Source organism: Rossellomorea vietnamensis (assembly GCF_008180415.1).
GTDB classification, from domain to species: Bacteria; Bacillota; Bacilli; order Bacillales; family Bacillaceae_B; genus Rossellomorea; species Rossellomorea vietnamensis_C.
Window position 1 is genome coordinate 1 of record NZ_VTEI01000018.1, and the last position, 57,671, is coordinate 57,671.

Annotated in this window: 51 protein-coding genes, 2 tRNA genes and 2 rRNA genes (1 of these 55 running past the window's edge); 51 read left to right on the forward strand and 4 right to left on the reverse strand. The window is 43.1% G+C overall.

The genetic code is table 11. The features are described from left to right. From FZC78_RS20930 to FZC78_RS20990, 13 genes are all read left to right on the forward strand, one after another. Window positions 1–218 (forward strand): 23S ribosomal RNA (locus tag FZC78_RS20930); the annotation flags it as partial. Between the two features lie 214 nt (window positions 219–432). Further along, window positions 433–549 (forward strand): 5S ribosomal RNA (rrf, locus tag FZC78_RS20935). Between the two features lie 1,851 nt (window positions 550–2,400). Next, window positions 2,401–2,616, forward strand: coding sequence for a sigma factor G inhibitor Gin (locus tag FZC78_RS20940; protein ID WP_148942032.1), 216 nt, complete (start codon window positions 2,401–2,403; stop codon window positions 2,614–2,616). A 255-nt stretch (window positions 2,617–2,871) separates the two neighbouring features. Beyond that, the gene (locus FZC78_RS20945) at window positions 2,872–4,269 is read left to right on the forward strand and encodes an aminotransferase class I/II-fold pyridoxal phosphate-dependent enzyme (protein WP_148942033.1); all 1,398 of its coding nucleotides are present in this window, start codon (window positions 2,872–2,874) and stop codon (window positions 4,267–4,269) included. Between the two features lie 179 nt (window positions 4,270–4,448). Then, entirely contained in the window at window positions 4,449–5,096 is a 648-nt protein-coding gene (gene tmk, locus FZC78_RS20950) for a dTMP kinase (protein WP_148942082.1), read from the forward strand. Between the two features lie 163 nt (window positions 5,097–5,259). Continuing rightward, window positions 5,260–5,589, forward strand: coding sequence for a cyclic-di-AMP receptor (locus tag FZC78_RS20955; RefSeq protein ID WP_148942034.1), 330 nt, complete (start codon window positions 5,260–5,262; stop codon window positions 5,587–5,589). Between the two features lie 15 nt (window positions 5,590–5,604). Continuing rightward, a complete protein-coding gene (locus FZC78_RS20960) occupies window positions 5,605–6,045 on the forward strand; it encodes a YaaR family protein (protein WP_148942035.1) in 441 nt (146 codons plus the stop codon). Window positions 6,046–6,064: 19 nt separating this feature from the next. Beyond that, window positions 6,065–7,048, forward strand: coding sequence for a DNA polymerase III subunit delta' (gene holB, locus FZC78_RS20965; RefSeq protein WP_148942083.1), 984 nt, complete (start codon window positions 6,065–6,067; stop codon window positions 7,046–7,048). A gap of 6 nt (window positions 7,049–7,054) precedes the next feature. Then, complete coding sequence (locus FZC78_RS20970; RefSeq protein WP_148942036.1) at window positions 7,055–7,882, forward strand: PSP1 domain-containing protein; 828 nt, start codon at window positions 7,055–7,057, stop codon at window positions 7,880–7,882. Between the two features lie 13 nt (window positions 7,883–7,895). Then, the gene (gene yabA / locus FZC78_RS20975; RefSeq protein ID WP_148942037.1) at window positions 7,896–8,267 is read left to right on the forward strand and encodes a DNA replication initiation control protein YabA; all 372 of its coding nucleotides are present in this window, start codon (window positions 7,896–7,898) and stop codon (window positions 8,265–8,267) included. A 422-nt stretch (window positions 8,268–8,689) separates the two neighbouring features. Next, complete coding sequence (locus FZC78_RS20980; RefSeq protein ID WP_148942038.1) at window positions 8,690–9,436, forward strand: tRNA1(Val) (adenine(37)-N6)-methyltransferase; 747 nt, start codon at window positions 8,690–8,692, stop codon at window positions 9,434–9,436. Window positions 9,437–9,473: 37 nt separating this feature from the next. Beyond that, on the forward strand, window positions 9,474–10,349 hold the full coding sequence (gene rsmI / locus FZC78_RS20985; RefSeq protein WP_148942084.1) for a 16S rRNA (cytidine(1402)-2'-O)-methyltransferase: 876 nt from the start codon (window positions 9,474–9,476) through the stop codon (window positions 10,347–10,349). A 108-nt stretch (window positions 10,350–10,457) separates the two neighbouring features. Next, window positions 10,458–11,303, forward strand: coding sequence for an STAS domain-containing protein (locus tag FZC78_RS20990; RefSeq protein ID WP_148942039.1), 846 nt, complete (start codon window positions 10,458–10,460; stop codon window positions 11,301–11,303). Between the two features lie 273 nt (window positions 11,304–11,576). Here FZC78_RS20990 and FZC78_RS20995 read toward each other — a convergent pair whose 3' ends face one another. Then, window positions 11,577–11,864, reverse strand: coding sequence for an AbrB/MazE/SpoVT family DNA-binding domain-containing protein (locus FZC78_RS20995; RefSeq protein WP_148942040.1), 288 nt, complete (start codon window positions 11,862–11,864; stop codon window positions 11,577–11,579). A gap of 487 nt (window positions 11,865–12,351) precedes the next feature. On the opposite strand from FZC78_RS20995, the gene metG reads away from it, so the two are divergent. The 5 genes from metG (at window position 12,352) to rsmA (ending at window position 18,536) form a co-directional block, all read left to right on the forward strand. Further along, window positions 12,352–14,319: a methionine--tRNA ligase gene (metG, locus tag FZC78_RS21000; protein ID WP_148942041.1), complete on the forward strand. Its 1,968-nt coding sequence runs from the start codon at window positions 12,352–12,354 to the stop codon at window positions 14,317–14,319. Window positions 14,320–14,629: 310 nt separating this feature from the next. Then, on the forward strand, window positions 14,630–15,397 hold the full coding sequence (locus tag FZC78_RS21005) for a TatD family hydrolase (RefSeq protein ID WP_148942042.1): 768 nt from the start codon (window positions 14,630–14,632) through the stop codon (window positions 15,395–15,397). A gap of 242 nt (window positions 15,398–15,639) precedes the next feature. Further along, window positions 15,640–16,875 (forward strand): G5 and 3D domain-containing protein, encoded by a 1,236-nt coding sequence (locus FZC78_RS21010; protein ID WP_148942043.1) that lies wholly within the window; start codon window positions 15,640–15,642, stop codon window positions 16,873–16,875. 229 nt (window positions 16,876–17,104) lie between these two features. Next, entirely contained in the window at window positions 17,105–17,665 is a 561-nt protein-coding gene (gene rnmV, locus FZC78_RS21015; RefSeq protein ID WP_148942044.1) for a ribonuclease M5, read from the forward strand. Further along, window positions 17,658–18,536, forward strand: a complete 879-nt coding sequence (gene rsmA, locus FZC78_RS21020) for a 16S rRNA (adenine(1518)-N(6)/adenine(1519)-N(6))-dimethyltransferase RsmA (RefSeq protein ID WP_148942045.1) — start codon at window positions 17,658–17,660, stop codon at window positions 18,534–18,536. Before rnmV ends, rsmA begins: the two co-directional genes overlap by 8 nt. 160 nt (window positions 18,537–18,696) lie before the next feature. Here rsmA and FZC78_RS21025 read toward each other — a convergent pair whose 3' ends face one another. Next, window positions 18,697–19,098: a VOC family protein gene (locus FZC78_RS21025; RefSeq protein WP_148942046.1), complete on the reverse strand. Its 402-nt coding sequence runs from the start codon at window positions 19,096–19,098 to the stop codon at window positions 18,697–18,699. Window positions 19,099–19,247: 149 nt separating this feature from the next. Here FZC78_RS21025 and yabG point away from each other — a divergent pair, with 149 nt between their 5' ends. From yabG to FZC78_RS21150, 22 genes are all read left to right on the forward strand, one after another. After that, the gene (yabG, locus tag FZC78_RS21030; protein ID WP_148942047.1) at window positions 19,248–20,141 is read left to right on the forward strand and encodes a sporulation peptidase YabG; all 894 of its coding nucleotides are present in this window, start codon (window positions 19,248–19,250) and stop codon (window positions 20,139–20,141) included. Window positions 20,142–20,153: 12 nt separating this feature from the next. Then, on the forward strand, window positions 20,154–20,417 hold the full coding sequence (locus FZC78_RS21035) for a hypothetical protein (RefSeq protein WP_148942048.1): 264 nt from the start codon (window positions 20,154–20,156) through the stop codon (window positions 20,415–20,417). A 760-nt stretch (window positions 20,418–21,177) separates the two neighbouring features. Beyond that, window positions 21,178–21,444, forward strand: coding sequence for a biofilm formation stimulator Veg (gene veg, locus FZC78_RS21040; RefSeq protein WP_006837798.1), 267 nt, complete (start codon window positions 21,178–21,180; stop codon window positions 21,442–21,444). Between the two features lie 295 nt (window positions 21,445–21,739). Continuing rightward, entirely contained in the window at window positions 21,740–21,919 is a 180-nt protein-coding gene (locus FZC78_RS21045) for a small, acid-soluble spore protein, alpha/beta type (RefSeq protein ID WP_148942049.1), read from the forward strand. 359 nt (window positions 21,920–22,278) lie between these two features. Further along, window positions 22,279–23,148 carry a 4-(cytidine 5'-diphospho)-2-C-methyl-D-erythritol kinase gene (gene ispE, locus FZC78_RS21050; protein WP_148942050.1) on the forward strand — a complete coding sequence of 290 codons (870 nt, stop codon included), beginning with the start codon at window positions 22,279–22,281 and terminating at the stop codon, window positions 23,146–23,148. 62 nt (window positions 23,149–23,210) lie between these two features. Beyond that, complete coding sequence (gene purR / locus FZC78_RS21055; protein ID WP_148942051.1) at window positions 23,211–24,059, forward strand: pur operon repressor; 849 nt, start codon at window positions 23,211–23,213, stop codon at window positions 24,057–24,059. 1 nt (window position 24,060) lies between these two features. Further along, a complete protein-coding gene (locus tag FZC78_RS21060; protein ID WP_148942052.1) occupies window positions 24,061–24,435 on the forward strand; it encodes a RidA family protein in 375 nt (124 codons plus the stop codon). 1,164 nt (window positions 24,436–25,599) lie between these two features. Further along, entirely contained in the window at window positions 25,600–25,896 is a 297-nt protein-coding gene (spoVG, locus tag FZC78_RS21065) for a septation regulator SpoVG (protein ID WP_113928178.1), read from the forward strand. A gap of 229 nt (window positions 25,897–26,125) precedes the next feature. Beyond that, window positions 26,126–27,502, forward strand: coding sequence for a bifunctional UDP-N-acetylglucosamine diphosphorylase/glucosamine-1-phosphate N-acetyltransferase GlmU (gene glmU, locus FZC78_RS21070; RefSeq protein ID WP_148942053.1), 1,377 nt, complete (start codon window positions 26,126–26,128; stop codon window positions 27,500–27,502). Window positions 27,503–27,515: 13 nt separating this feature from the next. Beyond that, window positions 27,516–28,475 (forward strand): ribose-phosphate diphosphokinase, encoded by a 960-nt coding sequence (locus FZC78_RS21075; RefSeq protein ID WP_148942054.1) that lies wholly within the window; start codon window positions 27,516–27,518, stop codon window positions 28,473–28,475. Window positions 28,476–29,246: 771 nt separating this feature from the next. Beyond that, window positions 29,247–29,900: a 50S ribosomal protein L25/general stress protein Ctc gene (locus FZC78_RS21080; protein WP_148942055.1), complete on the forward strand. Its 654-nt coding sequence runs from the start codon at window positions 29,247–29,249 to the stop codon at window positions 29,898–29,900. An 89-nt stretch (window positions 29,901–29,989) separates the two neighbouring features. Beyond that, window positions 29,990–30,547, forward strand: a complete 558-nt coding sequence (pth, locus tag FZC78_RS21085) for an aminoacyl-tRNA hydrolase (RefSeq protein WP_148942056.1) — start codon at window positions 29,990–29,992, stop codon at window positions 30,545–30,547. Between the two features lie 70 nt (window positions 30,548–30,617). After that, a complete protein-coding gene (locus FZC78_RS21090) occupies window positions 30,618–30,848 on the forward strand; it encodes an anti-sigma-F factor Fin family protein (protein ID WP_148942057.1) in 231 nt (76 codons plus the stop codon). A gap of 369 nt (window positions 30,849–31,217) precedes the next feature. Next, window positions 31,218–34,754, forward strand: a complete 3,537-nt coding sequence (gene mfd / locus FZC78_RS21100; protein WP_148942058.1) for a transcription-repair coupling factor — start codon at window positions 31,218–31,220, stop codon at window positions 34,752–34,754. 1,090 nt (window positions 34,755–35,844) lie between these two features. Next, window positions 35,845–36,381 (forward strand): stage V sporulation protein T, encoded by a 537-nt coding sequence (spoVT, locus tag FZC78_RS21110; RefSeq protein WP_148942060.1) that lies wholly within the window; start codon window positions 35,845–35,847, stop codon window positions 36,379–36,381. Window positions 36,382–36,796: 415 nt separating this feature from the next. Beyond that, window positions 36,797–38,395, forward strand: coding sequence for a putative polysaccharide biosynthesis protein (locus FZC78_RS21120; RefSeq protein WP_252183700.1), 1,599 nt, complete (start codon window positions 36,797–36,799; stop codon window positions 38,393–38,395). Between the two features lie 318 nt (window positions 38,396–38,713). Beyond that, window positions 38,714–40,180 carry a nucleoside triphosphate pyrophosphohydrolase gene (mazG, locus tag FZC78_RS21125; protein ID WP_148942061.1) on the forward strand — a complete coding sequence of 489 codons (1,467 nt, stop codon included), beginning with the start codon at window positions 38,714–38,716 and terminating at the stop codon, window positions 40,178–40,180. A 168-nt stretch (window positions 40,181–40,348) separates the two neighbouring features. Next, window positions 40,349–40,621, forward strand: coding sequence for an RNA-binding S4 domain-containing protein (locus FZC78_RS21130; protein WP_148942086.1), 273 nt, complete (start codon window positions 40,349–40,351; stop codon window positions 40,619–40,621). An 80-nt stretch (window positions 40,622–40,701) separates the two neighbouring features. After that, window positions 40,702–41,004, forward strand: coding sequence for a sporulation protein YabP (yabP, locus tag FZC78_RS21135; protein WP_113928187.1), 303 nt, complete (start codon window positions 40,702–40,704; stop codon window positions 41,002–41,004). Next, window positions 41,001–41,627, forward strand: a complete 627-nt coding sequence (yabQ, locus tag FZC78_RS21140; protein ID WP_148942062.1) for a spore cortex biosynthesis protein YabQ — start codon at window positions 41,001–41,003, stop codon at window positions 41,625–41,627. Before yabP ends, yabQ begins: the two co-directional genes overlap by 4 nt. Window positions 41,628–41,641: 14 nt before the next feature. After that, on the forward strand, window positions 41,642–42,040 hold the full coding sequence (locus tag FZC78_RS21145) for an FtsB family cell division protein (protein WP_148942063.1): 399 nt from the start codon (window positions 41,642–41,644) through the stop codon (window positions 42,038–42,040). Between the two features lie 75 nt (window positions 42,041–42,115). Next, window positions 42,116–42,538, forward strand: coding sequence for a S1 domain-containing RNA-binding protein (locus tag FZC78_RS21150; protein WP_148942064.1), 423 nt, complete (start codon window positions 42,116–42,118; stop codon window positions 42,536–42,538). A gap of 728 nt (window positions 42,539–43,266) precedes the next feature. On the opposite strand, the gene FZC78_RS21155 is transcribed toward FZC78_RS21150, so the two are convergent. Then, window positions 43,267–43,338 (reverse strand) — tRNA-Glu (locus FZC78_RS21155). A 9-nt stretch (window positions 43,339–43,347) separates the two neighbouring features. Next, window positions 43,348–43,424 (reverse strand) — tRNA-Met (locus FZC78_RS21160). A gap of 280 nt (window positions 43,425–43,704) precedes the next feature. Here FZC78_RS21160 and spoIIE point away from each other — a divergent pair. The 11 genes from spoIIE to pabB all read left to right on the forward strand — a co-directional run. After that, complete coding sequence (spoIIE, locus tag FZC78_RS21165) at window positions 43,705–46,194, forward strand: stage II sporulation protein E (RefSeq protein WP_148942065.1); 2,490 nt, start codon at window positions 43,705–43,707, stop codon at window positions 46,192–46,194. Between the two features lie 779 nt (window positions 46,195–46,973). Next, window positions 46,974–47,711, forward strand: a complete 738-nt coding sequence (locus tag FZC78_RS21170; RefSeq protein WP_148942066.1) for a vWA domain-containing protein — start codon at window positions 46,974–46,976, stop codon at window positions 47,709–47,711. Continuing rightward, entirely contained in the window at window positions 47,680–48,660 is a 981-nt protein-coding gene (locus FZC78_RS21175) for a serine/threonine protein kinase (RefSeq protein WP_148942067.1), read from the forward strand. Before FZC78_RS21170 ends, FZC78_RS21175 begins: the two co-directional genes overlap by 32 nt. Before the next feature lie 89 nt (window positions 48,661–48,749). Further along, entirely contained in the window at window positions 48,750–50,150 is a 1,401-nt protein-coding gene (tilS, locus tag FZC78_RS21180; RefSeq protein WP_148942068.1) for a tRNA lysidine(34) synthetase TilS, read from the forward strand. A 12-nt stretch (window positions 50,151–50,162) separates the two neighbouring features. After that, window positions 50,163–50,711, forward strand: coding sequence for a hypoxanthine phosphoribosyltransferase (hpt, locus tag FZC78_RS21185; protein ID WP_148942069.1), 549 nt, complete (start codon window positions 50,163–50,165; stop codon window positions 50,709–50,711). 123 nt (window positions 50,712–50,834) lie between these two features. After that, window positions 50,835–52,790 (forward strand): ATP-dependent zinc metalloprotease FtsH, encoded by a 1,956-nt coding sequence (gene ftsH / locus FZC78_RS21190; protein WP_148942070.1) that lies wholly within the window; start codon window positions 50,835–50,837, stop codon window positions 52,788–52,790. Window positions 52,791–53,097: 307 nt separating this feature from the next. Continuing rightward, on the forward strand, window positions 53,098–53,868 hold the full coding sequence (locus tag FZC78_RS21195; RefSeq protein WP_148942071.1) for a type III pantothenate kinase: 771 nt from the start codon (window positions 53,098–53,100) through the stop codon (window positions 53,866–53,868). An 11-nt stretch (window positions 53,869–53,879) separates the two neighbouring features. Further along, a complete protein-coding gene (gene hslO, locus FZC78_RS21200) occupies window positions 53,880–54,767 on the forward strand; it encodes an Hsp33 family molecular chaperone HslO (protein WP_148942072.1) in 888 nt (295 codons plus the stop codon). Between the two features lie 23 nt (window positions 54,768–54,790). Further along, window positions 54,791–55,693: a peptidyl-prolyl cis-trans isomerase gene (locus FZC78_RS21205; RefSeq protein ID WP_187445042.1), complete on the forward strand. Its 903-nt coding sequence runs from the start codon at window positions 54,791–54,793 to the stop codon at window positions 55,691–55,693. 195 nt (window positions 55,694–55,888) lie between these two features. Further along, entirely contained in the window at window positions 55,889–56,812 is a 924-nt protein-coding gene (cysK, locus tag FZC78_RS21210; protein ID WP_148942074.1) for a cysteine synthase A, read from the forward strand. A 729-nt stretch (window positions 56,813–57,541) separates the two neighbouring features. After that, window positions 57,542–57,671 carry the beginning of an aminodeoxychorismate synthase, component I gene (pabB, locus tag FZC78_RS21215; protein ID WP_148942075.1) on the forward strand. It continues 1,265 nt past the right edge of the window, so only the first 130 of its 1,395 coding nucleotides appear in the window; it begins with the start codon at window positions 57,542–57,544; its stop codon lies beyond the right edge, outside the window.

Here is a 57,671-nt window from a genome sequence, read left to right on the forward strand (position 1 = left end):
CTGGTGTACCAGTTGTCTTGCCAAAGGCATCGCTGGGTAGCTATGTGCGGAAGGGATAAGTGCTGAAAGCATCTAAGCATGAAGCCCCCCTCGAGATGAGATTTCCCATCACTTTATGTGAGTAAGATCCCTGAAAGATGATCAGGTAGATAGGTCTGAGGTGGAAGCGTGGCGACACGTGCAGCTGACAGATACTAATCGATCGAGGACTTAACCACAGTAAAAAGCGCAGGCGGCTTGAACAGAGGCGACAGGCATATGACAGCAAGCAGATGAGGGTGGTATTTGCCCTCGGCTGATTGATGACATATGACCCCGAGCCTCTAGCCGCCGGAGCTGGATTGCAAAATGCAGCGAAACTCGGAATACTTTCTTCTTTCTTCTAATACTTTATCTAGTTTTGAAAGAACAATGTTCTTTCAACAAAATATGTCTGGTGATTAAGGCGAAGAGGTCACACCCGTTCCCATGCCGAACACGGAAGTTAAGCTCTTCAGCGCCGATGGTAGTTGGGGGATCTCCCCCTGTGAGAGTAGGACGTCGCCAGGCGAACCAAAGAGTACCCGAAGTGGTGCTCTTTTTTTGTATTTAAAAAGGGGGAGATCCCCAAAATAGATTCTCTTAAAACGCAGGAGCGAGGATGGGGAGGAGCAAGAAGGTCAAGGACGAGAGGGAGAGAACACCGCAGTGGGCAACCGCCCATGAGGATGTGAACGAGCGAAGCGGACGAAGAGATTCGCCGCTCATCGCCGTCCGAGCCTTCAGCGCTGATGGTAGTTGGGGACTCCCCCTGTGAGAGTAGGACGTCGCCAGGCGAACCAAAGAGTACCCGAAGTGGTGCTCTTTTTTTGTATTTAAAAAGGGGGAGATCCCCAAAATAGATTCTCTTAAAACGCAGGAGCGAGGATGGGGAGNGACGTCGCCAGGCGAACCAAAGAGTACCCGAAGTGGTGCTCTTTTTTTGTATTTAAAAAGGGGGAGATCCCCAAAATAGATTCTCTTAAAACGCAGGAGCGAGGATGGGGAGGAGCAAGAAGGTCAAGGACGAGAGGGAGAGAACACCGCAGTGGGCAACCGCCCATGAGGATGTGAACGAGCGAAGCGGACGAAGAGATTCGCCGCTCATCGCCGTCCGAGCCTTCAGCGCTGATGGTAGTTGGGGACTCCCCCTGTGAGAGTAGGACGTCGCCAGGCAGGACAAAGAGTACCCGATGTGGTGCTCTTTTTTATTCTAAAAATCTCCCTAGTAGATTCTCTCCGTTTACATGAGTAACTAGTTTTAGAAGTAGATAGGTCCTCGCGTGGGACCGCTGGGTACATGAGTGCCCCCTTTTCGTCATAGATATGTCCTCACGTAGCGTCTCTGGGTACATGAGTGACTAGTTTTCGTCATAGATATGTCTTCACGTTGAAGCTCTGGATACATGAGTGTCCCTTTTTCGTCACAGATATGTCCTCACGTTGCGTGTCCGAGTACATGAGTAACTAGTTTTCGTCATAGATATGTCCTCACGTAGCGTCTTTGGGTACATGAGTGACTAGTTTTCGTCATAGATATGTCTTCACGTTGAAGCTCTGGATACATGAGTGTCCCTGTTTCGTCATAGATATGTCCTCAAGTTGCAGCTCTGGGTACATGGATGACATGTTTTCGATGTAGATATGTCCTCAAGTTGAGGCTCTGGATACATGAGTGAGCCCTTTTTGTCATAGATATGTCCTCACGCTGCGACTCTGGGTACATGAGTGACATGTTTTGGCCTTAGATATGTCCTCACGTTGAAACGCTAGATACATGAGTAAGCCCGTTTCGTCATAGATATGTCCTCAAGTTGAGGCTCTGGATACATGAGTGAGCCCTTTTTGTCATAGATATGTCCTCACGCTGAGGCTCTGGATACATGAGTGACTAGTTTTCGTCTTAGATATGTCATCAAGTTGCAGCGCTGGATACATGAGTGTCCCTGTTTCAGTTTAGATATGTTCTCACATTGCGACTCTAGATACATGAGTAAGCCCGTTTCGTCTTAGATATGTGCTCACGCTGAGACTCTGGGTACATGAGTGACAAGTTTTGGCCTTAGATATGTCCTCACGCTGAGGCTCTGGATACATGAGTGAGCCCGTTTCGTCTTAGATATGTCCTCACATTGCGCGCGGACGGCGATGGACGGCGAACCTCCACCCTTAGCTCCTTCGTTAGCCTTAGCGAAGTTGGGAATATCCTAAAGTTTAAAACTAATACTTTACCCCGCATCGCCTGTTCCTTTTTTAACAATTTCCCATCAGACATACACAGACAGGAATTCCCTTACATAGTATAGCAACATGAGATAATTCAGTCTTTTTAAATTTTGTGAAAATGCGTATATTTGAACGGCTTCGGGGCAGAATAGGTGTATGGAGGTGGAGAGACTGGTGCTGAATACAGAGAAAAGAATTGGGGAAACGTGTATTGTCTGCAGTCAGGAAAAGAGAAAAGGGATACATCTGTACACATCTTTTATTTGCATAGAATGCGAGAAAGATATGATTGGAACAGAAACGAACCATCCTCAGTACAAGTATTTTGTAGAACAATTGAAGAAAGTTAATACACCGCAAATATATTCATAGACGAAGCCGGGAAAAAATACCCGGTTTTTATTATTGTTTAGATACAGCGCCTGAGGGTACCCACTGTAACGGACTTAGCCTCTCGGGCTGAAAAAGGCGCTTGCACGTTGTTCCTTAGTTCTTCGTATTTGTTTTAATGCAATGGTATTCTGCAATTCCCCAGAGGTTCGCTTGCCAATCAAATACTCAAGAATACAGGCAAAGAGCAGCTCTATGATAAAATATAGAGAATAATCGCAGGAAGGATTGCTTTTTATGAGAGATCAAAACAGGATGCCGTTGGTTGAGGCACTGCAAAGGCATATACAAAAGGGTTCGGTGTCTTTTCATGTACCAGGGCATAAAAATGGGTCATTGGTGGAAGGGCAGGTCAGTAAAGCGTGGGAGTATGATGTGACGGAGCTGGCTGGTCTGGATGATTTGCATGCTCCTGAGGACGCCATCAGGGAAGCGCAGGAGCTGCTGACGGAACATTATCAATCTGAGAAAAGTTATTTTCTTGTCAATGGAAGCACGGTCGGCAATTTAGCGATGATTCTGGGTGTATGTAATGAAGGTGATGTTGTATTTGTTCAAAGGAATTGCCATAAGTCTATCCTTAATGGACTTCAGCTTGCGAATGTGAAGCCGGTGTTCCTTCACCCAGAATTTGATGAGCAGACAGCTGTGTCGTCAGGTATTTCCCAGGCAACACTCATACAGGCCTTAAAGCTATACCCTAATGCGAAGGCTTTAATTTTAACATATCCTACCTATTATGGGACTGTGTACGATATAAAGAGTTTGATAGAACTTGCTCATGGACATGAAATTAACGTGCTGGTGGATGAGGCACATGGGGCCCATTTCTCTTGCGGTGCTCCATTTCCTTCGTCCTCATTGGGATGGGGAGCGGATGTGGTTGTTCAATCAGCTCATAAAACTCTGCCTGCCATGACAATGGGATCTTTTTTACATATAGGGACTGATGGGATAGAACACAAAAGGATCGAACACTACCTGGGAATGCTGCAGTCAAGCAGTCCGTCATACCCGATTATGGGTTCACTGGATTATGCACGCCAATATATTGCTTCGTATTCTGTAGAGGACATTGATTTTTTTAGGGATAAAAGAAACAATTTTATCAAAGGACTGCGCGGGGCAGGATATGAGATCATAGAAAGTGCAGACCCGTTAAAGCTGCTGGTAAGGCTTCAGGGATTTTCAGGTTATGAGCTTCAGGAGGAATTGGAGAATAGAAGTGTGTTTGCTGAGCTTGCCGATCCGTATCAAGTCCTTTTCATACTACCTTTGATTAAAAAGGGAATGACATTCCCATTTGAAAAGGCACTGCTGAGTATGAAAGCGATCGAACCTTCAGAGGGCATCCCGGAACTCATCCTTTTAGAGAAGCAGCAGAAAATCACAGCTCTCCGCCATTCATTTAAGGAAATGGAAAAGAAGGAAAAAGGGTGGGCCGCGGTTGATGAAGCAGTCGGAAAGACTGCAGCAGAAGTGCTGATTCCTTATCCGCCAGGTATACCGTTATTTTACCCTGGCGAGGAAATCTTGGAAGAAAGTATTTCAGAACTCAAGAGGCTTATGAAGCTCGGAGCAAAATTTCAAGGTGGACAAAAGCTGGATGAGGGGAAAATAAGCATTTTCTTCTAGATTGTTTTCGCTTATGTTAATGCTTTGTAAAATTCCAAGACTTTCTATTTAAACGGGGAGAACAGTGAATTCACTAATTGTACTTCTGATTTAAAAGTTTCCGAAAAGACCCTCGTATGAATCTGCAAATAGCTCTGATATGAGTTATAATGTAACAAGCAGCTTTTGGAGGTTAAATGATGAGACAGGGATTATTTATATCAGTTGAAGGCCCTGAGGGAGCCGGAAAATCAACGATCATTAAAAAGATGGCCGATGAGCTTGAAGGAAAGGGACTGAGTGTAGTCCTGACCAGAGAGCCAGGCGGGATTTCGATTGCGGAGGAGATTCGCCGGGTCATTCTCGATCCTGAGAATACAGCAATGGATGAAAGAACGGAAGCTTTGTTATATGCTGCAGCAAGAAGGCAGCATTTAGCGGAGAAAGTCATTCCCTCTCTAGAAAATGGCAGCATTGTTCTATGTGACCGTTTCCTGGATAGTTCTCTTGCTTATCAGGGCCATGCAAGAGGCATTGGAATGGATGAAGTTTACAGCATCAATAAGTTTGCGATAGGAGATACGATGCCTGATATTACTCTTTATTTCGATGTAGAACCTCAAATCGGTTTAGAGCGGATTGAGAAACATCAGGGAAGAGAAGTGAACCGCCTGGATATGGAAGCGATCGGCTTTCATGAAAGGGTAAGAGAAGGGTATCTGATGCTCCTCGAGAAGTTTCCAGAGCGAATCAAGAAAATTGATGCCGGTATGACTTTCGATGAGGTATATGATCATGCATTGGAAGTTGTTGAGCAATATATAAGCGAGCGAAGGCCAGTCAAATAGCAGACTGGTTTTCTTTTACCATATTTTCAAAACACGGTTTGCAGTAATTTCCAAAATTTATTTGGAAAGTTTGAACAGGAACAGTTATTATGAAGGGCATATTCTTGCTATAATAGTATATATACAGATTTGCGGAAGAGTTTTATGGGAGGAAGTGGAAGAGATGAAAATGATAATGGCGGTAGTACAGGACCAAGACAGTAACCGTCTTTCCAATGCACTGAGGGACCATAACTTCAGGTCGACCAAGCTTGCCAGTACAGGCGGTTTTCTTCGATCAGGCAATACCACTTTCTTAATCGGGGTGGACGACATCAGAGTTGAAAAGGCCCTGCAGGTAATCAGGGACAGCTGCAAGTCGAGAGATCAAATGGTTGCACCGGTTTCACCGATGGGCGGCAATGCTGATTCATATGTACCCTATCCGGTGGAAGTGGAAGTTGGCGGCGCAACTGTTTTTGTCTTGCCAGTTGAACAGTTTCACCATTTTTAGAAGCGAGGGAATAAGATGAAAATCAACCAAGACCTCCGTGTCGGTGTCGATAAGGTTCGTACCGATCAGAAGCCGAACAATGGAGGCTCTGTTAAGTTCGGAGCACTGGTCAGCAAGCAGGACCAGAAGCTGCAAATGGAACAGCTGGGGAAGCTGATGGGCGACATCTCCAGTGCAGGAGAGAGGCTGTCCCGTTCAAGGACCTTTAAAGATCTCGCGAAATACAAATCTCTGGTGAAAAAGTTTGTAAAAGAAGCTGTCGACTACGGCATGAATCTTAAACAGTCCCATACATGGAATCAGCATGGAGAAGGCAGAAAGCTGAACATCGTGGAGAATGTGGACCAGAGGCTGATGGAGCTGACAGAAGATATATTGGATGAAGAAAAACAGTCACTTGATATTTTAGGTAAAATCGGAGAAATTAGAGGCTTGTTAATTAATTTATATACGTAAGTGAGTGATCGTGTTGTCCATGAGCTGGGAAGAACTCAATGAAATACAGCCTGTTGTCCTGCAGATGCTGGCCAACAGCATCAAGAGAGAGAGAGTGGCGCATGCGTATCTCTTTGAGGGAGAAAGAGGAACAAGGAAGCAGGAATTAGCGGTCCTCTTTGCCAAATCGCTGTTATGCGAACGACCAGTGGATGGTATAGCGTGCGGCCAATGCAATAACTGTAAAAGAATCAACCATCATAACCATCCTGACGTCCATGCGATTGAACCGGATGGACTCTCTATAAAAAAAGAACAAATCAGAGCACTTCAGAGTGAGTTCAGTAAAACGGGAGTAGAGTCAAGCAAGAAAATTTACATTATCTCCCACGCTGATAAGATGACACCAAACGCCGCAAACAGCCTGCTGAAATTTCTTGAAGAACCTTCTTCAGAAACGACGGCTATTCTGATCACTGAGCAGGTGCATCGAATCCTCCCGACCATTATTTCGCGTTGCCAAGTGGTTTCATTTCAGCCGCTGCCAAAGGAAATGATAAAGAAACGGCTGATTTCTGAAGGTGTAAACCTCAATATGGCTGCACTGACTGCTGGTTTAACCAATAATTACCAAGAGGCTTTTGAATTAAGCAGCGAAGAGTGGTTTGCACAAGCGAGAATAATAGTGTTAAAATTGTATGAAGTCCTCCGCAAAAGTCCATTTCAGGCAATGATCAGTTTGCAGGAGGATTTTAACGAGCATTTCAAAGAGAAGCATCAACTAGATCGAGCTTTGGATCTTTTACTTCTTATATATAAAGATCTGCTGTATATACAGATAGATCAAGGAGATAAACTGGTGTACCCGGATAAGAAACAGGAATGGGAGTCAGATGCGCTTCAGGTTTCCACTAACAGTCTGTCTGAGAAGATGACGGCCGTGCTTGAAGCCAAACGAAAACTGAACGCAAATATGAATACTCAGCTGTTATTGGAGCAGCTTGTGCTAAAATTACAGGGGTGATTTCCTTTGTACGATGTTGTAGGAGTACGCTTTAAAAAAGCGGGAAAAATATATTATTTCGACCCGGCTGAACTGGGAATCGAGAAAAACGACTATGTAATCGTAGAAACAGTCAGAGGAGTGGAATACGGAAAAGTGGTTGTGGACCGAAAGCAGGTTGGCGAAAACGACGTGGTCCTTCCTTTGAAGAAAGTGATAAGATTGGCCGATCCCAAGGATCAAATGGCCGTGCAGGAAAATAAAGATGCCGCAGAAGAAGCATATAATGTCTGCTGCAGCAAAATTACAGAACATCAGCTGGATATGAAGCTGGTTGATGTCGAATATACATTTGATAGAAATAAAGTAATCTTTTATTTCACGGCTGACGGCAGAGTGGACTTCCGTGAATTAGTTAAGGACTTGGCATCCATCTTCCGGACGCGTATCGAGCTTCGCCAGATCGGTGTAAGGGACGAGGCGAAGATGCTCGGAGGGATCGGCCCTTGCGGCAGGATGCTGTGCTGTTCGACATATCTAGGAGATTTCGAACCAGTATCAATCAAAATGGCAAAAGATCAAAACCTTTCCCTTAATCCAACGAAGATTTCCGGATTGTGCGGCCGGCTCATGTGCTGCCTGAAATACGAAAATGATGAGTATGAAGCGGCCAAGGAAGAACTTCCGGATATAGGTGAAAGAATCAGTACGCCGCATGGTGAAGGTAAAGTGGTCGGTCTTAATATTTTGGAACGTGTCATCAAGGTGGATATTAAAGAAGTCGAACGTGTTCTTGAATTTACTTTAGATGAAATCTCAAACGAAAGTGCCGTCTCAATTCAAGCCACAGAGTAACGGGGTGGAGTTAGTGGATAAAAAGGAGTTCTTTGATTCAGTCAGTAATATGGAGCAACAAATAGGACAGCTTTACCAGCAGCTGGGTGAATTGAAACAGGTCTTAGCGGAAATTTTAGAAGAGAATAATTCCCTGCAGCTGGAAAATGAACATTTGCGCAGAAGACTGGAGCAAACAGGGAACTCATCAAAAGGCGCTGCACGTAAAGGGAAGAAAGGGTCCAGGCAGTCTCTTGCCGAAGATAAATCACTGGATGTTGGTGAAGGATATGATAACCTTGCCCGCCTGTATCAAGAAGGCTTTCATATCTGCAATATCCACTTTGGCAGTCCCCGTAAAGATGAAGACTGTTTGTTCTGCTTATCTTTCCTAAATAAAAAATAGCTTCAATATAAGCCTTCCTGACATCAGGAAGGCTTCGTTTTTACATAAGGCTGTTTTCGCATAAATTGTTGCTTTCGGAAAAATCCCAAGAACCCGATTTTCCCCCGGATAATGGACATTTTTTCAAATCAGGGAGAGCAGCTCTTTTCTTTTCACTATTAACAGATTTTCGGAGTGTTTTATGGTCATTTTTTTCGCAATTAATTTCTAATAGCAGTAAAGTTTACGAAAAGAGCCTTACATAAGAATGTGCTGTGTACGTCTACTAAGAGACTATAGGGGATGCTTTTAACGGTTGATTCTGAAGGCGATGTGCAGCGATGCTGAGAATCAATAAATGATTATAGTTAAGATCTAGAGTAAGAAAACAATAAACCCAACACTAGAACTACAGTAACAGAGAATCTGACGGAGGAGTAGAAATGGTTAAACTGAAAGAAGATGAAAGACTGGATTATTTACTGGCAGAAAATTTAAGGATCATTCAAAGTCCGTCGGTATTTTCTTTTTCGCTGGATGCGGTCCTGCTCGCCAATTTTGCTTATGTTCCCAAACGAAAAGGGAAAATCATCGACCTTTGCTCAGGGAATGGAGTGATTCCCCTGATGCTCAGCAACAGGACAAGTGTCCCGATCAGCGGGGTGGAAATCCAGGCAAGATTAGTTAATATGGCTGTCCGCAGCATAGAATATAACCAATTAGAAGATCAAATCACTATGATACATGGTGATATCAAGGAAATACCAGCCCATTTCGGGAACGATAAGTTTGATGCCGTGACTTGTAATCCTCCATATTTCTCTGAAGGTGAAAAAGTAAAAATCAACAGCAACGAACACTACGCGATTGCCCGGCATGAATTGCTCTGTACATTGGAGGATGTGGTGAAGTCAGTCAGCACGCTTCTCAAACAGGGAGGAAAGGCTGCTTTTGTACACCGCCCAGGCAGAGGGGTGGATCTTCTTACATTGATGAGAAAGTACCGTATTGAGCCAAAACGGATACGGTTTGTTTACCCTAATAAAGAGAAAGAAGCAAACACAATATTGGTTGAAGGAATTAAAGATGGCAGCCCTGATTTGCGGGTGCTGCAGCCGCTGGTGGTTTATAATGAAGACGGCAGTTATGGAAGTGAAGTCCATCGAATGCTGTATGGACAAGACAGTTAACCGGTTAGTTTCACTAACAGAAGAGCAGGTGAAGAGAATGAAGACACAGAAAAGCTTTCAGGAAACAGAGATAGGCAGCCTCTATCTGGTACCGACTCCGATTGGCAATCTTGAAGATATGTCTTTCAGAGCCGTCAGGATACTAAAGGAAAGTGATGTTATTGCTGCAGAGGATACCAGGAATACGAAGAAATTATGTAATTACTTTAAAATAGATACCTTTGTTGTCAGCTACCATGAGCATAATAAAGAGAGCAGCGGGGAAAAACTCCTCGAGAGAATTGAGAAAGGTGAAACGGTAGCTCTGGTCAGTGATGCGGGGATGCCCTGCATATCTGATCCGGGTTATGAAATTGTCAGAGAAGCGGTCGATAGAGGTATCGCTGTCATACCTCTGCCGGGAGCAAATGCAGCTTTAACCGCCTTAATCGCATCTGGAATTGACCCTCAGCCATTTTATTTTTATGGCTTCTTATCACGAAGCAAGAAAGAGAAGCGAAAGGAACTTGAAATCCTTTCAAGGCAGAACAGCACATTAATCTTTTATGAATCCCCCCATAGGTTGAAAGAGACCCTCAAGGAAATGAAAGAAATCCTGGGTAACCGTCAGATTGTTATATCAAGAGAGCTGACGAAGAAATTTGAAGAATTCATACGCGGTTCTCTTGAGGAAGTGCTGGAATGGAGCAGTGAAGGAGAGGTTCGGGGGGAATTTTGCCTTGTTGTTGAAGGCGGTACCGACACTCATGAACCTGTTGAGGAAGGACAGTGGTGGAGCAGTCTTACATTATCAGAGCATGTCCAGCATTATATAGAAGAAAAAGAAGTCTCCTCTAAAGAGGCAATTAAAATGGTTTCAAAAGACAGGGAGCTTCCTAAACGTGATGTCTACCAGGCATTTCATGTAGAGTGATTACTATTTATGCTATAAAATGATCTCTTGATAGGCGGCCTTCAGTGTTCAATTGTGGCCCAGTTTGTTAAACTTAATGGAATAGATTTTCCAAAAGGGAGTTACCGCATGACAAAACATATTACGGAAGAACTGTATAGAGCAATAATCGAAAACCAGAAGACCTTGGCTGATCAGTGGCTAAAAATGAGAACGAAGAAATCTGATTCCATCTATTCTGCCGATGCAGATGAAAAGTATGAAAAGCTTCTTAGAGAGCAGAATGCTATGACGACAAAAACAATTGCCAGTGCACTTTTGGATGATAAGGAAGAATACCGGCAGAATCTTGAACAGTGGGCGGCAATGGTGGCAAAAAGCCGGGCTGATCTGGGAACGCCGATTTATGAAGTCCTGGAGGCTGTCCATGGTTTCAGGAGTATCATAATGAATTTTTTGGATACCTATGTAATGGAACAAGAAGAGTTTATTACCAAGAAAGAGATATTAAATTGGAATCAATCCATCCACACAGCATTTGACCAGCTGATCCAGGAATTCTCAGAAATGTACTACAATATTACAAGAGAGAGAATGAAAGCTCAGCATGACTTAATTGCGGAACTCGGCGCCCCGATTATACCTGTTGGGGACACGGTAGCGGTCCTTCCTTTAATCGGTGATATTGATACCGAAAGAGCAAGACGGATCATGGAGATTGTTCCCATGAAATGTATGGAAAAGAGAGTGGATCAGCTATGCATCGACTTATCAGGAGTCCCTATTGTGGATACCATGGTGGCGCAGCAGATTTACTCCATCATCCAGGCTCTTTCCCTGCTGGGCATCAAGACATCTCTGTCGGGCATAAGGCCGGAAGTAGCCATGACTTCTGTTCAGCTTGGAATTGATTTTAAGGAAATCAATACCTTTAATACTTTAAAGCAGGCATTGCAAAAGACAGGGCTTAACTAGCCAATTGACATTTTCCCCACCAACATATTAGGTAAGCGGGCAGTGATCAAAGCGTTTAATGGGTGAATGGGCAAGTAGGCTTTCTATGAGGAATCTGTATGCCTTTGTAGTGCAAGTGGTTTAATCATTCTGTAATAAGACGAAAAAAACCCTGAGAAGGCCTCTCTGTTGGAAGCCGTTCTGCAGGGTGCTTTTTTTAGAAGATGATACAATCACCCTTTGTGGAAAATGTAAAGCTAAATTATCCACAAAGGGTGATTGCGCTTTTGTTCTTTATTTCTCTTCAAGCTGGAAAGAGCTTTGGATTTCTTTGATGATTTTCTCTGCACCTTCACGGCTCAGGATCAATTTTCCATCTGCCAGTTTGATGTTATCATCAGATACTTCACCTGTTACATGACAAGTCATGCTTGGCTTATATTTCTTTAAGATGATTCTCTCATCATCCACGTATATTTCTAAAGAGTCCTTTTCAGCAATACCCAATGTACGGCGTAATTCTATTGGAATTACCACACGTCCCAGTTCATCGACTTTACGTACTATACCAGTTGATTTCATAAATAATATCCCCTTTCGAAAATATGGTTCTATTTGAATTCGTCATTATTCGACATATTTTTGATTATGAATCTATAATAACAGCGATTCCAAAATCCGTCAATAATAAAAAATGTAAATTTTTATATTTCAATTTTCGAACTAATGTTGCTGTAATAAGGTTTAAAAAGCATTAGTGGCAGAAGATTTTCCAATTTATTATTATTATCAGAAAACTAACTTATGTAAACTTCTGTCGAATTATCAGATAACACATAGTCTGAAATCGACAACATTCGACAAAAAGCTAATTTCCTTGTCGAATTAGGTGCCATCTGTCTTCAGTTAGTTGCAGAATCGGGTTATTTTAGGTATATTTTGAGGATGCAAGAGGTTATGATGTAGTTATTACAGCCGTATTATTAACAGTTTTTTTATAATGCTTAGATAAGGATATAACCCAAATTAAACACACATGAAAATGATAGATATAAGGGAGGAATATAATATGAAGGAAAAGCTTAAAACCTTCTATCTGACGACGCCAATTTATTATCCCAGCGGGAACTTACATATCGGACATGCCTATACAACTGTAGCGGGGGATGCTATGGCGCGTTACAAAAGAATGCGGGGTTTTGATGTCATGTATCTGACGGGAACAGATGAACATGGCCAAAAGATACAAAGAAAAGCAGAAGAAAATGGCATCACACCTCAGCAATATGTGGATGGCATCGTTTCCGGAATCCAAGACCTATGGAGTAAGCTGGATATATCTTATGATGATTTTATCCGCACGACTGAAAAGCGCCATAAAGACATTGTCGAAAAGATTTTCAGCCGGCTGCTTGAACAGGGTGATATTTACCTTGATCAATATGAAGGATGGTATTGTACACCTTGCGAGTCATTCTTTACTGAACGCCAGCTGGAAAATGGAAATTGTCCTGACTGCGGCCGTCCTGTCGAAAAAGTAAAAGAAGAATCTTACTTCTTCAAAATGAGTAAATATGCTGACCGCCTTATCCAGTACTACAACGAAAATCCGGAGTTTATCCAGCCTGAATCCCGTAAAAATGAAATGATCAATAACTTCATTAAGCCAGGGTTAGAAGATCTGGCAGTTTCAAGAACCACTTTTGATTGGGGAGTCAAAGTCCCTGGAGATCCCAAACATGTTATATATGTATGGATTGATGCGCTTTCCAACTATATTACCGCTCTGGGATATGGAACGGAAGAAGATACAAAGTATCTTAAATACTGGCCGGCAGATGTGCATTTAGTCGGCAAGGAAATCGTTCGCTTTCATACTATTTACTGGCCGATCATGCTGATGGCTTTGGACCTTCCTCTTCCTAAAAAAGTCTTCGCTCACGGCTGGCTGTTAATGAAAGACGGCAAAATGTCGAAATCGAAGGGCAATGTCGTAGATCCCGTCACGCTGATAGATCGTTACGGACTGGATTCCCTGCGTTATTACCTGCTGCGCGAAGTTCCATTTGGTTCTGACGGTGTCTTTACACCTGAGGGATTTGTCGAAAGAATTAACTTCGACTTGGCTAATGATCTTGGAAACCTGTTGAATCGTACAGTAGCCATGATCAACAAGTATTTTGATGGAGAAATCCCGGAATACAAAGGATCTCAAGGACCATTCGATAAAGAGCTGCTGGAAGTGAATAACGAGACGGTGAGGCAGTACGAAGAAGCAATGGAAAATATGGAATTCTCAGTAGCCTTATCAAGCCTCTGGCAGCTGATCAGCCGTACGAATAAGTATATTGACGAAACTCAGCCTTGGGTGCTTGCAAAGGAAGAAGAGAAGAAAGAGGAACTAGGCAACGTAATGGTTCATCTGGCAGAAACTCTTCGCCGATCAGCAGTTATGCTGCAGCCGTTCCTGACAAGAACTCCTAAGAAAATCTTTGAACAATTGAACACAGTGCAAGAAGAGCTGACAACATGGGAAAGCCTTGAAGAGTTCGGTATGATTCCTGCCGGCACCAGCGTAGTGAAAAAGGGAGAGCCAATCTTCCCTCGTCTGGATATCGCTGAAGAGGTTGAATTTATTCAAGAAAAAATGAGAGGCACAGCTCCTCAGCCCCAAGAAGAAGAAAAAGCAAAAGAAGAAGAGGCTCCGGAATCAGAAGAAATCACAATTGATGATTTCTTGAAGGTTGACTTAAGGGTAGCAACCGTAACACATGCTGAGCCAGTGAAGAAGGCTGATAAACTCTTGAAAATCCAGCTTGATTTGGGATATGAAAAACGCCAGGTGGTTTCAGGAATTGCGAAGTTCTACTCTCCTGAAGATCTGGTCGGAAAGAAGGTCATTTGTGTGACGAACCTTAAGCCAGTCAAACTGCGTGGTGAATTATCACAAGGAATGATCCTTGCAGGAGAAAAAGACGGTGTGCTTGCTTTGGCGAGTGTTGACCAATCGTTGGCAAATGGAGCAAAAGTGAAGTAACCTATTAAGAGAGAGTGTTTCACGTGGAACACTCTCTTTATTATTCATAAGCAACAGAAAGATATTATAATTGCAGGTAACTAATCTCCTGTAAAAAGAAGGAAATCAGCGTTGTGAAACCACAGGAATGCAACCTTTCCAATTAATGTTTAATGTCGAGTGGAGAGGGTAACAATAAATTTATGTGAGTATTTACCTATTTTCAGCGAAAATATTGGAAGGTATTTCAATTGTTAAGAAAAAGTTACATAAGTGAGAAGCTTGTCATAGAAGAATATTATAAAATAATACTATTAAAAGGAGTCTTAATATGTTGTTTGATACTCATGTCCATTTGAATGCTGATCAATTCAGCGAAGATTTAGAGCAAGTCATTGAGAGGGCTCAAAATGAGGGAGTAGAAACTATGGTGGTTGTCGGTTTTGACAAGCCGACGATTAATAAAGCGATGGAGCTTGTTGAACACTATGACTTTCTTTACGCTGCCATAGGTTGGCACCCTGTTGATGCAATCGATATGACCGATGAAGATTTACAGTGGATTGAAGAATTGTCATCGCATCAGAAAGTGGTGGCAATTGGTGAAACAGGGCTGGATTATCATTGGGATAAATCGCCGAAAGAAATACAGCAGGAAGTATTCCGCAAACAGATCAGGCTTGCTAAGAAAGTAAGGCTGCCGATCATCATACATAATCGAGAAGCAACCCAGGATATTGTGGACATATTGAAGGAAGAAGATGCCAAAGAGGTCGGCGGCATCATGCATTGCTTCAGTGGAAGCCCTGAAACGGCTCATGAATGCCTCGAAATGAATTTTCTTATTTCCCTGGGCGGACCTGTAACATTTAAAAATGCAAAGAAGCCAAAGGAAGTAGCGGAAGAGGTTCCGCTTGAAAAGCTGTTGATTGAGACGGACTGTCCGTATCTTGCTCCCCATCCATACAGGGGCAAACGGAATGAACCCTCTTATGTCAAACTGGTTGCCGAGCAAATCGCCGAACTGAAAGGTGTCTCTTTTGAAGAGGTTGCCGAAACAACAACCCGAAATGCAAAAAAACTATTCGGCATAAATTGATAACTGATTTTGTCGAGGTTTAGGAAAGCTTGTCCTACTTACGATGAAAAAACTAAAGTTCTACATTTCTCATCTCTCTCATAGGATAACCGTGTCGAGAAGTTATCCTTCCTTTTTTCTATAAGTTTCAGCATAATGGCGATACGTTCCCAAAATTGCTAGACTCATAAACTAAGGGGGTTAGGCTTGACAAGGATGCTGCTAGTCTAATATAATCACTCCGAGAAAAGGAGGCGTTTTTCATGAGTGATGAAAACATGAAAAACCTGTTTTCCAAGTCAATGAAAAAAAGGAAATGGGCCATTCTGACCGTGAGTATAATAGCCTTTACGGCAGTTTTCGGTTATCTTCTATTCGAGGGGACAAAGAAGTCAGTCGCACTGACTTTGAATGGCAAAGAACAAGAAGTCAGGACACACGCAAATACCATACAAGATATTTTGCAAGATTTAAAGATTCCTTTGCAATCAGAAGACTATTTGTATCCAACGGGAGCAACCGAGGTTACAAATAACATGAAAGTGGTTTGGGAACCGGCAAAACAGGTAGAAATCAAGGTTGGAAGTGAAACCAAGAAGGTCTGGACGACAGCGGGAACGATCAAGGAACTGTTGTCTGATGAGAAGATCGAGATTGGCGAACATGATAAGATCAATGTCAGCCTTGATGAAGAGGTAACAGAAGAAACAAAAGTTGAGATTGCACCTGCATTCCCCGTAAAGCTTGTAGATGGGGGAAGTGAAAAGGCTGCATGGTCAACTTCGACTACGGTCGCTGACTTTTTAAAGCAACAAGGAATCACACTAACGGATGAAGACCGGGTGGAACCCAATTTAGACACCGCTGTTAAAGCAAATGATGTCATAAATGTCGTTCGAGTTGAAAAAGTCACCGATGTAGTGGAAGAACCAAAAGAGTTTGCTGTTGTTACCCGTCAGGATTCTGACCTTACAAAAGGCAAAGAAGAAGTTGTTCAAGCGGGACAGCAGGGTTTAATTGAAAAGAAGTATGAAGTTGTGAAAGAAAATGGAAAAGAGGTATCCCGTAAGCTTGTCAGTGAACAGACTGTCAAGGAAAGTCAGGATAAAATTGTCAGCGTCGGAACTAAGGTATTGGTTGCACAGGTATCCCGCGGCAGTTCTTCTTCCAGTGCTCAGACAACTTCAGCCTCAGCCCCAAGCAGCGGAGGCAAAGAGTTCTATGTGAGCTCTACGGCCTACACAGGCAGCTGTAATGGGTGTTCGGGTGTTACTGCGACGGGAATTAATCTTAGAGCAAATCCCGGAGTGAAAGTAATTGCAGTCGATCCTTCAATCATTCCATTGGGAACAAAAGTGTATGTTGACGGCTATGGATATGCAGTAGCTGCTGATACTGGCGGAGCGATCAAAGGAAACAAAATTGATGTGTTCTTTCCCTCCAAGTCCGAGGCTTACCGCTGGGGAAGAAAACAAGTGAAAATCAAGATCTTGAACTAATAATATTTTTTCTGGGCAGGGGATTTCTCCTGCTTTTTTTATTTTAAAAAAACCTATAACCTTAACCTTTGTGGAATACTTTTAATTAAGAGATCACCGTCATAAACGAAAACACCAACATTCTTTTCTCTTTCAGCCTGAAAACGATATAATAAACATTACATGAAAGATGTTGTTACTAATTAGACGAATAAGATTACAAAAATGTTTCAATTATTTTGGAGGAAATATGAAAATAAAAGAAATAATTGTGGTGGAAGGCAGGGACGATACAACTGCCATACGCCGTGCTGTCATTGCGGACACCATTGAGACGAATGGCTCTGCTGTTTCGGATGAAACCCTATTAAAGATCAAACATGCCCAGGAAAAGAGAGGAATCATTATTTTTACTGATCCTGATTATCCTGGTGAACGTATAAGGAAAATAGTGAATGACCATGTGCCCGGATGCAAGCATGCTTTCATAACCAAGAGTGATGCCCTGCCTAAAAGAGGCAGAGGCATAGGAGTGGAGCATGCCTCCCCTGAAGTTATCCAAGAGGCTCTCAAAGAAGCCCACTTAATGAATGAATCAATTGAAGAAGAGATCAGTGTAGATGATCTGATAGATGCCGGCCTAATAGGCGGAAACAGGTCCAAAGACAGAAGAGAGCGGCTTGGGGAATTGCTGCGGATTGGATACACGAATGGTAAACAGCTTCATAAAAGATTGAAAATGTTCCAGATAAAGCAAGAGGAATTTGCAGAAGCGATTCAAACCATATTACAGGAGGAAACACATGCATAAAGATATTGCTACCCCTATAAGGACGAAGGAGATCATGAAAAAGTACGGATTCTCTTTTAAAAAGAGCCTCGGTCAGAACTTTTTAATTGACCCCAATATATTAAGAAATATTACTGATTATGCAGGTCTGACGAAAAAAACGGCTGTGATTGAAATTGGACCTGGGATTGGGGCGCTGACGGAACACTTGGCCAGAACGTCCGGAAAAGTACTGGCGTTTGAAATTGATCAAAGGCTTCTGCCGATTCTGGCAGACACACTGTCTCCGTATAACAATGTGACCATCGTGAACGAAGATGTTTTAAAATCTGATGTACAGTCTATGATTGAGAAGGAATTGGGCGGCTATGAAGAGATCATGGTGGTTGCTAACCTGCCATATTATGTGACGACCCCGATCATTTTAAAGCTTCTGACAGAAGGTCTTCCAATCAAGGGAATTTGTGTCATGCTTCAGAAGGAAGTGGGAGACAGGATAGCGGCGAAACCAGGGACGAAGGAGTATGGCTCGCTGTCCATCGCGATACAGTACTATACGCAAGCAGAGACCGTCATGATTGTTCCTAAAACCGTCTTCATGCCGCAGCCTAATGTAGACTCTGCTGTGATCAGGCTGACCAAAAGGGCCGAGCCTGCCGCCCGAGTGGATGACGAGGAGTTTTTCTTCAAAGTGACGAGATCTTCTTTTGCTCAAAGGCGCAAGACGATTCTCAATAATCTTACCAGCCAGCTTCCGGATGGAAAACAGAAAAAGGATGAGATCACTGCAAGCCTGGAGAGAGCGGGAGTAGACCCGGGGAGAAGGGGAGAGACCCTCAGCATCCAAGAGTTTGCACATCTTAGTAATGAGCTTCTTCCTCATTTTCAATAAAAAAGCAAAGGACCGGTTATCTGCCGGTCCTTTGTTCTTTTATTACCAACTTATGAATACGTTGTGTAAGAGAGGGATTATTCTTTTATGCTGCTTAATCGTGATGGATTTCCACTCCAGCCGCAGACTCCGCCGGGACGAACAGGCCGCTTGCACTTTTTTACTGTCCCTTATGCAATACGTTGGTAGCACTCAAGTGATTTCCATCAGGATCTTTAAATCCAAACCCTCCATACCCGTGTTCTGGATTGATATTCAATGGACCTGTTTCAATGTCCTTACTCTTCAGCCAACTATGAAATCCTTTTAAGTCAGCAGTATAGAAATCAATGATACTGTGTTCTATCTCGTTATGAGAATTCCTGAAAAACAAGCGGTTCGTCTGCTCGGTTTCAACCAGAAATATGGTTGGCACCCCTTTTGTGCCGAACGTCAGCATCGCATTTCTTTCGCCTTTGAATTCAACTTCTGCCCCTGCAACCTCTACATAGAATGGAATGGCCGTTTCAAGGCTGCTCACAGGAATTTCGAGTGTGGCTATATGTGAAATAAATCCAGACATCCTAATGCCCCCTTATTAGTTAATATTTAAAAAATTCGATGAAGCATGCAAATTTCCTTCCGCTGTCTCAATGATTTTTTCAAAGACACCGATTTTCGGGCAGGTGCATAGGTTACTAAAGGAAGATTTATTTAAGGATGTACTATCCAATGGAGTTGACGCCAGTGAAATTAGAGGTCAATGCCATCGTCGGCCGGAAGTCTCATCAATGCGATATACTATTTCGCATCATTGACATCATGGATTCAGGCGGCCGTAAAACGGCGATATTATATGGGGAAGATTATAGACTCGTTGCAGATGCGCCGCTTGAAGACCTGGAACTTATTGATCCCCGCGAATATAAGCGGAGGACCATGGAGTTCCGATCTATGGAAGAACAATCGCTGGAGTTGTTCCAGCAGGATATCGACCTGCAGCAACAGAAGCAGGAGTACTATTCGACGAATGCTTACCGAGAAGAGTACAATTATTTTCAGATTCCCGGAAGAGTGCTGCACCTTGATGGAGATCAATCTTATCTCCAAAAGTGCCTGGATCTTTATGAAAAAATAGGGGTTCCCGTCACAGGCGTACATTGTAATGAAAAAGAAATGCCTGAAAGAATCGGGACTCTTATTGATCGATACCGGCCGGATATCCTAGTAATCACCGGTCATGACGCCTATACGAAAGCCAAGGGGAAAAAATCGGATATAAACGCTTACCGCCACTCCCGTTACTTCGTTGATACAGTGAAGGAAGCAAGGAGACGGGTACCGCATCTTGATCAGCTGGTCATCTTCGCAGGTGCCTGCCAGTCACATTTTGAGTCTTTGATCCATGCGGGAGCAAACTTTGCGAGCTCTCCGCTGCGAGTCAATATACATGCCTTAGATCCGGTGTATATAGTGGCCAAAATCAGTTTTACTGCTTTTACAGAACCCGTCAATGTGTGGGACATTTTAAGAAACACCCTTACAGGTGATAAGGGGCTTGGCGGAATAGAAACAAGGGGCGTGCTGAGAACAGGAATGCCCTATAAGCCAGTGGATGATGAGTAAAGAGACAGCCGTATGAAGAATATTCTTTTACGGCTTCTTCTTATTCAAAAGTGGAAGCGCCTTGGTCAGCCCCGACAGGCAAATGTTCACAAGAGAAAAAAAGGCGGTTTTCCTTTTATTCTCTTGGGGTTATGTGACCCCGAGGGGCTAGGCGCTGGAACTAGACGCATCAAAAGTGGAAGCGCCTTGGTCAGCCCTGACAGGCAAAAGTTCACAAGAGAAAAAAAGGCGGTTTTCCTTTTATTCTCTTGGGGTTATGTGACCCCGAGGGGCTAGGCGCTGGAATTAGACGCATCAAAAGTGGAAGCGCCTTGGTCAGCCCCGACAGGCAAATGTTCACAAGAGAAAAAAAGGCGGTTTTCCTTTTATTCTCTTGGGGTTATGTGACCCCGAGGGGCTAGGCGCAGGAACTAGACGCATCAAAAGTGGAAGCGCCTTGGTCAGCCTCGACAGGCAAATGTTCTCAAGAGAAAAAAGTTTTGAAAAATCCCCAATACACGGGATTACCGGGATACTAAGGTTTTTCTCTTTAACACGGAGGGAGTAGTTCTTTTCTTTCTTGCTTAACAGGATAGTTCCAATGTATGGTGGCGTCACCTTACGAAATTCATATTAAATAGCAACAAAGTTTACGAAAAGTGCCTAGAAATACAGCCATCATTCCTGCCCTCCTTGTAAGCAAGGTGCTGGAAGGGAAAACCCGATCGCGAGGAACTTACTATGCGGGCAGGTCTTCATGTGTTGGATTATTGGAAATAGGGTAAACAGCCATGTGAATTGCAAAAGGTTTAAGGGTGCTGCAAAAAAAACCTTTAAAAAATTTTCGACAAGATCTTTGCGTATCCTGGAGAAAAGGGAGCTGGAAAATCCCTTACATATTATGAAATATTCCAGGGAATGCTAAACTTGTTGAAAAAAAATGCATTTTGTTGATTGAAAAGCATTGACAGGGATTAAAAGTTATTGATAAAATTATAAATTTATTTGACTTTCGCTACATAAAGTGTTATACTAATTATAGTGAGGTGGAAGCGTAATGCCAAAAACATTAGCCGACATAAAAAAATCCCTTGATTCTAATTTAGGAAAACGCTTGATGCTTAAAGCCAATGGCGGACGTCGTAAAACAATCGAACGGTCAGGAGTCCTAGCGGAAACTTACCCTTCAGTCTTCGTCGTTCAATTAGATCAAGATGAAAATGCGTTTGAAAGAGTTTCTTACAGCTATGCAGATGTACTCACAGATACAGTTGAGTTAACTTTCTATGATGAAGCAGCAGGAGCAATGATCCTCGAGCAGTAAACACTTTGTTTGCTGCTTTTTTATTTGTGTTGAAAACAAAAAGGAAAAGTATCCTGGCTCTTTCCGCTGCTACAAAGCAATATTTGAAGAGGTGGAATAATTCCCCGAAAAACTCACCTTCAAAGAATGTTTTCACAAAGTATCCAAATCGGCCAGACCTAATAAATAGTGGATGCTTGATTCTTGGTGTCCTCATTCTGCTTTAATTGGAATAACAGGATTCAATCTCCTCGTAACAATTCAAAGGTTTCTGTTCATGCTAAAGATACAGCCCTTAAATAAGGAGGAATCATAAATGAGCAGAAGACGAGGCATGATGTCCGAACAGTTGAAGGAAGAGATTGCAAAGGAACTGGGCTTTTATGATACCGTCCAGCAGGAAGGCTGGGGAGGCATTAAATCGAAAGATGCCGGCAATATGGTGAAAAGAGCAGTTGAAATTGCCCAAAGAGGGATGATGAATAAGAATTCCTGATTCCTCAGAGACTTACTGCTGACTTGCTGCCTTGAGAAGGATCGGTTCTAACAGAAGGAGAGTCTTCTGGCCGGTCCTTTTTTCGCGTGAAATCCTTACATAATCGCTGGTTTTTCCTAAAAAATAATCCATCTAATTGAATTTTCTTTCCTATAAAAGGCTAGCATGAAAGTAACTATACAAAAAAGTAGGGGTTTTGCAGCATGCCAAAGAAGGAATATGCTAAAATAGTTTCCATAGATATTTCCATAGAAAGCATAAAATGAACGAACGAATCGGACATTCGGTCATTAATCATTGAATTTAACAATGAAAGTGAATGTTCATTGAATTGGTTTGTATAAAAGTAGGTGAATTTTTTGAGAACGTTAGTAAAGGCCCCGGCCAAAATCAATCTGACTCTGGATGTCCTGCATAAACGTCCGGATGGCTTCCATGAGGTTGAGATGGTGATGACCACGATTGATTTGGCTGACCGAATTGAATTGAATGAGTTAATGGATGATAGAATCAGTATTTTGTCCCATAACCGGTTTGTACCCGATGACCAGCGAAACCTGGCTTATCAAGCTGCTCATTTATTAAAGAAAAGATTGGGAATTAAAAAAGGGGTTTCTATCTCCATTGATAAGGTGATTCCTGTAGCAGCGGGACTTGCAGGCGGGAGCAGTGATGCAGCGGCTACCCTGAGGGGACTGAATGAACTGTGGAAGCTTGGACTGACATTGGATGAGCTTGCTGAGCTTGGCTCGGAAATCGGTTCAGATGTTTCTTTCTGCGTATATGGCGGAACAGCGCTGGCAAAAGGAAGAGGAGAACAGATCGAGCATATAAAAGCACCGCCAAACTGCTGGGTGATTTTAGCGAAGCCTTCAATAGGTGTCTCCACAGGTGATGTGTATAAGAATCTTAACCTGGGAGGAGTCCGTCACCCTGATACTAAGGCCATGTTATCGGCCCTTGAGGGTGGAGACTATGGTTCCATGTGTAAAAACTTAGGAAATGTACTGGAATCAGTAACTTTGAAAATGCACCCTGAAGTCCAGCAGATCAAAGAACAAATGGAAAGGTTCGGAGCGGATGCAGTCTTGATGAGCGGAAGCGGACCGACCGTATTCGGACTTGTTCAATACGAATCAAAGCTTCCTAGAATATATAACGGGCTTCGCGGCTTCTGTGACCAGGTATTTGCCATCAGAATGCAAGGTGACCGAAACCCTCTTGCTTAAATCCGTATATTAATGATATATTTAGTCTATAATATTCGGATTTAAAGGAGGTTGATGTTGCGTTGAAATTTAAAAGAAGTGAACGTTTAATTGACATGACGCACTATATGCTTGAACGCCCGCATCAATTAGTGCCGCTCACGTTTTTTTCTGAGCGTTACAGTTCTGCCAAATCATCCATCAGTGAAGATCTCGGAATCATCAAGGAAACATTCGAGACACGCGGGATCGGTAAGGTCCAGACTGTTCCCGGTGCTGCAGGCGGCGTAAAGTATATACCAAAAGTAAGTTCGCCTGATGCTAAACAAGTAATCGGTGAATTGTGTGAACACTTAGCTAATCCCGAGCGGCTTCTGCCGGGCGGTTATTTATATATGACTGACCTGCTGGGAAACCCCAGGGCGATGGACAAAGTCGGAAAACTCTTTGCTTCTGCATTTAGCGGCAGCGATATTGATGTCATTATGACCGTAGCTACAAAAGGCATACCGATTGCCAATGCGATAGCCAGCCATATGAATGTCCCTGTCGTGATTGTAAGAAGAGACAGCAAAGTGACGGAAGGCTCGACAGTAAGCATTAACTATGTCTCAGGGTCCAATAAGAGAATCCAGACAATGGTCCTTTCCAAAAGAAGTTTAAAGGAAGGCTCGAAAGTCCTGATTGTGGATGACTTTATGAAGGCTGGAGGCACAGTGAACGGCATGAAAAATCTCCTCGAAGAATTCTCAGCTGAATTATCCGGCATCGCTGTTTTGGTAGAAGCGGAAAATGCGGACGAGCGTCTAGTAGATGAGTATATTTCACTGGTGAAATTGTCTGACGTAGATGTTAAAGAAAAGCAGATCAATGTTTTTGAAGGAAATTACTTTAACTCAAATATTTCATTTCTTGAAATGGGAGGAAACTAATATGAGAAGCATCTCTACTTCAAAGGCCCCTGCTGCTATAGGACCTTATTCTCAAGGAATCATTGTCAATAACTTGTTCTACAGTTCAGGGCAGATCCCTTTGTCAGCGGAGGGTTCAATGGTTGAAGGTTCTGTAGAGGACCAGACTCATCAAGTGTTTAAGAACCTGACAGCTGTACTGGAAGAGGCAGGAGCCTCTTTGGATACTGTAGTGAAGGCGACAGTATTTATAAAAGACATGAACGACTTCGGAGCGATCAATGAAGTATACGGACAGTACTTCGATACCCATAAACCGGCAAGGTCTTGTGTGGAAGTAGCACGCCTTCCGAAGGATGCTCTGGTTGAAATTGAAGTAATTGCTCTTGTTAAATAAATCAATTCTTCCTAAAAAACAGGTGGTGCGTAATGGCATCGCCTGTTTTTTTGTTTTCGCAAAGATTGTGGCTGTTATAAAAGAATTGGATTTCCACTCCAGTCGTACGACTCCGCGGGGCGGGCGGTGAGCCTCCTCGGCTGCGCCTGCGGGGTCTCACCTGTCCCGCTAGTCCCGCAGGAGGTCGTACGTCTTCCGCTCCAATCCTCCTAAGTAAATGGGAGGAAGGTACAGTAAATGGAAAATAGCTCTTTGCTTCTTGCCTACCAGAATATTCACTGTGAATATTGGCGTTATCTTTCATTGAAAAAAGCAACAAGGTTTACGAAGAGGCAACTGAAAAAGTCCAACAATTAGTTTAAAGGCAGAATCGCTCACTTCCAAGAGCGATTCTGCCTTTTTCATAAAAGCTTTATGAAAGAGTGCTGGTTTTTTGTAGAGGAGGCCCGATCCGCTTGGTTGGATGATTAATGTAATGGGCTATAGAGAGAAATTGTCCAGTCATTTCCTTAATTGGGTACTCAGTCGTAAATAAGGGAACTTTTTTCCCTTATCTGCAATTTCAAGCTTATTATAGAGAAAATAGAGGAATTTTTTTCCCTTATATGATAAAAAGCACAATTTTTCTAGCGTATTAAGCTAATTAAGGGAAATTTATTCCGCTATTTTAGCTATTCTTAGAGTTTTGTAAGAAATAAGGGAATCTCTTTCCTCTATTTACTATCCAAAACACTGAACTACATAGTTAAGGACCACTGGTCACTGTCTTTAGTTAACACCCTTCTTTCTTTTCAGCGGTGGCAGGCAAATAAAGAATACCAAAGGATTCTAACGCTGATACAGGATAGAGAGCAAGAAAAAAGTCAACCTTTCTTCCTCTTTAAGGAGGGATAGTTGACTTTATCTTAGGTTAAAGCAAGCAGACTATAAAATTCGGTAGATTTTCAGTGCCCTCGTTTACGAAAAGAGCTTTTTTTTATTTTAAAAGTCAAATTTTTTATTTAGGTAATATTCCCTGTATATCAAGGGTTGAAACAACTTTTTAATGAAAAATTCTAAAAAAACGGAAATTTTTCAAAAAATTTTACAAATTAAGAAGGAATTGAGAAAATTTCGTTGAATATTTTAAGTAGATTTCATCTAGGGAAAAAGGTGGTGAACACAGTGGAAGTAACAGATGTGAGATTGCGCCGTGTGAATACCGATGGTCGAATGAGAGCCATTGCTTCCATAACACTGGACAATGAGTTTGTCGTACACGATATTCGTGTGATCGACGGTAATAATGGATTGTTTGTTGCAATGCCGAGCAAAAGGACTCCGGATGGAGAATTCCGTGATATCGCTCATCCTATCAATTCAGGTACCCGCGGAAAGATACAGGAAGCCGTTCTTACCGAATATCATCGTTTAGGTGAATTGGAAGAAGTGGAACTGGAAGAAGCAGGAAGTGCTTCTTAATAGAATATTACAGCAGGAGCCTACTTCTATAGTTGGCTCTTTTTTTTTTCTCTCTTTAAAGTCCTTTCCCGGATAAAGATAGCATCCGTGCTCCATTTTGGAATAATTCCTCATCGTCCACACCTCCTATCGTTGTCAAATATGTGTATTTTAAAGAGATTCCTTGAAATATATAGGTTTTTAGGATATATTCGTAATGGAAAAAAGGATAATGGAGGGCCCTATATATATGACTAATAGATATGCAGTGATTCTAGCGGCAGGACAGGGAACCAGAATGAAATCCAAGCTATATAAAGTATTACATCCGGTTTGTGATAAGCCGATGGTAGAACATGTCGTTGACCAAATCACGACACTTGATATAAATAAGACTGTTACAATCGTCGGCCACGGAGCCGAACTTGTTCGGACTCACCTTGAAGGAAAAAGTGAATTCGCATTGCAGGAGGAACAGCTCGGAACTGCCCATGCTGTCATGCAGGCGGAAGAAGTGCTTAGCGGACTTGAGGGTACTACCCTGGTAGTTTGCGGCGACACACCGCTTATTAAAGGTGAAACTATGGAAGCGCTTTTAAAGCATCACAATGAATTGCAGGCTAAAGCCACCATTCTGACAGGGAAACCTGCAGATGCCACAGGTTATGGCAGGATCATCCGCAATGAGGAAGGCCTTGTGGAAAAGATTGTGGAACATAAGGACGCTTCAGAAGAAGAACGCCTTGTGAAGGAAATCAACACAGGTACTTACTGCTTCGATAACAAAGCTCTGTTTGAGGCATTGAAAAAGGTCTCTAATGACAACAGCCAGGGTGAATACTACCTGCCGGATGTCATTGAGATCCTGAAAGCGGAAGGTGAAGTCGTTAGTGCGTATCAAACTGATGACTTTGAAGAGACACTCGGTGTCAATGATCGTGTAGCTCTATCCCAGGCAGAGCAAATCATGAAGAAACGCATCAACGAAAAGCATATGCGAAACGGCGTCACTTTCATTGATACAAACACGACATATATTGGAGCGGACGTGCAAATCGGCCGCGATACAGTCCTTCAGCCAGGCACAGTCATCAAAGGCAGCACAGTGATTGGTGAAGATAACGTGATTGGGCCCCATACGGAAATTAAAGACTGCACAATTGGAAACAATACAGTCATTAAGCAATCTGTAGCGCATGACAGCAAAATTGGATCTCATGTGAATATCGGACCATACGCTCATATCCGCCCGCAGTCACAAGTAATGGATGAAGTGAAAATCGGTAACTTTGTCGAATTGAAAAAAGTGACCTTCGGAAAAGGCAGTAAAGCGTCCCATCTCAGCTACATAGGCGATGCTGAAGTGGGAGAGGACGTCAATATCGGCTGTGGATCCATCACGGTCAACTACGATGGAAAGAATAAACATCTGACAAAGATTGAAGACGGCGTTTTTGTCGGCTGCAATTCAAACCTCGTTGCTCCTGTAAACATCGGAAAAGGCGCCTACGTCGCAGCCGGTTCAACGATTACAAAAGATGTTCCGGGAGAATCCCTTTCAATTGCCAGAGCCCGTCAAGTGAATAAAGAGAACTACGTAAATAAATTAAATCTTAACAACAACTAATTTGGAGGTTGCCATGCCTAACAGTTACTCTAATTCTAAATTGAAGATCTTTTCTTTGAATTCAAATCCTGCGCTAGCTGAGGAAATCGCGAAAGAAGTAGGGGTTCCGCTTGGTCAATGTACAGTAAAACAATTCAGCGACGGAGAAATCCAAATCAACATCGAAGAAAGTATCCGCGGCTGTGATGTTTTCGTCATCCAGTCGACCAGCGCCCCTGTTAACGAAAACCTGATGGAACTGCTCATCATGGTAGATGCCCTTAAGAGAGCCTCTGCCAAAACAATCAACATCGTCATGCCTTACTATGGGTACGCAAGACAGGACCGTAAAGCGCGTGCGCGTGAGCCAATCACCGCAAAGCTTGTTGCAAACCTTTTAGAAACAGCTGGTGCTACGCGTGTCATCACTCTAGATCTTCATGCGCCGCAGATCCAAGGTTTCTTCGATATCCTGATCGACCATCTTATGGGTGTGCCGATCCTGGGTGATTACTTCCTGGAAAAAGGCTTCAAATCGGAGGATATTGTCATTGTGTCACCAGACCATGGCGGGGTGACAAGAGCCCGGAAGCTTGCGGAAAGATTGAAAGCACCGATCGCCATTATCGATAAGCGCCGCCCTAAACCGAATGTTTCAGAGGTAATGAACATCGTCGGTAACATAGACGGCAAAATTGCGATTCTGATTGATGATATCATCGATACGGCCGGTACCATTACCCTGGGAGCAAATGCCCTAGTTGAGAACGGAGCAAAAGAAGTGTATGCATGCTGTACACATCCTGTTCTTTCAGGCCCTGCGATCGAAAGGATTCAAAACTCAAAAATCAAAGAATTAATTGTAACGAACTCCATTAATTTAGCTGAAGAAAAAATGATAGGCAAAATCAAACAGCTTTCTGTTGCTCCTCTAATCGGTGAAGCCATCATCCGTGTTTATGAGCAGCAATCAGTGAGTACTTTGTTTGATTGATCAATACCCGGCAAACTAGATATGGTTAACGTCCATATCAAATAGAATAGAATTAAGAAGCAGTGTGGATTTTTACTACTAGTCCACGCTGCTTTTTCTTTTGCTCTGTGATTCTGAGAGCTTTCTTGAGAGACGCCAAGAGGTGGTTTTCCAGGGCTAGGTGTCCTTCGGAAAGGGCCCGAGTGACCCCAGGGGTTGGTTTTCCAGGGCTAGGTGTSCTTCGGAAAGGGCCCGAGTGACCCCAGGGGTTGGTTTTCCAGGGCTAGGTGTGCTTCGGAAAGGGCCCGAGTGACCCCAGGGGTTGGTTTTCCAGRGCTAGGTGTGCTTCGGAAAGAGCACGAGTGACATCAGGTGCCTATTTTCCAGGGCTAGGTGTCCTTCAGAAAGAGTCCGAGTGACCCCAGGGGTTGGTTTTCCAGGGCTAGGTGTCCTTCGAAAAGAGTCCGAGTGACCCCAGCAGCCCAATTTTCAGGGCTAGGTGTCCTTCGAAAAGAGCCCGAGTGATCCCAGCAGCCCAATTTTCAAGGTTAGGTGTGCTTCAAGAAGAGCCCGAGAGACTCCGGCAGCCCGCTTGAACAGATCCACCTCGGCTAGTAAATATCATCAGCTGCCTGTGTCCCAATCGCGCTGCGCACCACTGAAATTCTGTTGCCAGGGGAGGAAGACCCCAAGAAATAAAGGTAATTTAAGAAGAACCTGTTTAATATTACCTTATTTAGGGTATTTTCTATAGAGAGACTAATATAGAAAAATGAGGAAGGGGTTTTATTCATGGCTGTACAATTAAAAGCTAGTGGCCGCACAGGCGACAAAAGATCTGATCTAACCAAACTTCGACATCAAGGGAGTATTCCTGCAGTAGTATACGGATATAAAGTAGACAATACACCGATTTCCATCGACTCCATCGCGTTTATTAAAACAATGAGAGAGGCCGGCAGAAACGGGATCATCTCATTGGATATCGATGGAAAGAAACAAAACGTTGTGCTGAGTGACTATCAGCAGGACCATATCAAGGATGCTGTCATTCATGCAGATTTCCTTGCGGTTAACATGTCCACTGAAATGGATGCAGACGTGCGTGTAGAACTTGTTGGAGAATCAGCAGGCGTTAAGGACGGCGGAGTCCTTCAGCAGCCGCTTCATGATGTTTCCGTAACAGCTAAGCCATCAGATATCCCTGACAGCGTTCAGGTTGATATTTCTGAGCTTCAAGTCGGGGACAGCATTACAGTGGGAGATATCAAAGGCAGCTATTCTTTCACAATCAATACAGATGATGATATGACGATCGCCTCTGTCCTTGCGCCTCGCCAGGAGGAAGAGATCAGTTCTGGTGAAGAACAGGAACCAGGCACTCCTGATAATGAGGAAGGCCGTGAGACAGAAGCAAGCAGCGAGAGTGAAAGTAAAGAAGAATAGAATAATTTTTCAGGCGCAGCCTTTTGCGGGTTGCGTCTTTTATCGTTTATAATTATGGTATTGATAGTGCATGAAAATGAGGTGGAACTATGAAATTAATTGTTGGGCTTGGAAATCCGGGAGCGCAATATGATCGTACCAGGCATAATATAGGGTTTGAAATTATAGATGAACTAGCAAAGAAATTCGGCAGTCCCTTGAATCAATCGAAATTTAAAGGGGTCTATACTAGTGTCCATCATAAAGGGGAAAAGGTCATATTACTTAAACCTCTTACATATATGAACTTATCAGGAGAAAGCGTTGTTCCTTTGATGGATTACTTCGATATTGAGGAAGAGGACCTGCTGGTGATCTATGATGATCTCGATTTGCCCGTAGGAAAAATCAGGCTCCGCCAAAAAGGAAGTCCAGGGGGCCATAATGGAATGAAATCCATCATCGGTCATTTGGGAACCCAGCAATTTAACAGGATAAGAGTGGGCATTGATCGTCCGCCGAGCGGCATGAAAGTTCCTGATTATGTTTTAGGAAAATTTGCGCCTGAAGAGTGGGAAACTATGCAGGATGTCATTGCTTCCAGCACGGCTGCTTGTGAAGAGTGGCTCGAAAAGCCTTTCCTTGAAGTCATGAATAAGTTTAACTGAACGGCTTTTTGTATAACTCCTGCTTAACACGTTCATAATAAGGATATTAGTGTTATGAAGGAGGAAGGATATGGCGATTCATTACCACTGCCGTCATTGCGGGTACAAAGTGGGGAGCTTGAATCAGGTTTCCGTGCACTCAGAGCAGGTCGGCCTGCATAAACTTTCTGATGAGGATCGCTTAGATATGGTATCATATGAACAAAATGGGGATATCCATATCAAGACGATTTGCGAGGACTGCCAGGAATCACTTAACCGCAATCCTGATTATCATCAATCAGATTATCTGATCCATTAAGGGGCTTTGGTCTTGACCAAAGCATTTTTCTGTTGCGATGGACAGGTCTATAATCAAAAGGAGCGGTTCCTAGCTTTGGTTTTATAGGCTGATCGCTTTTTGATAGACTATCAGCTGAAACAGACTAATTTTTACAAGGACCCTCTATTGATGCGGGATGATCTTGATACTTAGGAAATCACATCAACTTTAGTGGATCACTTATAGGTATGTTAGCCGTGCCTAGCTCCTCGGGGTCAAATAACCTCTAGAGAATAAAAGGAAAAACCGCCTTTTTTTCTCTAGAGAACATTTGCCTGTCGGAGCTAACCAAGGCGCTTACCCTTTTGTTCATAAATAGAAAAGGAAATAGAGAGGAGGATTACTCCCTTGAAAAATATCTTACACTTCATTGGACAAAATGAAGAATTGCAGGCTCTTGCTGCCGGTGTGGAAGAGGGGCTGGAGGAACAGCTTGTTGCGGGATTATCAGGTTCCTCGAGAAGCGTGTTCATGGCATCGATGTTTCGTAAGACAGGGAAGCCTGCGATTGTTCTTACCCACAATCTCCTGCAGGCACAAAAAATATATGACGATCTTCTTCAATTCCTTCCTGATGAAGAAGTATTTCTATATCCAGCCAATGAGCTGATTGCGGCCGAACTCAGTGTAGCCAGTCCTGAACTGAAGTCACAGAGAATAGAAGTTTTGAATAAGCTGGCGCTGGATAAAGGCGGAGTATTTGTGGTACCCGCAGCAGGTTTAAGAAAAATCCTGCCGCCCAAATCATTATGGAAATCCTTACAGCTGTCCTTTACGCTCGGAGAAGACATCGATCTGGACAATCTTTTGGATCAGCTATTATTGATGGGTTACCAGCGGAATGAAATGGTCGGTACACCCGGGGAATTCAGTTTGCGCGGAGGGATTCTTGATATTTTCCCTCATACATTGGAGACACCCGTACGGATCGAGTTGTTTGATACAGAAATTGATTCGATTCGGTCCTTCTCACTGGAAGATCAAAGATCCATTGAAAAGCTGAAGGAAGTTCATATTGGCCCTGCTTCAGAAACGATTATGAAGAGTGAACATCTGGAAAATATCATCCGACGCCTGGAAACAGGACTATCTAAGAGCTTGAAAAAGATTAAAACTGACCAGGTGAAAGAACGTCTCACCCAAAATACCGGATATGAATTGGAACAGCTGAGAAACGGCCAAAAACCTCAAGCGATTTATAAATATCTATCATATGCCTATGATGAACCTGCTAGCTTGCTAGATTACCTTCCCGAAGGCGGAATGTTCTTCCTGGATGAATTGGGAAGAGTGCAGGAAATGGGAGAGTCATTGGAAAAAGAAGAAGCAGACTGGTATACATCTCTTTTACAAAATGGAGAAATTGTCCATGATGTCCCTGTCTCTCATAACCTTTCAAAGCTGCTGGTTCAAACCGGTTTGCCGAAGGTCTATTTCTCATTGTTCCTGAGGCATGTTCCTAATACCAGTCCGCAGAACATATTTAATCTTTCAAGCAAGCCGATGCAGAGTTTCCATGGCCAGATGAATGTTTTAAAAGCGGAATTGGATCGATGGAAAAAGGGGAATTTCACTATCATCCTATTAGGTCCTGATGAAGATCGGAAGAAGAAGCTTCAAAGGGTATTGAATGACTATGATATTGAAGTAGCGGTGACACCGGATAATGAGAAGCTTTTGATCGGGCAGGCTCAAATCATGAGCGGACATCTTACTAACGGCTTCGAACTTCCGATGATGAAAATAGCTGTTCTAACCGAAGAAGAGCTTTTTAACAAGAAGACAAAGAAAGCTCCCCGGAAACAAAAACTCTCCAATGCGGAAAGAATCAAGAGCTATTCCGAATTAAAAATCGGAGACCATGTTGTCCATGTCAATCACGGGATCGGTAAATATCTCGGGATAGAAACTCTGGAAATCAACGGGGTCCATAAAGATTATCTGCATATTAAGTACCAGGGTACTGACAAACTGTACGTACCGGTAGAACAGTTCGATCTTGTTCAAAAATATGTGGCTTCTGAAAGCAAGGAGCCTAAGCTATATAAACTTGGCGGTTCTGAATGGAAGAAGGTCAAGAATAAAGTTCAATCTTCTGTACAGGATATCGCCGATGATCTCATTAAGCTTTATGCAGAAAGAGAGGCTTCCAAAGGGTATGCTTTCTCTCCTGATGGAGATATGCAAAGGGAATTTGAAACTTCCTTCCCTTATCAGGAAACTGAGGATCAGATCCGCTCTATTCAAGAAATTAAGGTGGATATGGAAAGAGAAAGGCCGATGGACCGCCTGCTTTGCGGAGATGTAGGTTACGGCAAGACTGAAGTGGCCATCAGGGCAGCGTTCAAAGCGGTTGTGGATGGAAAACAGGTTGCCTTGCTCGTACCGACAACGATTCTTGCACAGCAGCATTTTGAAACAATGAAAGAAAGATTTCAGGATTTCGGACTCGAAGTTGGTCTGTTGAGCCGCTTCCGCACGAAGAAGCAGCAAACGGAAACAATCAAAGGAATCAAAGCAGGAACAGTTGACGTGGTAATAGGAACACACAGAATCCTTTCAAAGGATATTGAGTATCGTGACCTTGGCCTGCTGATCATTGATGAAGAACAAAGGTTTGGCGTCACTCATAAGGAAAAGATCAAGCAGTTGAAAACCAATGTCGATGTTCTTACTTTAACAGCCACACCGATACCTAGAACCCTTCATATGTCGATGCTTGGTGTCAGGGATTTATCTGTCATTGAAACCCCGCCGGAAAACCGGTTCCCGGTACAGACCTATGTGATGGAATATAACGGGGCCCTGATCAAAGAAGCAATCGAAAGGGAACTTGCAAGGGATGGACAGGTCTATTTCCTTTATAACCGCGTAGAAGATATTGAACGGAAGGCTGAAGAGATTTCCATGCTTGTGCCCGATGCAAGAGTCGCTTTCGCTCATGGAAAAATGAACGAAAATGAACTGGAATCGATCATCCTCAGCTTTCTTGATGGTGAGTATGATGTTCTCGTAACTACGACCATCATAGAAACGGGCGTAGACATCCCGAATGTCAATACACTTATTGTGTTCGATGCAGACCGAATGGGACTCTCCCAGCTGTATCAATTAAGAGGAAGGGTTGGCCGTTCGAACCGGGTCGCCTATTCTTACTTCACCTACCGAAAAGATAAAGTACTGACAGAGGTTGCGGAGAAAAGACTTCAGTCCATCAAGGAATTCACTGAGCTTGGCTCGGGTTTCAAAATTGCAATGCGCGACTTGACTATCCGGGGAGCAGGCAATATTCTGGGTGCCCAGCAGCACGGGTTCATTGATTCTGTCGGTTTTGATCTCTATTCACAAATGCTGAAAGAGGCCATTGAAGAAAGAAAGGAAGACCTTCCGAAAGAAAAGGTATATTCTTTCGAGGTGGACATAGAAGTGGATGCCTATATTCCGGATACTTATATCCAGGATGGACATCAGAAGATCGAAATGTATAAACGCTTCCGTTCTGTTTCAACCCTAAAAGAAACAGCTGAACTGCAGGATGAAATGCTTGACCGCTTCGGGGAATATCCCGAAGAAACAGCGTATCTGTTCCAAATAGCTGAGATGAAGGTCTATGCACGCCAGGCAAAGCTGGAGAGCATCAAACAGAACAAAAAGGAAGTATCCATCTTTATGTCTCCTGAAGGTACTCAGGAAATTGACGGCAGCAAGGTCTTTGATATCTGCAACAAACACGGCCGCACAGTCGGCCTTGGCATGGAAGAGCAAAAACTGAAAATCACCATCAATACAAATAGAATGAAAACGTCACAATGGTTCAATATTGCATACGATATCGTCAAAAACATCCACCTGGCAAGGAAGGATGCAGAAGTTCATTCTTCATAAGCAAAAAGCCCGCCCGTCATTCTATTGGCGGGCTTTTGTACTTTAAAAAAGGGACTGTACCTCTACGCGCGGGAAACCTGTAAAGTATAAAATAACTATTTAAGAATAATCGAAAGTCAGGTGAAGAAATGAATCCTCTTAATTATATATATATCTGCATATAAACTCAGGGGATGTTAAGGGTGAACTGCAGAAGTTGTAATGGTGAATCATTTGTAGAGGCTTCCGATTATATCAATCTCCGGCCACTGAACAAGCAGTATCTTTTTAAAAGACTCTTTTCGCAAACTTTGTTGCTATTTGATAGGATTTTACGAGAAAATACAAAACGTACGGGAATTTCCTGGTTTGCAAGAGAGAAAAGAGCAGCTTTTGGTTTTTTTCCCGAAAGTAACAATCTATGCGAAAACAGTCTTTAGGAAATAGCTTTTTAAATAGAGGAATAAACTTCCCTTAATTACTAAATAGCACCCAAAATAGCTTTAATAGAGGAAAAATATTTTCTTATTCGATTCATAATCCCAAAAAAGGGAGCTTTTTTTTCAAATAAGGGAAAAAACTTCTCTTATTCATCAGCAAAATAAGCGCTAGACTGCAATTAAGGGTAAAATATTCCCTTATTTTAAACCCCTCTGGTTCCTCGAGTAAGGATTTGGCCTTCAATCTCGCTTCCTTCTTAAAGATTGTTGCTTTTGAGTGTTATTTTTCCCCCTTCTGCCTCTTATTCGTAGAAGGATTGGAGCGGAAATCCATTATGATTAAGATAGCCACAATCTTTGCGAAAAAAGATGATAACGGGATATCGAACATAAGAAGAGAAGCAGCAAGAGATTTAAAGGACTTTGAAGGAACTGTAACTTAAATGTAATAAGCTATTCTTGTTTAATTTAGGATAGTCAGGGTATTTAATTTAATGCAGCTGCCGTTTTGGTAAAATAAACCTTAACTAGAACAAAAACGTAATTACAGAAAAAATAGTGGTTAGTGTATAGAAGTTTCCTCTTGAAGGATACTAAAGTCAACTTTGGTAATGAATATACAACAGTAATTACCGAAAAAAATCATCTGATGGAAAGTGAGGCAACTATAGATGAAAGCAACTGGTATTGTTCGTCGTATTGATGATTTAGGTCGTGTCGTTATTCCAAAGGAAATCCGCAGGACTCTAAGAATTCGCGAAGGTGATCCCTTGGAGATATTCGTTGATAGAGACGGCGAGGTCATCTTGAAGAAATACTCACCAATCAGTGAGTTAAGTGATTTTGCAAAAGAATATGCGGAAGCATTGTATGACAGCCTTGGCAGTTCCGTCCTTATCTCGGACAGGGACGCGGTGATTACCATCGCGGGCGGCTCCAAAAAAGAGTATTTAAATAAAAATATCAGCGATCTTCTTGAAAAACAAATGGGTGAACGTACTTCGTTACTCCACACCCAACAAGGGAATATCGAGTTTGTGGAAGGTGTTGAGGAGGAAGTTTCTTCTTACACAATCGCCCCCATCATCGCAAACGGTGATCCAATCGGTTCAGTGACGATCTATTCAAAGGATAAAACAATTGGTGAAGTTGAGCAAAAGGCAGTAGAAACGGCAGCTGGCTTTTTAGCAAGACAAATGGAATCATAAAATCAGGAGCGGTGAATGCCGCTTCTTTTTTTTGTTTAGGAGAGTATAAAATTCTTTATATATAACTTTAGCTTGAAATCCACATCTAGCTGCAGCGCCTAGCCCCTCGGGGTCAAATAACCCTCAGAGAATAAAAGGAAAGAGCGCCTTTTTTTCTCTGAGGAACATTTGCCTTTCGGGGCTGTTCGAGGCGCTTCCGCTTTTGATCCGTCTAGCTGCAGCGCCTAGCCCCTCGGGGTCAAATAACCCTCAGAGAATAAAAGGGAAGCCCGCCTTTTTTTCTCTGAGGAACATTTGCTTGTCGGGGCTGTTCGAGGCGCTTCCGCTTTGGGGAGTGCCCGCACTGCAAGAAAAAGGGTGTTTTGTGTTATAATACAGTACAATAATTCGCAAATAGGAAGGCAGGAAACAGCTGTTGCCCTACAAAAATACGTCTGCAAAATTAATGAAGGGAACCCTTGTCCTGACAGCGGCAGCCTTGATAACCAAAATTCTCAGCGCCGTCTACCGGGTTCCGTTCCAAAATATCGTCGGCGATATCGGCTTTTATATTTATCAGCAGGTCTATCCTTTTTATGGTATTGCCCTTGCTCTATCTACATATGGATTTCCGGTCATCATATCAAAAATGATTGCGGAGCGGCAGGAAGAAAAGAACGAACAAGAAATTCAGGCCGTTCTGCGTTCATCCTTTCTTTTTTTAACTCTGACCGGTATGATCTGGTTTCTGCTGATTTACTTCGGCTCAGAGTCAATTGCTTCCCGGATGGGTGATCCTCAGCTGAAGGAGCTAATTCAATTAATCAGTGTCACCTTTTTACTCCTTCCGTTCATATCCGGTCTCAGGGGCTTTTACCAAGGTAAAGGTGATATGATTCCCACTGCCTATTCCCAGGTGGGAGAACAGTTCATCAGGGTTGCCACGATCCTTGTGTTCTCGGCTGTCCTGGTTGCAAATGGTTATTCCCTGTATATGGCTGGTGCCGGGGCACTGTTTGGTTCTATAACTGGAGGTTTGGTCTGCATCATTATCCTGATTACATTTGTCTGGAGGGACCGAAGCCATCTTCCCCTTTCTTTCAGCAAATTACGGGGAATCGATCATAAAGAGATTTGGGCCAGGCTTTTAAAGCATGGGACGGCAATATGTATCAGCGGTATGCTGCTTGTCCTGCTTCAGTTGATAGATGCCTTGAATGTATACTCTCTTTTAGTACAATCAGGTATATCTCAGGAAGAGTCCAAACAGCTGAAAGGAATCTATGACAGAGGCCAGCCCTTCATCCAGCTGGGCACGGTCGTCAGCACCTCCCTTTCTTTAACATTGGTTCCGCTCATCACATCGGCGTTCCGTAAAGGGGAGAGTGCCGAAATGAATGACAAAATCAGACTGGCCTTAAAGATAGGCAGCCTCGCAGGTTTTGCTGCGTCTCTTGGTTTAATCAATATTATCGAACCCACCAATACTATGCTGTTTCAAAACAGCCTTGGTTCAGATGTCATTGCGGTCTTTTGCTTGTCCATTCTTTTCAGTTCCATTATCTTAACAATTTCAGGCATTCTGCAGGGGCTACAACTGATTTATTTTCCTGCCATCGCCATTCTGGGCGGATTAGTGATTAAATACTTTTTAAATATTTTGCTTGTCACCCAGTACGGTACAATGGGGTCCTCGATCTCGACGGTCATCGCTTTAGGAACGATAACCGCGATTTTAATTTTTCGTTTAAAAAAACAATTCAACGCATCATTCTTGAAACCGCATTTTTATTTTGTGACAGGTTTCGCAGGAATAGGTATGACCGTGGTACTGCAAGTATATTCATATCTTTTTTCGGCACTCATAGAGAATCCCTCGCGTATTATGGCTGCCGCAGAATCTCTGTCCAGTGCGGCCATTGGAGCTGCCGTGTTTATCCTGATGATTTTAAAAGGAAGCATCTTTTCCTCGGAAGAACTCGAGCAGCTGCCCGGGGGGGATAAATTAAGCTCCCTCTCTGAGCGTTTTAAATAGGCATACTTTAGGTAAGCACCACCGGAAGCGATTGTGCTTCAGGGATTCGCTTTTGTGGATCAGACAGTAAAGTCTATTATTTTTAAACGGTTTCAATCTGAACAAAGAGCGTTGAAATAAAGGCTGTTTTCGCATGAATTGTTGCTCTCGGATATCCCCGGATACTAAGAGATTTATGTCGTATCGAGGGAGAGTAGCTCTTTTCTTTTCGGTGTTATCCGTTTTTACTCCTCTTAATATGGTCATTTTTTCGGAATAAGTATCAAATAGTAACAAAGTTTACGAAAAGAGCCTAAATAAAACAATAGGAGGTCCAGCATGAATAAAATTATGGTAGCCGGCCTGGGAGCAGGGGAACTCGATCAGCTGCCCCTTGGTGTTTACAAGCAGCTCAAAGGGGAACGAACAACCTTTCTCCGCACGGAACATCACCCGGTGGTATCCGAGCTGAAAGAAGAAGGCTTTGTCTATCAATCCTTTGATTACATATACGAAAAGCATGACAGCTTTGAAAAGGTTTATATTGAAATAGTCGAAGTGCTGGAAGCTGAAGCGCAAAAAGGCGAGATTCTGTATGGAGTGCCCGGCCATCCTCTGGTGGCGGAAAAGACTGTCCAGCTGCTGATCGAAGCGTCGGAACGGGAAGGATTTGAACTTGAAATCATCGGCGGACAAAGCTTCCTTGATCCCTTGTTTGCAGCTGTAAAAGCAGATCCGATAGAAGGATTTCAGCTCTTGGATGGAACTGATTTACATCTTGAGGATATCAAGATGGATCAGCATTTAATTATCGGACAGGTTTATGATGCTTTTACAGCTTCTGATGTGAAACTGACCTTAATGGAGTTATATCCTTATGATTACAGTGTGACCATCGTGACAGCGGCAGGAACGAAAGAAGAGCTTGTGAAAACAATCCCTCTTGTGGAACTGGATCGTGAAGTGCAATTAAACAACTTAACGAGTTTATACGTCCCGCCTGCAGTCGAAATGGATACAAGATATAAGCAATTTTCAACGTTCAGGCAGATTATTGCGAGATTGCGCGGACCAGGTGGCTGTCCTTGGGATATTGAACAGACCCACCACTCGCTGAAGAAGTATTTAATAGAAGAAACGTATGAACTGCTGGAGGCAATAGAGGAAGAAGATATCGATCACATGATTGAAGAACTCGGAGATGTTCTTCTTCAAATCATGCTTCACGCCCAAATCGGTGAAGATGAAGGGATGTTTACCATTAATGAGGTAATCGGAACAGTCTCGGAAAAAATGGTCCGCCGCCATCCTCATGTATTCGGTGATATATCAGTGGAGAATACAGATGATGTAAAGGCCAATTGGGAGACCATCAAAAAAGCTGAAAAAGGCGGGACGGAGACGGAAAAACCGCTACTAAGTGATATTGCCAAAGGTTATCCATCTTTGATGAAAGCCTATGAGTACCAGAAAAAAGCAGCCAAAGCAGGCTTTGATTGGGAACTATCGGACGGGGCATGGGAGAAAGTCTATGAAGAAATAGAGGAATTCCGTGACGAGGCAGCGAAAGGAGATAAACACGCCCAAATCAGCGAATTCGGCGACCTTTTGTTTTCGCTTATCAATATAGCCCGCTTCTATAAAATTCATCCCGAAGAGGCTCTGGCTAAAGCGAATACGAAATTCTTCAACCGTTTTGCCTATGTAGAACAGAAGGTGAAGGAAAGCGGGAAGGACTTCGCTGATTTTTCATTGGACGACCTCGATGGGTTCTGGAATGAAGCGAAAGAGAGAGGAATCAGTTAAATAATTATTATCATTTGTGGAATCGCCCTGGAAACTCCGACGGGCAAATGTCCTGAAGAGCAAAAAGCTCATTTTATAGTGGTCGCAGCTCTTCATTAAGAGTTGGCCTTAGCGGTGAAAATATTAAGCCAGCAAGACAAATTAAAGGAGAGATAAGAGATGGCAACAATGCGTTTAGATAAGTTTTTAAAAGTATCCCGTTTAATCAAAAGAAGAACATTGGCAAAGGAAGTGGCGGACAAAGGCAGGATCACCATAAACGGACTGCAAGCGAAAGCAAGTTCCAATGTCAAAGTAGGTGATGAGTTGAAAGTCCGCTTCGGCCAGAAAGTAGTTACAGCTACAGTGGACCGCCTGCAAGAGTCAACCCGCAAAGAAGACGCTGGCACGATGTATACTATTATCAGCGAAGAACGATTATCGGACGGACCTGAAGAGTAAGTTGACAGCTTGTTCTATTTTCCTCCCTCCCGCATACATATAGTTACAAAGCCTGTACTTTGTGAATGTGGGGGATGAAAATGAATCAGTATCAGGAAAGCGGGAATAACAAAGGAACGATGCAGGAGCATGATGTCATGATGAGAGGCAGACGCCTTTTGGACATCACAGGAGTCAAGCAGGTGGAAAGCTTCGATAATGAGGAATTTCTGCTTGAGACGGTTATGGGGTTCCTATCAATCAGGGGACAGAATCTGCAAATGAAGAATCTGGATGTCGATAAAGGGATTGTATCAATCAAAGGCAAGGTGTTTGATATCGTTTATTTAGACGAACAAAGCGGAGAAAAAGCTAAAGGGCTCTTTAGCAAGCTGTTCCGATGACACTCTCAGTACAATTCTACACCATGCTGGCGATGGTCGGCATGGGTAGTATTTTCGGAGCTGCCCTTGATACGTATAACCGATTTTTAAACAGAAACGAAAGAAAACGCTGGCTTGTTTTCCTGAACGATGTCTTGTTTTGGATTGTGCAGGCCCTTTTTATTTTCTACATCCTGTTTTCAGTGAATTTTGGCGAAGTGAGATTTTATATATTCATTGCACTGCTGTGCGGATTTGCAGGCTATCAGGCCCTTCTGAAGGCAATGTACAAGACCGTGCTGGAAAGGGTCATCCAAGCCTTTATTTCTCTTTATAGATTCATAGTGAAAATGGTAATGAATCTGGTTTACTCGCCAGTCAAGTGGCTGCTGGTCCTGTTATTTTCGATCATATTAGGGATTGCCAAGGGGACATGGGCTGTATTCAATTTCTTGAGTAAAGCAATTATTTCCATATTGAAAATTGTGTTTGCTCCTCTCCTCTGGGTGGTAAAAATTATTTCAAGCCTTTTGCCGAAAAATATTAAAAAAATAGTCGAGAAGTTATATAATAAATTTGCAGGATATTTATTTCCATTTGGTAAAGTTATAAGTACAAAGCTGAAAAAATGGCTTAAGAGATAAAGGAGGTGCAAGAGATGAGCCGGGAACGAAATATCCGTTCAATGGAAAATGCTTATGTACGACAGCAGGAACATAAAAAGAAAGTCAGTCACCATAGAAAAAAGAGGCTTTTTCGCCGCTTGGCCCTGTTATTTATCCTCGCCCTGACGATAAGCGGTTTTCTCGTTTCGACCCTCATCTCACGCGCTTCCGTCCTTGAAGAGAAGGAAACACAAAAGGTACAGCTGGAAGCCAAGCTGGAAAAGCTTGAAAGGCAGCAGGCAATCCTCGAAGAAGAAATCATCAAGTTGAACGATGACGAGTACATTGCCAAATTGGCCAGAAGAGATTACTTTCTCTCAGACGAAGGCGAAATAATTTTTAATATTCCGGAGCCGGAAGCGAAAAAAGAAGAAGAAGAGTCGTCGCATTGACACTCTTTTTTTTAATTGGCTATAATATATAGTAAGCTTTATTTTCTAATTATTTTAAGGAGGAGCATTCTTTTTATGTCAATTGAAGTAGGCAGCAAGGTTCAGGGTAAGGTAACAGGGATTACAAATTTTGGAGCGTTTGTAGAATTGCCGGAAGGTGCAACAGGTCTTGTCCACATCAGCGAAGTTGCCGACAATTATGTAAAGGATATCAATGAGCATCTTAAAGTCGGTGAAGAAGTGACAGTCAAAGTCATGAATGTTGAGAAAGACGGAAAGATCGGTTTATCCATCCGGAAGGCAAAAGACCAGCCGGAACGCCCCCAGCGCCCTCAGCGTCCTCAGCGTCCACGCAGCAACAAAGCGAATGACATTCGCCCGAAAGAAAATTTCGAGCAGAAGATGGCGCGCTTCTTAAAGGATAGCGAAGATCGTTTAACTTCATTAAAGCGTCATACAGAATCAAAACGCGGCGGCAGAGGAGCAAAAAGAGGATAACTTGCTGTCTATTTATATATAGCAGGTTTATAGAGGGTTCTGAGTGAGAACCACTAGTAAAAAGGCTGTTTTCGCATGCATTGTTGCTTTCGGAAAATCCTAAGAGCCGGATTTTTCTCGAGATACCTAGAATTCTCTTTCTAATTGGAATAGCAGCTCTTTTCTTTTCATGTAGACTAGGCTTTTCGAAAAAAAATTAAGGATGTTTTTTCAGGAATTAGTATCATATAGCAACAATTTTTGAAAAGAGCTATAAAAAAACAACTGACTGCCTTTCATCCCTGGAAAGCGGTCGGTTGTTTTTTTGTTTGATTAGAGTGCAGTGTGACTTGGGGAATTTACGGGAAGCACCGATTTGGCGGAAACAGAAATCAATGATGCTGCGTCAGGTTTAAATCGACATCGATTTTATAAAATCGATGAAGTCCGTTTGTTCGTTAAACAACATCGAATGGACGAAACCAAAAATCGATGAAGTCAGAAGAGTCATCCGGCAGCACTGCTTTGTTAAAAACAAAAGTCGGTGCTGCCAGTTTGTTTGAACTTAAGACAACACCGATTGAAAAAACAAGAATCAATGCAGGAGATCAGGTATCTGATACCAACCATACAGACCTCATCCTACAGCCACAGGTGATCCCTCAAGGAACGAAATGGTTTTTGAGCAACTTAAAAAGGAAAAATGACAAAAAAAAAACACGACAAGATTCTGTCGTGTTTTTTCTATATGACCCATACGGGATTCGAACCCGTGTTACCGCCGTGAAAGGGCGGTGTCTTAACCGCTTGACCAATGGGCCAATATAATATGGTAGCGGCGGAGGGGATCGAACCCCCGACCTCACGGGTATGAACCGTACGCTCTAGCCAGCTGAGCTACACCGCCATATTAATAAAATGTTTTGAGACACAAGTAATATAATACATAGAATTAAAAATATTGTCAACAGATTTTTTGAGAAAAATGTCAGTTTATAAATCTTGTATTATTGGGTTCGATCCTTGATGCTTCTGGAAAGCTTGAGAATCATGTATCTTTCAATCTTCTGACCTTTCGCAGAAAGAAGTCGAACGTTTCTTCCATTTAAAGTCGTCATTTTGACAAACTTCTAAGCTTGTCCACTATATACTAACTACAATGAATAAGACCAGGGGAGAGGATATGTATGGAGAAAGCTGAGCATAGTGTCATGGAGCCGGTGAGGAATGTGGACATCCAGCAAACTAGATCGGAGTTCGCGATGGGGATGAAAGTCTTTTTGCAGAAGATAGAGTGGTTCTTCATTCAAAAAGGTTTTGTTCTCTTTGGTTTGGGATTTCTTTTGGGACGGGCCCTGATACTCTCACATTTGACACCTTTTGCCATGCCTTTTTTCGCCGCCGTTTATATGGTGCGAAGAGACCGTGCTCCTGTCGCACTGATGGGCCTGCTGGCCGGATCGATGACATTATCTATATCTAATATTACGTATACGTTTGCCAGTTCACTATTATTCCTGATTCTTTTTAGAATAACGAGGAAATTTCAAAAGAGTGAGCTGAAGGCGATACCGTATTTTGTGTTCTTCACGACCATTACAGCCAGCCTGGCCTTTGATTATATAGTCAATAGGGGGGCCGTTACAATTTACGACGGTGCGATGGCGGGGGTGGAAGCCACACTTTCCTTTATCTTGACACTGATTTTTATCCAAAGTGTCCCTTTGTTCTCAATCAGCAAACGGAAGAAGTCCCTCAAAACAGAAGAAGTGGTCAGCCTGATCATACTCCTGGCTTCTGTCATGACCGGAACCATCGGTTGGTCTGTATATGATCTTTCTATAGAACATATCCTATCGCGCTATCTTGTTTTGCTGTTTGCCTTTGTTGCGGGAGCTACTGTTGGCTCCACTGTCGGAGTGGTGACCGGCTTGATTTTCAGCCTTGCGAATGTGGCCAGTTTTTATCAGATGAGCCTCCTGGCATTCTCAGGTCTTCTTGGAGGGTTGTTAAAAGAAGGAAAGAAGGCAGGAGCAGCCATTGGTCTGCTTATTGCCACATTGCTGGTCGGCATGTATGGGGACGGTGATACATCATTGGCCAAAACCCTGTATGAGTCGGGTGCAGCCATCTTTCTATTGTTTCTCACCCCCCCTGCCCTCACTGGAAAGTTGGCAAAACATATACCGGGAACAACTGAATACAATCATGAACAGCAGCAGTATATCAGGAAAGTCCGTGATGTGACAGCAAGCAGGGTAGAACAGTTTTCTTCCGTATTCCAAGCACTTTCAAATAGTTTCTCAGGCTTGGAGGATAAGATGAACAACGAGGAGGAGGAAGAGAGAGAGTTTGATCAATTTTTGAGCAATGTGACTGAAAAGACCTGCCAGACCTGTTTTAAGAAGGATCAATGCTGGGCCAGAAACTTCAATCAAACATACGATCTTATGAAAGATGTTATGTATGAAATAGATCAGGGACAAGTCCCGCTTAGTGGAAAAACAGGAAGGGAGCTTGAAAAACACTGCGTTCGGTCCAAAAAAGTCCAAGATGTCATTTCCCAGGAGCTGACTTATTATCAAGCAAATCTCAAATTAAAAAAACAAGTACAGGAAAGCCGAAAGCTTGTGGCCGACCAATTGTTAGGTGTGTCCGAAGTGATGGGGGATTTTGCCCGTGAGATTCAGAGAGAAAGAGAAAACCACCAACAGCAGGAGGAACAGATCCTCGAATCATTACAAGAATTCGGTATGGAAATAGAGAATGTAGAAATCTATTCACTGGATAAAGGGAATGTTGATATAGAGATGGCGCTGCCAAATGGGAATGGACACGGAGAAGGAGAAAAACTGATTGCGCCAATGCTGTCGGATATTCTGGGAGAAAACATCATTGTCCTGCGTGAGGAGCCTGCTGCATTCCCAAGTGGTCACTGTCAATTAACCTTCGGCTCTGCAAAAGCCTATATGGTGGATACTGGTGTAGCCCATGCGGCTAAAGGAGGGGGTCTTATTTCAGGAGACAGCTATTCGATGATCGAATTGAGTGCAAGTAAGTACGCTGTGGCGATAAGTGACGGAATGGGAAATGGGGAAAGGGCACATTATGAAAGCAATGAAACATTGAGTCTCCTTCAGAAGATCTTGCAATCCGGAATAGAAGAAAAGGTGGCGATAAAGGCGGTCAATTCGATTCTCTCTTTACGAACGAATGATGAAATATTTTCGACTCTTGATTTGGCGATGATTGATTTGCAGGATGCGTCCTCAAAATTTTTGAAGATCGGTTCTACACCAAGCTTTATAAAAAGAGGGGATAAGGTAGTGAAGGTGGAAGCAGGCAATCTGCCAATGGGGATTTTCTACGAGTTCGATGTCGATGTGGTGAGTGAACAATTGAAGGCGGGAGACCTGTTAGTCATGATGAGCGATGGAGTATTTGAAGGGCCGAAGCATGTGGAGAATTATGATGTGTGGATGAAACGGAAGATTAAAGAAGTGGATTCAGATGATCCTCAGACAATGGCTGATATTATCATGGAGGAAGTGATAAGAACAAGATCAGGAGAGATAGAAGACGACATGACCATCGTGGTTTCGAAAATAAAGCACAATATCCCTAAATGGAGTTCGATCCCTGTGCAAAAATACAAAAGAAAGGAAAAAGTCTCATAAAGAGAAGAGCCTCTTTTCACCATATTTTTAAACAGTTTGCTAGAATCTCGGTCATTGCTTAATCCAGCAGATTGAGAAATGAAGGGTGGTCACTAAGTGATGTCTATTGAGATAATTAAATGGCTGCATTCGTAATGATTGTTACTTTCGGGTACCCAATAATTACTAAGATTTTTCTCTAAAAGGAGGAGATAGCCGATAATATTTACGGTGAATGATAGCGGTATTTTTCAAAGTATACGAAAGGGGATTTCACATAGGGTTGTGGCTGTTTAAAAGTAATGGATTCCGGATCCAGGTGCACGGGCCTGAGGGGCTGGGCGCTGGAACTGGATTGCGGGGCTCGCTTGTCTGCTCCAATCCTCCTGCTTAAAGGGGATTAAGGTGAATAAAGCAACAATCTTTTAGGAAGGAGTTTCCTCGTAAATTGCTGATTTCAGAAACATCCCTGGTATCGGATTTTCTCGATGAAATCAGAACTTTTTATCTGAACAGGTTATTCCACTCCATTATGGCGAATTTTTTTCTGAATCTATATGGAATCGCAGTAAAGTTTACGAAGAGAGATTTATAACATAAAAGGAATTGGAACGATCGCTGATTCCGGAAAAGCCCACTAACGTGTAGACAGCAGAAGAAAGAATGAAACAAAGGTCTTTGAGACAGTGTCAGGTACTTTGAAAACAGCATGATATACGGATTCTATCAGCAATCCGAAGTATATTTCCCTCCTAAACTGGCGATGATGGTAACAAACAAAGTTAGAGGAGGGGAAACTGTTGAAGACAGGTACACTTCGACAAGTTCTATTAATCACTGATGGCTGCTCCAATCAAGGCGAAGACCCGGTAGCGATGGCTGCATTGGCAAAGGAACAAGGGATTACCGTAAATGTAATAGGTGTGATGGAAAACGATTCTATTGATGAAAGAGGCATGGAGGAAATAGAAGGCATTGCCATGTCGGGCGGCGGTGTAAGCCAGATCGTTTATGCCCAGCAGCTGTCACAGACAGTCCAGATGGTTACAAGAAAAGCAATGACCCAAACCCTGCAGGGGGTCGTTAATAAGGAATTGAAGCAGATATTGGGGAAAAGTACCTCAATGGAAGAACTTCCTCCGGAACAGCGGGGCGAAGTGATGGAAGTGGTAGATGAATTAGGCGAGTCCGCAGACCTTGAAGTGTTGATTCTTGTCGATACTTCAGCGAGCATGAAGCATAAACTGCCAACGGTTAAAGAAGCCTTGCTGGACCTGTCTCTCAGCATGAATGCAAGAATGGGAGATAACATGTTTTCAGTATTCGTATTTCCCGGGAAAAGAAAAGATGTCGAAAAATTGCTGGATTGGACTCCAAAGCTTGAATCGCTGACGAGCGTCTTTTCAAAGCTGTCATCTGGAGGAATAACGCCAACGGGGCCGGCAATTAGTGAAGCGATTTCTTCATTCAAGAAAAAACGTTCATTAAGGGGTTTGCTCTCACGTGATGATGAACAATACTTGGAAGAAACAATATAATTTTTCTTCAGGAACAAGAATTACCGGCAAGTGGCACAAACAACATTATACGATCGTGAAAGAACTTGGATACGGGGCAAACGGAATCGTCTACCTGGCTCAGGCGGGTGCGGATTATGCAGCACTTAAAATGAGTGACAGCTCGATGTCCATCACCTCGGAAGTAAATGTGTTAAAGGCTTTTGCCAAGGTCCAAGGAGCGCCTCTTGGACCTTCTTTGCTTGATGTGGATGACTGGGAGGCGGGAGGCAGGAGAATCCCTTTCTATGTCATGGAATATATTCAAGGACCGGACCTGTTGGAGTTTGTTCAAAAGAAAGGCTTCTCCTGGACGGGTGTACTTGTTGTACAGCTGTTGAATGACCTTCATCGTATCCACCAGGAAGGCTGGGTCTTTGGAGATTTAAAACCGGATAATCTGATTGTTACAGGTCCGCCGTATAAACTCCGCTGTATTGATGTTGGAGGAACGACAATACAGGGCCGGGCAATTAAAGAGTTCACAGAATTCTTCGATAGAGGATACTGGCTTGGGCATTCGAGGAAAGCAGAACCATCCTACGATTTGTTTTCAGCTGCAATGATTCTTATTAACCTCGCCTATCCGAAAAGGTTTAATAAAAGCGGAAGTGAGGGAATAGAGCAATTAAGGAATGCTGTAATGGCAAAACCGGAGCTTGCGAAAATGAAGGCGCCCATCCTGGGTGCCATTGAGGGCAGATACAGGACAGCTCTGGAAATGCGCCAGGCATTGCTGGATACATTCTCTGTAAAAAGCAAACCGGGCAATCATAAAGCCTATGCCGCTAATCCTCAGAAAAAGCAGGCCGCCGCCAGCCGTACTCAGCTCAGGCAGAAGAAAACAGGGGGAGGTTTCCTCGAGACGGTACTGGTTGTTATGATCGTATCTCTTCTATACTTTTTATACATCTATGGTGAACTTTTATAATTTTATCTTACTGAAGCAAAGCCGCTTGAAGTGTAATCGGGACCGTATATTGTTAAGATGGAAGAAAACATAGATCAGGAAGAGGAAGTATGTTCATATATGAAAGAAAAGTCTTAGACTTTATAAGGAAACACAACCTGATTCAAGAGGGGGACTCAATCCTTGCTGCCGTGTCCGGAGGGCCTGATTCGCTTTCACTCCTTTACTTCTTGGATAAATACAAAAGGCTCTGGAATGCTAAGGTGGCAGCCGTGTGTGTGGATCATATGTTCAGGGGAGAAGAGTCTTACGAAGAGTTCCTTTTTGTGCAGGACTTATGCGGGAAGATGGGCATTCCTTTTTATGGTGAAAGAGTGAATGTGCAAGAAATCCTGAAAGAACGCAATGAAGGTCTGCAGGAAGGTGCCCGTAATATCAGGTACAGCCTGTTTGCCAAACTTGTCAATGGTGAGGGATTCACAAAGCTGGCTTTCGGACATCACGGGGATGACCAGGTGGAGACCATTCTGATGAGGATGACGAGAGGAAGCAGCATGGCTCGCAGCGGAATACCTGTCACAAGAGACTTTCATGGAGCACAGATCATCCGCCCCCTTCTTTGTCTGGAAAAGCCGGAAATCCTGGCTTACTGTTCTGAGAGCGGATTGGAGCCGAAACATGACCCAAGCAATGAAAAAAGGGACTATACCAGGAACAGGTTCCGGCATGAGGTTCTGCCTTTCCTGAAAGGTGAAAATCCGCTTGTTCATCTTAAATTTCAACAATTCAGTGAAGAAGCAGCTGAAGATGAAGCACTTTTACAGACTCTGGCACAAGAAAAAATGGAAAGTATCCTTACAAAAGTCAAGGATGAAGCCATTGTTGATATTAAAGGTTTCCGGCTGATGCCTCTGCCTTTACAAAGAAGAGTGATTCATCTAATATTAAATTATCTTTACAAAGATAGGCCTTCATCCTTATCATCTATACATATTCAAGATGTCTTAGCAATAATAATGAAAGACAGCCCCTCACTGAGTCTCGACCTTCCGGGAAACCTTAAAGCAATCCGTTCCTATAATCAATGTATATTTACATTTGGAGGCAGAGCAGAGGAAAGCGGCGATTTTTGTTATACATTGAACATAGGTGAAAGTGTTGAACTGCCTGATCATCGAATATTTATACTTCAAGAGGCTGAAGAACCGGGCATCCAGGCTGATTCCGTCATTTTCCAGAAAGTCAGTATTGCCTTACCGCTGAGGATTCGGACAAGGAAACCGGGGGACCGCATGAAAGTTAAAGGATTGAATGGTACCAAAAAGGTAAAAGATATATTTATCGATGAAAAGATACCAGTCATCCTTAGAGACAATTGGCCGCTCGTCACGGACGATCACGGCGAAATACTCTGGGTCCCTAACCTGAAGAAATCAGTCTTTGTCTGTTATGAACCAGGTGATCCGGGTGAACATGTAAGGTTAATCTATTCACAGCAAACATCTTCCTAGGAGGCAGACCAAGTGTTAAACAAAGATATCGAGAAAGTGCTTATTACTGAAGAAGAGCTTCAAGAGAAAATCAAGAAACTGGGCGGTGAGCTTACAGAGGAATACAAGGATGGCTTTCCTCTGGCTATAGGAGTACTGAAAGGTGCTATGCCTTTTATGGGTGATCTGCTTAAGCGTATGGATACATATTTGGAAATGGACTTCATGGATGTTTCCAGCTATGGAAACTCTACCGTTTCTTCTGGAGAAGTGAAAATTGTCAAAGACCTTGACACAAAAGTCGAGGGCAGGGATATCCTGATCATCGAGGATATTATTGACAGCGGATTGACTCTGAGTTACCTTGTTGAACTGTTCCGTTACCGTAAAGCAAAGTCAATCAAGATTGTAACGCTTTTGGATAAGCCATCCGGAAGAAAAGCAGACATTAAGGCTGACTACGTTGGGTTTATTGTCCCTGATGAGTTTGTTGTTGGATACGGCCTCGATTACGCAGAAAAGTACCGCAACCTGCCGTATATCGGTGTGCTGAAACCTGAAGTATATAGCGGCAAGGAATAAGAGCAATCTAATGAGAACGAACATTTGTCAGGAACTATCAATAAAGGAAGCTAATTGTTGTCATACCATGATTTTCTATGATACTATTTTATATAGCTTTTTTACCGTGGGAGGAGGTAAGGGATGAACCGGATCTTTCGAAACACCATATTCTACTTACTAGTATTTCTCGTCATAATAGGTGTGGTGAGTTACTTTAATAACAGCAACGAGCCAACAGAAAACATTAAATATAACGAATTCATCACTCACTTGGAAGATGGTGAGGTAGAGTCGTTTTCCATCCAGCCTGAAAGAGGCGTTTATCAGGTTAGGGGACAACTGACTGGATATGAAGAGGAGCAATATTTCCTTACCAATGTACTGGGGAATGACTCCGAGATATTGGAACGGATCAATACAGCAGCCGATGAAAGCGGCATTGAAGTCGATGTCCTTATGGCAAAAGAAACAAGCGGCTGGGTATCTTTCTTTACAACGATTATCCCGTTCGTGATCATCTTTATCCTATTCTTCTTCCTGCTGAACCAGGCGCAGGGCGGCGGAAGCCGGGTTATGAACTTCGGCAAGAGCAAAGCCAAGCTTTACAGCGAAGAGAAGAAGAAAGTGCGATTCAAAGATGTTGCCGGAGCGGATGAAGAGAAAAATGAACTTGTCGAAGTCGTGGAATTCCTTAAAGACCCGAGAAAATTCTCTGAGGTTGGCGCGCGAATTCCTAAAGGAGTCCTTCTTGTCGGACCGCCGGGTACTGGTAAAACATTGCTTGCCCGTGCTGTTGCTGGAGAAGCGGGAGTACCATTCTTCTCTATCAGTGGTTCTGATTTCGTCGAAATGTTCGTCGGTGTCGGTGCATCACGTGTACGTGACCTATTCGAAAATGCGAAGAAAAATGCCCCGTGTATCATCTTCATTGATGAGATTGATGCAGTGGGACGCCAGCGTGGCGCAGGCTTAGGTGGAGGCCACGATGAACGCGAGCAGACATTAAACCAATTGCTTGTTGAAATGGATGGATTCGGAGCGAACGAAGGAATCATCATCGTCGCAGCGACAAACCGTCCTGACATTCTGGACCCTGCCTTACTGCGTCCTGGACGTTTCGACCGTCAAATCACAGTGGACAGACCAGATGTCAAGGGCCGTGAAGCGGTGCTTAATGTACATGCCAGAAACAAGCCGCTTGATGATTCAGTAGATTTAAAAGCAATCGCAATGAGAACACCAGGTTTCTCTGGTGCAGACTTAGAGAACCTGTTAAATGAAGCGGCGCTTGTAGCTGCCCGTGAAAACAAAAAGAAAATCGATATGCGTGACATCGATGAAGCGACTGACCGTGTCATTGCAGGTCCTGCCAAAAAGAGCAAGGTCGTTTCTCAAAAAGAACGCAAGATTGTGGCATTCCACGAAGCTGGGCATACCGTTATCGGTCTTGTGCTTGATGAAGCCGAAATGGTCCACAAAGTTACCATCGTACCACGCGGCCAGGCTGGCGGTTATGCTGTAATGCTTCCAAAAGAAGATCGTTACTTCATGACAAAGCCTGAGCTCTTGGATAAGATTACCGGATTGCTTGGCGGCCGTGTAGCAGAAGAAGTTATCTTTGGTGAAGTATCCACTGGTGCTCACAATGACTTCCAGCGTGCCACAGGCATTGCCCGCAGAATGGTTACTGAATTTGGGATGAGTGATAAGCTTGGACCAATGCAATTCGGTTCTACTTCACAGGGGCAGGTATTCCTTGGCAGAGATATTAACAATGAACAAAACTACTCCGATGCAATTGCCTATGAAATTGATCAGGAAATGCAAAGCTTGATTAAGAGTTGTTATGAAAGAGCTAAAACAATTCTTACAGAGCATCGTGATAAACTGGAACTTGTCGCAAACACATTGTTGGATGTAGAAACATTGGATGCCGGACAAATCAAGCATCTAATGGATCACGGCAAACTTCCGGACCGCGGTTATGGAGATGACGAAGCACCTGGCAAAGATGATGTGAAAGTGAACATCCAAAAGAAGGATGATACGCCAAAACCATCAGATGAGTCAGCTGCAGAGGATAAAAAAGAAGATTAACTAATACAAAGGCACCAGCTTCCATGCTGGTGTCTTTTGTATTTTTATGACATGGTTGATGGCTGTGGAAGGTACACTTCCCGCAGAGTGGTGGAAATCCATTACTGTTTGTTTAAGGTTCTTTTCTTAAGGCTGTTTTCGGAAAGATTGAGGTGATGGAAATCCAGTACTATTTAATCAACCATATTCTTTGGGAAAACAGACTTGTTTAAAAACAGCTTAAGAGTAAGACAACAGCTTTCACCAAACGGATTCAATTGTGGTATGATGTTGGCAGAATGAAATCAATGTTTAGTGGGTGAAAAAAGTGATTTTTGTCTTGGATGTAGGGAATACCAATATAGTACTTGGAGTATATGAAGGCGAAGAGTTAAAGTATCACTGGAGAATGGAGACGAACCGCCATAAGACAGAAGATGAATATGGCATGATCGTAAAGAATCTATTCCAGCATGTGAATCTATCGCTGGACTCCATTGAGGGAATCATCATCTCATCTGTTGTCCCTCCCATTATGTTTTCTTTGGAAAGAATGTGTGAGAAATATTTTAACATCACACCATTGGTTGTCGGACCCGGGATTAAAACGGGTTTGAACATTAAATATGAAAATCCCCGTGAAGTGGGTGCTGACCGCATTGTCAACGCGGTAGCAGGAATTAAAGAATACGGCGGGCCATTGATCATCGTCGACTTTGGTACGGCAACAACCTACTGTTATATCAATGAAGATAAACAATATATGGGCGGAGCAATTGCCCCTGGAATTGGGATTTCAACCGAAGCCCTTTATTCTAAAGCAGCAAAACTGCCTAGAATAGAAATTGGGAGGCCTGATCACATCATTGGCAAGAATACGGTGTCTGCGATGCAATCCGGGATTCTTTACGGATACGTAGGTCAGGTGGAAGGCATTGTGAAAAGGATGAAAGCTACAGGTTCGACTAACCCGCTGGTCATTGCGACTGGTGGACTTGCACAATTAATATCAAAAGAATCAGATGTCATTGACGTGGTGGATTCATTTTTAACATTAAAAGGTCTCAAGCTCATCTATGAGAGAAACCGGACAGTATAGGAGGAAATAACATGAGTGATTATTTAGTAAAAGCGTTAGCCTTTGAGGGACAAGTCAGGGCATATGCAGTCAGAAGTACAGATACAGTGAATGAGGCACAAAGAAGGCACGGTACATGGCCGACAGCTTCAGCCGCCATCGGAAGGTCGATGAGTGCGGGTGTCATAATGGGTGCAATGTTGAAGGGTGAGGAGAAACTGACCATCAAAGTTGAAGGGGACGGCCCTTTAGGTGCTATCATTGTGGACAGTGATGCGAAAGGCAGTGTGAGGGGCTATGTGACCAATCCCCAAGTTCACTTTGATTTGAATGAGCAAGGAAAGCTGGATGTAAGAAGAGCAGTGGGTTCTTCCGGCACGTTGTCTGTTGTTAAAGACATCGGCATGCGTGACCATTTTACCGGCCAAGTGCCGATTGTATCTGGTGAACTTGGGGAAGACTTCACGTATTACTTTGTAACATCAGAACAGGTTCCATCTTCTGTCGGAGTAGGGGTACTGGTAAATCCAGATAACTCTATCCTCGCAGCCGGCGGCTTTATTATTCAATTAATGCCAGGGACTGCTGATGAAACTATCACTGAAATCGAGAACAGGCTAAAGACTATTCCGCCTGTATCCAAATTGATTGAAAAAGGTCTCACACCGGAGGAGCTTCTTCATGAGCTGCTGGGTGAAGAAAATGTTAAAATCCTTGAGAAGATGCCTGTCCAATTTGAGTGCAGGTGCTCCAAAGAACGCTTCGGGGATGCGATTGCCAGTTTGGGATCAAATGAAATCCAGGAAATGATCGATGAAGACGGCAGTGCTGAAACTCAATGTCATTTCTGCAACGAAACGTATCACTATACAGTGGAAGAGCTGAAAGCGTTGAAGGATGAAGGAGAAAATCTGCAATAACATCTAAGGGGATGGATGCAAAGGTGAGATTAAAAAGGTCGGTTTTAATAGGGTTGATCTTTATTTTGGCAGCAGCAAACTTATTGACGCTGCTGCTTTATTTTACAAAATCCGAAGATGCCTCCGGGTTCGCTAAGCTAGCTGGAACTGAAACCGCAGCATCAATAGACGGTGAGTCGATCAGCCGTGAGTCATGGATGTACGAAATGGAACAGCGTTATGGAAAAGAGGTCCTTAGGGAGCTGATTAATCAAAAGGTCATGGATCAGCTTGCTGCGAAGTATGATATTAAGGTGACTGATGAGGAGCTAGACAAAGAAATCACGCTGATTAAAAGTGTTTATAATACTTATGATAGAGACTTGGCGGTTGATGATGAGATTCTAAGGGAGAGAGTAAGGATGGAGCTTCTTTTGGAAAAGGTGGTCACCAAAGATGTTGTCATTCCTTTAGAAGAGATTGAAAGGTATTATGAAGAGAACCAGGAGCAATACTCCATACCGGAAATGTTCAATCTTTCGCAAATCGTCTCAGCCTCACATAAAGAAGCAGAACAGATTGCTGATGAGGTCAAAGACGGATCCAGCTTTCAAGCTATGGCAATGGAGTTGTCCGAGGATGCTCCGTCTGCAGTTCAAGGAGGAAATATTGGATATATTCCTGCGGACTCGCATATATTAGCAGGGGATTCAGCCAAAGAAATTGAATCATTAGATCCGGGCAGCATCTCTAAGGTCATTGAGATGGATGGGAAATTCTATATCTTCCTTCTCCATGATAAGCTGGAAGCCGAGCAGTATTCTCTGGAGGATGTAAAAGGTCAAATCCACAGGCGGCTCGCTATGGAACAAGTGGAAAAGTCGATGAAGCCAGAGGATTTCTGGAAAGAACTTGATGTCGAGTGGTTTTATGAAGGAAGCCTTTAAAGAACGGATGATCACATGTCTTTTATAGAGCTGCTGTTTTAAAAGGCAGTCTAATGAAAGAAGTCCGGTAGTCGCCGAGCTTCTTTTTTGCAAACAGCCCTTATAAAAAGCAGAATCCATTTGTTTGACATATTTACAGAAAATTGATAATTTTAATGAAAACCCATCAAACTACTTGGGATTAGGAGTGATAGTATGGCAAGAATAGCAAACTCAATCACCGACTTAGTGGGACAGACACCGATTGTAAAACTTAATCGTCTCGTGGAAGAAGATAGTGCTGAGGTTTATTTGAAATTAGAATATATGAACCCGGGCAGCAGTGTAAAAGATAGAATCGCCCTGGCTATGATCGAAGCTGCAGAAGAATCCGGGAACTTAAAGTCCGGGGACACAATTGTAGAGCCGACAAGCGGGAACACTGGTATCGGTCTTGCGATGATTGCGGCTGCTAAAGGATATAAAGCCGTGCTGGTTATGCCGGATACAATGAGTATGGAAAGAAGAAACCTTCTCAGGGCTTATGGTGCCGAATTGGTCCTGACACCTGGTTCTGAAGGCATGGGCGGTGCGATTCGCAAGGCAGGAGAGCTCGCTGATCAAAAGGGCTTCTTCATGCCGCAGCAATTTAAAAATGAAGCAAACCCAGAGGTTCACCGAAGAACGACAGGAAAGGAAATTGTCGAGCAGATGGACAGTTTGGATGCCTTCATTTCCGGAATCGGCACAGGGGGTACCATTACAGGCGCAGGACAGGTGCTGAAGGAAAACTTCCCGAATGTTAAAATTTACGCTGTTGAACCTTCTGATTCACCGGTTCTGTCCGGAGGCAGCCCTGGCCCTCATAAAATCCAAGGAATCGGCGCTGGTTTTGTACCGGATATTTTGAACACAGATGTTTATGATGAAGTCATCACCGTGCAAAATGAGGAAGCCTTTGATTTTGCCCGCCGTGCGGCTAAAGAGGAAGGGATCCTTGGAGGGATTTCTTCTGGTGCTGCCATCAGTGCAGCATTGAAAGTTGCAAAGCAGCTTGGCAAAGGTAAGAAAGTGCTGGCAGTAATCCCTAGTAACGGTGAAAGATATCTAAGCACCCCGCTGTATCAATTTGAAGACTAAATTTTTAAGGCTCTTTTCGTAAACATTGTTGCTATTTGATACTAATTCAAAAAAATAACTATATTAAGAGTTGTAAAAACTGGTAACACCGAAAAGAAAAGAGCTATTCTCACTCGATAAGAGATAAACCTCTTAGTATCCGGGGGAAAATCCGGCTCTTGCGATTTTTCCGAAAGCAACAATATATGCGAAAACAGCCATAAAAAAAGATCAGGCAGCAACTTTCCTGATCTTTTTTTATGGCAATATTGAATAACCACGGATTTTTAATTGACGTACTTAGGGAGGCTGACCTTACCGCTTTTATGAGAGAAATGAACAAGCAGTGTGTCTTGAGGTTATTTGACCCGAGGAGCTAGGCGCCCACTAGTCCCGCAGGAGATCGCACGCCTTCCATTCCAATCCTCTTACGTTAAAGGGAGGAAGGTAAGATAGTAATCAAAAGCAACAATATCTTAGAAAAGAGTCTTTTAAAATGTACTCAAAATATCTTCGTAAATTTACCTCTCCTTTCGCTTTAACATATCTTTACAAATCTTCTGACTGGTAGAAATTCAATATCTTCATAGATTACGTGAATCGAATAGAGCGTTTATAAGAAGGGTCATTGCGATTTGTCCTCCTGGGCATTTGTGAACCGACAGTCCTAACCCTTGCATTTTGACTATGAAACAACAATCAGATTCATGTATGATGGAGAAAGAGAAAAACTAGGAGAGTGAACCATCCGTGGATACTACACAACTTCATTTTGAAAAAATACGATCCTCGAAAGCAGATTTCTTTCATGCCTATGAATTACTGACGGCTGAAATCGATCACCATATCCTTCTTGAAAGCGGACGAGGCGGGAAATACA

Coding starts and splice junctions, on each gene's coding strand:
- metG (WP_148942041.1), top strand. CDS start 12,352: ATGAAGGAAAAGCTTAAAACCTTCTATCTGACGACGCCAATTTATTAT.
- holB (WP_148942083.1), top strand. CDS start 6,065: ATGAGCTGGGAAGAACTCAATGAAATACAGCCTGTTGTCCTGCAGATG.
- tmk (WP_148942082.1), top strand. CDS start 4,449: ATGAGACAGGGATTATTTATATCAGTTGAAGGCCCTGAGGGAGCCGGA.
- FZC78_RS21145 (WP_148942063.1), top strand. CDS start 41,642: ATGAGCCGGGAACGAAATATCCGTTCAATGGAAAATGCTTATGTACGA.
- tilS (WP_148942068.1), top strand. CDS start 48,750: ATGTTCATATATGAAAGAAAAGTCTTAGACTTTATAAGGAAACACAAC.
- FZC78_RS20990 (WP_148942039.1), top strand. CDS start 10,458: ATGACAAAACATATTACGGAAGAACTGTATAGAGCAATAATCGAAAAC.
- spoIIE (WP_148942065.1), top strand. CDS start 43,705: ATGGAGAAAGCTGAGCATAGTGTCATGGAGCCGGTGAGGAATGTGGAC.
- FZC78_RS20945 (WP_148942033.1), top strand. CDS start 2,872: ATGAGAGATCAAAACAGGATGCCGTTGGTTGAGGCACTGCAAAGGCAT.
- FZC78_RS21010 (WP_148942043.1), top strand. CDS start 15,640: ATGAGTGATGAAAACATGAAAAACCTGTTTTCCAAGTCAATGAAAAAA.
- FZC78_RS20980 (WP_148942038.1), top strand. CDS start 8,690: ATGGTTAAACTGAAAGAAGATGAAAGACTGGATTATTTACTGGCAGAA.
- FZC78_RS20960 (WP_148942035.1), top strand. CDS start 5,605: ATGAAAATCAACCAAGACCTCCGTGTCGGTGTCGATAAGGTTCGTACC.
- FZC78_RS21130 (WP_148942086.1), top strand. CDS start 40,349: ATGCGTTTAGATAAGTTTTTAAAAGTATCCCGTTTAATCAAAAGAAGA.
- veg (WP_006837798.1), top strand. CDS start 21,178: ATGCCAAAAACATTAGCCGACATAAAAAAATCCCTTGATTCTAATTTA.
- FZC78_RS21075 (WP_148942054.1), top strand. CDS start 27,516: ATGCCTAACAGTTACTCTAATTCTAAATTGAAGATCTTTTCTTTGAAT.
- hslO (WP_148942072.1), top strand. CDS start 53,880: ATGAGTGATTATTTAGTAAAAGCGTTAGCCTTTGAGGGACAAGTCAGG.
- FZC78_RS21025 (WP_148942046.1), bottom strand. CDS start 19,098: ATGTCTGGATTTATTTCACATATAGCCACACTCGAAATTCCTGTGAGC.
- yabG (WP_148942047.1), top strand. CDS start 19,248: ATGGAGTTGACGCCAGTGAAATTAGAGGTCAATGCCATCGTCGGCCGG.
- FZC78_RS21005 (WP_148942042.1), top strand. CDS start 14,630: ATGTTGTTTGATACTCATGTCCATTTGAATGCTGATCAATTCAGCGAA.
- FZC78_RS21080 (WP_148942055.1), top strand. CDS start 29,247: ATGGCTGTACAATTAAAAGCTAGTGGCCGCACAGGCGACAAAAGATCT.
- FZC78_RS20995 (WP_148942040.1), bottom strand. CDS start 11,864: ATGAAATCAACTGGTATAGTACGTAAAGTCGATGAACTGGGACGTGTG.
- FZC78_RS20940 (WP_148942032.1), top strand. CDS start 2,401: ATGGAGGTGGAGAGACTGGTGCTGAATACAGAGAAAAGAATTGGGGAA.
- pth (WP_148942056.1), top strand. CDS start 29,990: ATGAAATTAATTGTTGGGCTTGGAAATCCGGGAGCGCAATATGATCGT.
- rsmA (WP_148942045.1), top strand. CDS start 17,658: ATGCATAAAGATATTGCTACCCCTATAAGGACGAAGGAGATCATGAAA.
- yabP (WP_113928187.1), top strand. CDS start 40,702: ATGAATCAGTATCAGGAAAGCGGGAATAACAAAGGAACGATGCAGGAG.
- ftsH (WP_148942070.1), top strand. CDS start 50,835: ATGAACCGGATCTTTCGAAACACCATATTCTACTTACTAGTATTTCTC.
- glmU (WP_148942053.1), top strand. CDS start 26,126: ATGACTAATAGATATGCAGTGATTCTAGCGGCAGGACAGGGAACCAGA.
- spoVT (WP_148942060.1), top strand. CDS start 35,845: ATGAAAGCAACTGGTATTGTTCGTCGTATTGATGATTTAGGTCGTGTC.
- FZC78_RS21175 (WP_148942067.1), top strand. CDS start 47,680: ATGATGAACAATACTTGGAAGAAACAATATAATTTTTCTTCAGGAACA.
- FZC78_RS21150 (WP_148942064.1), top strand. CDS start 42,116: ATGTCAATTGAAGTAGGCAGCAAGGTTCAGGGTAAGGTAACAGGGATT.
- rnmV (WP_148942044.1), top strand. CDS start 17,105: ATGAAAATAAAAGAAATAATTGTGGTGGAAGGCAGGGACGATACAACT.
- yabQ (WP_148942062.1), top strand. CDS start 41,001: ATGACACTCTCAGTACAATTCTACACCATGCTGGCGATGGTCGGCATG.
- FZC78_RS21090 (WP_148942057.1), top strand. CDS start 30,618: ATGGCGATTCATTACCACTGCCGTCATTGCGGGTACAAAGTGGGGAGC.
- FZC78_RS20955 (WP_148942034.1), top strand. CDS start 5,260: ATGAAAATGATAATGGCGGTAGTACAGGACCAAGACAGTAACCGTCTT.
- FZC78_RS21045 (WP_148942049.1), top strand. CDS start 21,740: ATGAGCAGAAGACGAGGCATGATGTCCGAACAGTTGAAGGAAGAGATT.
- FZC78_RS21060 (WP_148942052.1), top strand. CDS start 24,061: ATGAGAAGCATCTCTACTTCAAAGGCCCCTGCTGCTATAGGACCTTAT.
- mazG (WP_148942061.1), top strand. CDS start 38,714: ATGAATAAAATTATGGTAGCCGGCCTGGGAGCAGGGGAACTCGATCAG.
- FZC78_RS21035 (WP_148942048.1), top strand. CDS start 20,154: ATGAAGAATATTCTTTTACGGCTTCTTCTTATTCAAAAGTGGAAGCGC.
- rsmI (WP_148942084.1), top strand. CDS start 9,474: ATGAAGACACAGAAAAGCTTTCAGGAAACAGAGATAGGCAGCCTCTAT.
- cysK (WP_148942074.1), top strand. CDS start 55,889: ATGGCAAGAATAGCAAACTCAATCACCGACTTAGTGGGACAGACACCG.